Origin of the sequence: Micromonospora sp. NPDC047465 (assembly GCF_040643125.1) — a bacterium.
Lineage (GTDB): Bacteria > Actinomycetota > Actinomycetes > Mycobacteriales > Micromonosporaceae > Micromonospora.
Genome location: NZ_JBEYTP010000016.1, coordinates 1 through 57,671, shown reverse-complemented (window position 1 = coordinate 57,671; position 57,671 = coordinate 1). Strand labels below are relative to the sequence as shown.

At 74.8% G+C, this 57,671-nt stretch carries 51 protein-coding genes (1 of these 51 running past the window's edge); 4 read left to right on the top strand and 47 right to left on the bottom strand.

The genetic code is table 11. The features are described 5' to 3' along the window. Positions 1 to 461: the beginning of a response regulator gene (locus tag ABZ793_RS16775; protein ID WP_357457682.1), read on the bottom strand. Its footprint begins 496 nt before the window's first position; 461 of the gene's 957 nt are visible here — the first part of the coding sequence; it begins with the start codon at positions 459 to 461; the stop codon falls past the left edge of the window. Between the two features lies 1 nt (position 462). After that, positions 463 to 1,143 (bottom strand): ribulose-phosphate 3-epimerase, encoded by a 681-nt coding sequence (gene rpe / locus ABZ793_RS16770; protein ID WP_357457680.1) that lies wholly within the window; start codon positions 1,141 to 1,143, stop codon positions 463 to 465. A 429-nt stretch (positions 1,144 to 1,572) separates the two neighbouring features. Between rpe and ABZ793_RS16765 the strand changes: the two genes are divergently transcribed. Further along, a complete protein-coding gene (locus ABZ793_RS16765) occupies positions 1,573 to 2,463 on the top strand; it encodes a septum formation family protein (RefSeq protein WP_357457678.1) in 891 nt (296 codons plus the stop codon). Positions 2,464 to 2,538: 75 nt separating this feature from the next. Here the strand turns inward: ABZ793_RS16765 and ABZ793_RS16760 are convergent, their stop codons facing one another. The 18 genes from ABZ793_RS16760 to pyrR form a co-directional block, all read right to left on the bottom strand. After that, positions 2,539 to 4,083, bottom strand: coding sequence for a transcription antitermination factor NusB (locus ABZ793_RS16760; protein WP_357457676.1), 1,545 nt, complete (start codon positions 4,081 to 4,083; stop codon positions 2,539 to 2,541). Further along, positions 4,080 to 5,006 (bottom strand): methionyl-tRNA formyltransferase, encoded by a 927-nt coding sequence (gene fmt / locus ABZ793_RS16755; protein ID WP_357457674.1) that lies wholly within the window; start codon positions 5,004 to 5,006, stop codon positions 4,080 to 4,082. Before fmt ends, ABZ793_RS16760 begins: the two co-directional genes overlap by 4 nt. 7 nt (positions 5,007 to 5,013) lie before the next feature. Further along, positions 5,014 to 5,574 (bottom strand): peptide deformylase, encoded by a 561-nt coding sequence (gene def / locus ABZ793_RS16750; RefSeq protein WP_350708933.1) that lies wholly within the window; start codon positions 5,572 to 5,574, stop codon positions 5,014 to 5,016. Between the two features lie 206 nt (positions 5,575 to 5,780). Beyond that, entirely contained in the window at positions 5,781 to 6,764 is a 984-nt protein-coding gene (locus ABZ793_RS16745) for an AAA family ATPase (protein ID WP_357457671.1), read from the bottom strand. A gap of 347 nt (positions 6,765 to 7,111) precedes the next feature. Further along, entirely contained in the window at positions 7,112 to 9,235 is a 2,124-nt protein-coding gene (locus ABZ793_RS16740; RefSeq protein ID WP_357457890.1) for a primosomal protein N', read from the bottom strand. 65 nt (positions 9,236 to 9,300) lie between these two features. Further along, on the bottom strand, positions 9,301 to 10,494 hold the full coding sequence (metK, locus tag ABZ793_RS16735) for a methionine adenosyltransferase (RefSeq protein ID WP_357457669.1): 1,194 nt from the start codon (positions 10,492 to 10,494) through the stop codon (positions 9,301 to 9,303). A gap of 90 nt (positions 10,495 to 10,584) precedes the next feature. After that, the gene (gene coaBC / locus ABZ793_RS16730; RefSeq protein WP_357457667.1) at positions 10,585 to 11,793 is read right to left on the bottom strand and encodes a bifunctional phosphopantothenoylcysteine decarboxylase/phosphopantothenate--cysteine ligase CoaBC; all 1,209 of its coding nucleotides are present in this window, start codon (positions 11,791 to 11,793) and stop codon (positions 10,585 to 10,587) included. 13 nt (positions 11,794 to 11,806) lie between these two features. Next, positions 11,807 to 12,070, bottom strand: coding sequence for a DNA-directed RNA polymerase subunit omega (gene rpoZ / locus ABZ793_RS16725; protein ID WP_007075826.1), 264 nt, complete (start codon positions 12,068 to 12,070; stop codon positions 11,807 to 11,809). Positions 12,071 to 12,116: 46 nt separating this feature from the next. After that, the gene (locus ABZ793_RS16720) at positions 12,117 to 12,650 is read right to left on the bottom strand and encodes a guanylate kinase (RefSeq protein WP_357457665.1); all 534 of its coding nucleotides are present in this window, start codon (positions 12,648 to 12,650) and stop codon (positions 12,117 to 12,119) included. A gap of 25 nt (positions 12,651 to 12,675) precedes the next feature. Continuing rightward, positions 12,676 to 12,993 carry an integration host factor, actinobacterial type gene (mihF, locus tag ABZ793_RS16715; RefSeq protein ID WP_007458370.1) on the bottom strand — a complete coding sequence of 106 codons (318 nt, stop codon included), beginning with the start codon at positions 12,991 to 12,993 and terminating at the stop codon, positions 12,676 to 12,678. Positions 12,994 to 13,171: 178 nt separating this feature from the next. Next, on the bottom strand, positions 13,172 to 14,008 hold the full coding sequence (gene pyrF / locus ABZ793_RS16710; protein WP_357457663.1) for an orotidine-5'-phosphate decarboxylase: 837 nt from the start codon (positions 14,006 to 14,008) through the stop codon (positions 13,172 to 13,174). Between the two features lie 101 nt (positions 14,009 to 14,109). After that, positions 14,110 to 15,384: an adenosylmethionine--8-amino-7-oxononanoate transaminase gene (locus ABZ793_RS16705; protein WP_357457660.1), complete on the bottom strand. Its 1,275-nt coding sequence runs from the start codon at positions 15,382 to 15,384 to the stop codon at positions 14,110 to 14,112. Between the two features lie 106 nt (positions 15,385 to 15,490). Further along, on the bottom strand, positions 15,491 to 16,522 hold the full coding sequence (locus ABZ793_RS16700; RefSeq protein WP_357457658.1) for a quinone-dependent dihydroorotate dehydrogenase: 1,032 nt from the start codon (positions 16,520 to 16,522) through the stop codon (positions 15,491 to 15,493). Positions 16,523 to 16,619: 97 nt separating this feature from the next. Continuing rightward, the gene (gene carB, locus ABZ793_RS16695) at positions 16,620 to 20,030 is read right to left on the bottom strand and encodes a carbamoyl-phosphate synthase large subunit (protein ID WP_357457656.1); all 3,411 of its coding nucleotides are present in this window, start codon (positions 20,028 to 20,030) and stop codon (positions 16,620 to 16,622) included. After that, entirely contained in the window at positions 20,023 to 21,186 is a 1,164-nt protein-coding gene (carA, locus tag ABZ793_RS16690) for a glutamine-hydrolyzing carbamoyl-phosphate synthase small subunit (protein WP_357457654.1), read from the bottom strand. Before carA ends, carB begins: the two co-directional genes overlap by 8 nt. Continuing rightward, positions 21,183 to 22,460 (bottom strand): dihydroorotase, encoded by a 1,278-nt coding sequence (locus tag ABZ793_RS16685; RefSeq protein ID WP_357457652.1) that lies wholly within the window; start codon positions 22,458 to 22,460, stop codon positions 21,183 to 21,185. The genes carA and ABZ793_RS16685 overlap by 4 nt, the downstream gene beginning before the upstream one ends. Further along, positions 22,457 to 23,383 carry an aspartate carbamoyltransferase catalytic subunit gene (locus ABZ793_RS16680; RefSeq protein WP_091095578.1) on the bottom strand — a complete coding sequence of 309 codons (927 nt, stop codon included), beginning with the start codon at positions 23,381 to 23,383 and terminating at the stop codon, positions 22,457 to 22,459. Before ABZ793_RS16680 ends, ABZ793_RS16685 begins: the two co-directional genes overlap by 4 nt. Beyond that, positions 23,380 to 23,964, bottom strand: a complete 585-nt coding sequence (gene pyrR, locus ABZ793_RS16675; protein WP_350708956.1) for a bifunctional pyr operon transcriptional regulator/uracil phosphoribosyltransferase PyrR — start codon at positions 23,962 to 23,964, stop codon at positions 23,380 to 23,382. The genes ABZ793_RS16680 and pyrR overlap by 4 nt, the downstream gene beginning before the upstream one ends. Positions 23,965 to 24,247: 283 nt before the next feature. Between pyrR and ABZ793_RS16670 the strand changes: the two genes are divergently transcribed. Next, positions 24,248 to 24,736 carry a helix-turn-helix domain-containing protein gene (locus ABZ793_RS16670; protein ID WP_013285505.1) on the top strand — a complete coding sequence of 163 codons (489 nt, stop codon included), beginning with the start codon at positions 24,248 to 24,250 and terminating at the stop codon, positions 24,734 to 24,736. A 113-nt stretch (positions 24,737 to 24,849) separates the two neighbouring features. Here ABZ793_RS16670 and nusB read toward each other — a convergent pair whose 3' ends face one another. The 5 genes from nusB to ABZ793_RS16645 form a co-directional block, all read right to left on the bottom strand. Then, on the bottom strand, positions 24,850 to 25,260 hold the full coding sequence (gene nusB, locus ABZ793_RS16665) for a transcription antitermination factor NusB (RefSeq protein WP_176737511.1): 411 nt from the start codon (positions 25,258 to 25,260) through the stop codon (positions 24,850 to 24,852). A gap of 23 nt (positions 25,261 to 25,283) precedes the next feature. After that, entirely contained in the window at positions 25,284 to 25,841 is a 558-nt protein-coding gene (gene efp, locus ABZ793_RS16660; RefSeq protein WP_013285503.1) for an elongation factor P, read from the bottom strand. A gap of 447 nt (positions 25,842 to 26,288) precedes the next feature. Next, positions 26,289 to 26,720: a type II 3-dehydroquinate dehydratase gene (gene aroQ / locus ABZ793_RS16655; protein ID WP_357457648.1), complete on the bottom strand. Its 432-nt coding sequence runs from the start codon at positions 26,718 to 26,720 to the stop codon at positions 26,289 to 26,291. After that, complete coding sequence (gene aroB, locus ABZ793_RS16650; protein ID WP_357457646.1) at positions 26,717 to 27,793, bottom strand: 3-dehydroquinate synthase; 1,077 nt, start codon at positions 27,791 to 27,793, stop codon at positions 26,717 to 26,719. Before aroB ends, aroQ begins: the two co-directional genes overlap by 4 nt. A gap of 111 nt (positions 27,794 to 27,904) precedes the next feature. Further along, a complete protein-coding gene (locus tag ABZ793_RS16645) occupies positions 27,905 to 28,870 on the bottom strand; it encodes a YafY family protein (protein WP_357457644.1) in 966 nt (321 codons plus the stop codon). 81 nt (positions 28,871 to 28,951) lie between these two features. Here ABZ793_RS16645 and ABZ793_RS16640 point away from each other — a divergent pair, with 81 nt between their 5' ends. Beyond that, positions 28,952 to 29,680, top strand: coding sequence for an alpha/beta fold hydrolase (locus ABZ793_RS16640; protein ID WP_357457642.1), 729 nt, complete (start codon positions 28,952 to 28,954; stop codon positions 29,678 to 29,680). Positions 29,681 to 29,813: 133 nt separating this feature from the next. Here ABZ793_RS16640 and ABZ793_RS16635 read toward each other — a convergent pair whose 3' ends face one another. The 22 genes from ABZ793_RS16635 to ABZ793_RS16530 form a co-directional block, all read right to left on the bottom strand. Then, positions 29,814 to 30,317, bottom strand: coding sequence for a shikimate kinase (locus tag ABZ793_RS16635; protein ID WP_357457640.1), 504 nt, complete (start codon positions 30,315 to 30,317; stop codon positions 29,814 to 29,816). A 46-nt stretch (positions 30,318 to 30,363) separates the two neighbouring features. After that, positions 30,364 to 31,542: a chorismate synthase gene (aroC, locus tag ABZ793_RS16630; protein WP_357457638.1), complete on the bottom strand. Its 1,179-nt coding sequence runs from the start codon at positions 31,540 to 31,542 to the stop codon at positions 30,364 to 30,366. Positions 31,543 to 31,724: 182 nt separating this feature from the next. Next, positions 31,725 to 32,645 carry a glycosyltransferase family 2 protein gene (locus ABZ793_RS16625; protein WP_357457636.1) on the bottom strand — a complete coding sequence of 307 codons (921 nt, stop codon included), beginning with the start codon at positions 32,643 to 32,645 and terminating at the stop codon, positions 31,725 to 31,727. Next, positions 32,642 to 33,256 carry a glycosyltransferase gene (locus ABZ793_RS16620; protein WP_357457887.1) on the bottom strand — a complete coding sequence of 205 codons (615 nt, stop codon included), beginning with the start codon at positions 33,254 to 33,256 and terminating at the stop codon, positions 32,642 to 32,644. The genes ABZ793_RS16625 and ABZ793_RS16620 overlap by 4 nt, the downstream gene beginning before the upstream one ends. 74 nt (positions 33,257 to 33,330) lie before the next feature. Further along, positions 33,331 to 33,813 carry a UDP-N-acetylglucosamine--LPS N-acetylglucosamine transferase gene (locus ABZ793_RS16615; RefSeq protein ID WP_357457634.1) on the bottom strand — a complete coding sequence of 161 codons (483 nt, stop codon included), beginning with the start codon at positions 33,811 to 33,813 and terminating at the stop codon, positions 33,331 to 33,333. Between the two features lie 227 nt (positions 33,814 to 34,040). Next, positions 34,041 to 35,303 carry a hypothetical protein gene (locus tag ABZ793_RS16610; protein WP_357457632.1) on the bottom strand — a complete coding sequence of 421 codons (1,263 nt, stop codon included), beginning with the start codon at positions 35,301 to 35,303 and terminating at the stop codon, positions 34,041 to 34,043. After that, positions 35,300 to 36,202 (bottom strand): sulfotransferase domain-containing protein, encoded by a 903-nt coding sequence (locus ABZ793_RS16605; protein WP_357457885.1) that lies wholly within the window; start codon positions 36,200 to 36,202, stop codon positions 35,300 to 35,302. The genes ABZ793_RS16610 and ABZ793_RS16605 overlap by 4 nt, the downstream gene beginning before the upstream one ends. An 8-nt stretch (positions 36,203 to 36,210) precedes the next feature. Continuing rightward, positions 36,211 to 37,809: a lipopolysaccharide biosynthesis protein gene (locus ABZ793_RS16600; protein ID WP_357457630.1), complete on the bottom strand. Its 1,599-nt coding sequence runs from the start codon at positions 37,807 to 37,809 to the stop codon at positions 36,211 to 36,213. After that, complete coding sequence (locus tag ABZ793_RS16595; RefSeq protein WP_357457882.1) at positions 37,806 to 39,044, bottom strand: O-antigen ligase family protein; 1,239 nt, start codon at positions 39,042 to 39,044, stop codon at positions 37,806 to 37,808. Before ABZ793_RS16595 ends, ABZ793_RS16600 begins: the two co-directional genes overlap by 4 nt. 117 nt (positions 39,045 to 39,161) lie before the next feature. Then, positions 39,162 to 40,772, bottom strand: a complete 1,611-nt coding sequence (locus ABZ793_RS16590; RefSeq protein WP_357457628.1) for a lipopolysaccharide biosynthesis protein — start codon at positions 40,770 to 40,772, stop codon at positions 39,162 to 39,164. Then, a complete protein-coding gene (locus ABZ793_RS16585; RefSeq protein WP_357457626.1) occupies positions 40,765 to 41,316 on the bottom strand; it encodes an acyltransferase in 552 nt (183 codons plus the stop codon). The genes ABZ793_RS16590 and ABZ793_RS16585 overlap by 8 nt, the downstream gene beginning before the upstream one ends. Before the next feature lie 93 nt (positions 41,317 to 41,409). After that, positions 41,410 to 43,341, bottom strand: coding sequence for a hypothetical protein (locus ABZ793_RS16580; protein ID WP_357457880.1), 1,932 nt, complete (start codon positions 43,339 to 43,341; stop codon positions 41,410 to 41,412). Between the two features lie 212 nt (positions 43,342 to 43,553). After that, on the bottom strand, positions 43,554 to 45,254 hold the full coding sequence (locus ABZ793_RS16575; RefSeq protein WP_357457624.1) for a glycosyl hydrolase: 1,701 nt from the start codon (positions 45,252 to 45,254) through the stop codon (positions 43,554 to 43,556). A 153-nt stretch (positions 45,255 to 45,407) separates the two neighbouring features. Beyond that, positions 45,408 to 46,232: a shikimate dehydrogenase gene (locus tag ABZ793_RS16570; RefSeq protein WP_357457622.1), complete on the bottom strand. Its 825-nt coding sequence runs from the start codon at positions 46,230 to 46,232 to the stop codon at positions 45,408 to 45,410. Beyond that, positions 46,232 to 47,431, bottom strand: a complete 1,200-nt coding sequence (gene mltG / locus ABZ793_RS16565; protein WP_357457620.1) for an endolytic transglycosylase MltG — start codon at positions 47,429 to 47,431, stop codon at positions 46,232 to 46,234. Before mltG ends, ABZ793_RS16570 begins: the two co-directional genes overlap by 1 nt. Beyond that, a complete protein-coding gene (ruvX, locus tag ABZ793_RS16560) occupies positions 47,428 to 47,889 on the bottom strand; it encodes a Holliday junction resolvase RuvX (RefSeq protein WP_350708988.1) in 462 nt (153 codons plus the stop codon). The genes mltG and ruvX overlap by 4 nt, the downstream gene beginning before the upstream one ends. A gap of 73 nt (positions 47,890 to 47,962) precedes the next feature. Continuing rightward, a complete protein-coding gene (gene alaS / locus ABZ793_RS16555) occupies positions 47,963 to 50,641 on the bottom strand; it encodes an alanine--tRNA ligase (protein ID WP_357457618.1) in 2,679 nt (892 codons plus the stop codon). Beyond that, a complete protein-coding gene (locus tag ABZ793_RS16550) occupies positions 50,638 to 50,943 on the bottom strand; it encodes a hypothetical protein (RefSeq protein ID WP_357457616.1) in 306 nt (101 codons plus the stop codon). Before ABZ793_RS16550 ends, alaS begins: the two co-directional genes overlap by 4 nt. Before the next feature lie 24 nt (positions 50,944 to 50,967). Beyond that, complete coding sequence (locus tag ABZ793_RS16545; protein WP_091095618.1) at positions 50,968 to 51,429, bottom strand: DUF948 domain-containing protein; 462 nt, start codon at positions 51,427 to 51,429, stop codon at positions 50,968 to 50,970. Positions 51,430 to 51,579: 150 nt separating this feature from the next. Continuing rightward, positions 51,580 to 52,203, bottom strand: a complete 624-nt coding sequence (locus ABZ793_RS16540; RefSeq protein ID WP_357457877.1) for a hypothetical protein — start codon at positions 52,201 to 52,203, stop codon at positions 51,580 to 51,582. A gap of 2,651 nt (positions 52,204 to 54,854) precedes the next feature. Continuing rightward, positions 54,855 to 56,369, bottom strand: coding sequence for a replication-associated recombination protein A (locus ABZ793_RS16535; protein ID WP_357457614.1), 1,515 nt, complete (start codon positions 56,367 to 56,369; stop codon positions 54,855 to 54,857). Between the two features lie 76 nt (positions 56,370 to 56,445). Then, a complete protein-coding gene (locus tag ABZ793_RS16530) occupies positions 56,446 to 56,658 on the bottom strand; it encodes a hypothetical protein (protein WP_357457612.1) in 213 nt (70 codons plus the stop codon). A 165-nt stretch (positions 56,659 to 56,823) separates the two neighbouring features. On the opposite strand from ABZ793_RS16530, the gene ABZ793_RS16525 reads away from it, so the two are divergent. Continuing rightward, positions 56,824 to 57,564 (top strand): GNAT family N-acetyltransferase, encoded by a 741-nt coding sequence (locus tag ABZ793_RS16525; RefSeq protein WP_357457610.1) that lies wholly within the window; start codon positions 56,824 to 56,826, stop codon positions 57,562 to 57,564. Positions 57,565 to 57,671: the final 107 nt, after the last annotated feature.

The window sequence follows — 57,671 nt, the reverse complement described above, 5'->3', positions numbered from 1 at the left end:
CGGTCGGAGATCTCCCGGCGGATCCGGCTGTTGCCGGGCAGCCCGGTCAGCGGGGAGACCTCGCGGAACTCCTTGTTGCGCCGCAGCGTCGAGCTGACCCGGGCCACCAGCTCCGCCGTGTCGAAGGGCTTGACCAGGTAGTCGTCGGCGCCGGCGCTGAGCCCGTGCACCTTGTCCACCGTCATGCCCTTGGCGGTCAGCATGATCACCGGCAGCGCCGAGGTCATCGGGTCGGCCCGCAGCCGCCGGGTCAGCTCCAGCCCGTCGATGCGCGGCATCATCAGGTCGACCACGGCCAGGTCGGGACGCTGGCGCTCGATCACCTCGAGCGCCTCCTGCCCGTCGCCGGCGTGGATCACCTCGAAGCCGTGCAGCCGCAGGTTGAACTCGACGAAGCGCGCGATGTCCTCGTCGTCGTCGACGACGAGGATGATGTCCTTGCGGTCGCCGGCGGGCTCCACGTCAGGCCCCGGGGGCGGCGCGTTCCGCGAGTGCCCGCAGCTTCCGGACGGCCTCGGCGGGGTCGTCGGCGCCGTAGACGGCGGTGCCGGCGACGAAGGCGTCCGCGCCGGCCTCGGCCGCCTGCTCGATGGTGTCGGCGGCGATCCCCCCGTCGACCTCGATGCGGAGTTCGAGGTGGCCGCTGTCGACGTGCCGGCGGGCGGCGCGCACCTTGTCCAGCAGTTGCGGGATGAAGCGCTGCCCGCCGAAGCCGGCCTTGATCGTCATGATCAGCAGCGTGTCGAAGCTCGGCAGCAGCTCCAGGTACGGCTCGATCGGCGTGTCCCGGTCGATCGCCAGCCCGGCCTTCGCGCCGGCCGAGCGGAGTTCCTTGGCCAGCGCCACCGGGTCGTCGCACGCCTCGGCGTGGAACGTGACGTTGTACGCCCCGGCGTCGGCGTAGCCGGGGGCCCACCGGCGCGGGTCCTCGATCATCAGGTGCACGTCGAAGGGAAGCTCGGTGGCGGCCCGCAGGCTCTGCACCACGGGCAGCCCGATGGTCAGGTTGGGCACGAAGTGGTTGTCCATGACGTCCACGTGCAACCAGTCCGCGGCGTTCTCGACGGCACGGACCTCTTCGGCGAGGCGGGCGAAATCGGCGGCGAGGATGCTGGGCGCGACGATCGGCGGCGGTACGGTCACGGGGCCAGTGTACGAACGCGGCGACCGGCCGCCCGCAGCGCGCCACCACCGGGACGCCCGGCGACCCGGCGGTTACCAGTGGTGACGATCGACCGTCCCGGCGTGGTCGACCGCTCCCGCGACCACCCGACCGAGGCCGTCCACGCCGGCACGTCCACCGCTCGTCGCCGTCGCCGGCGTGCCCGGCGACAGCGACCTGCCGTACCGGGCGGCTCGATCTTCCATCCCCCCGTACCAGCGGGAGTGGAAGGAGGGCGACCACGGGTGCGGTGTTTCCTGTGGAGCGACGGCCGGAAACTGACCCGCTCGATGCGAGGCACCGTCCCGCAGGGACTCCCCGCGATCTGAGCGCGGTGCCGTATGCTGCCGCACCGTGACGTGTCCGGCCGCCTCGCGCCGCCGGACCACGATCGGCGGGAGGTCGGGGCGATGCGACGGTGGTGGACGGCGGCCGCGGCCGGCGCGGTGGGGGCCCTGGCGCTGGCCGGCTGCGGCGCGCCGGCCGGCACCGACGGGGACCTGACCGACGACTGGCCGGCGCCCGCCGCGCCGCAGGCGTTCGTCCCCGCCACCGGGGCCTGTCACCGCGAGATTCAGGACGTCGGCTACCTCACCGCCTACAACCCGGTCGACTGCGCCGAGTCGCACCGCGCGGAGACCGTGCACGTCGGCACGTTCACCGGGGCGGCGGCCGAGCGCACCACGCCCCCGCCGGCCGGCTCGGCCGGCATGCGCGCCGCCCGGACCGAGTGCGACACGAAGGTCAAAGAGGTGGTCGGCGGGGACTGGCGCTCCGGCCGGCTCGGGCTGAGCGTGGTGCTGCCGTCGCCGCAGGCGTGGGGCGGCGGCGCCCGCTGGTTCCGCTGCGACCTGAGCGAGCAGGCCAGCCTCGACGAGGCGAGCGCGAAGTTCCGGACGGGAAGCCTGAAGGGCGCCCTGGCCGGCGCCGCCCCGCTCGCCCACCGCTGCTTCAACCCCAAGCTGAGCGACGACGAGGTGCGGGAGATGGTGGAGGTGGCCTGCACCAGCAAGCACCACGCCGAGTTCGTCGGCGTCTGGCGGGCCCCGGACACCAGCTACGCCGCCTTCACCCGGGACAGCCAGAAGGTGCACCGGGCCTGTCGCGCGCTGATCGCGACGTACGTCAAGGTGCCGAACAACGGCGACCTGAAGTACCGGGCGGGCTCGATCTTCTACCACCCCCTCGAGCAGGAGTGGCGCAACGGCAACCGGGGCGTGCAGTGCTTCCTCTGGGTCAGCGACCGCAACCTGACCCGCTCGATGAAGGGCGCCGGCACGAAGGGCCTGCCGGTCACCTGAGCGCCCGGACCGGCACCGGACCGACCCGGCACGGGGCGGCCACCCGAGGGTGACCGCCCCGTCGGACGCCCGTTGTCAGGTGCGGCGCAGCACCGCGAGGAACATCGCGTCGGTGCCGTGCCGGTGCGGCCACAGCTGCACCGTCGGCCCGTCGCCGAGGCCGGGCATCCCCGCCGGCAGCAGCGGCCGGGCGTCGACGAAGTCGACGGGCACCCCGGAGCGGCGGGCCGCCTCGGTCACCGTCACGTGGGTCTCCACGGTGTGCGGGGAGCACGTCACGTAGGCGACCAGGCCGCCCGGACGGACGGCCCGCAGCGCCGCGGCGAGCAACTCCCGCTGCAACCGGGTCAGCGGCGGCAGGTCCGACGGCTCGCGCCGCCAGCGGGACTCCGGCCGGCGGCGCAGCGACCCCAGCCCGGTGCAGGGAGCGTCGACCAGCACCCGGTCGAAGTGCGCCTCCGGCAGTTTCGGGTCGGCGCCGACCGTGCGGCCGTCGGTGTTCAGCACGGTCACCGGCAGGCCCCGGGTGGCCTGGGCGACCAGCCGCGCCCGGTGCTCGGAGACCTCGACGGCGGTCAGCCGCGCGTCCCGCTGCGCGGCGAGGGCACCGAGCAGGCCGGACTTGCCGCCCGGGCCGGCGCACAGGTCGAGCCAGCGCCCGTCCGGGCCGTCCAGCGGGGCCACCGCCAGGGCGTTGGCCACCAGCTGGGAGCCCTCGTCCTGCACGTGGGCCCGCCCCTCGGCCAGCGCCGGCAGGTCGCCGGGCGCCCCGCCCGAGAGATAGACGGCGTACGGGGAGAAGGCTCCCGGGGCCCCGCCGACCTCGTCGGCCAGCGCGACCGGGTCGGCCAGCCCGGGCCGGGCGCACAGGTGCACCGGCGGGCGCTCGTTGTCCTCGATGAGCAGCCGGGCGGTCTCGCCGAGGTCGCCACCGAGCGCCTCGGCGAAGGCCCGCACGATCCACTGCGGATGGCTGTACGCCAGCGCGAGGTGCCCGATCGGGTCGGTCTCCATCGGCGGGGCGAGCTTGGCCACCCAGGCGTCCGCGTCCCGCCCGGCGACCTCGCGCAGCACCGCGTTGGCGAAGCCCGTCGCGCCGGGGCCGACCGCGCGGACCAGGTCGACGGTCGAGGAGACCGCGGCGTGCGCCGGCACCCGGGTGTGCAGCAGCTGGTACGCCCCGAGCCGCAGCGCGTCGCGCACCGGCGGGTCGATGCGCTGCACGTCCCGCCCGGCCGCGTCGGTGAGGATCGCGTCGAGGGTGCCGAGGTGGCGCAGCGTGCCGTAGGTCAGCTCGGTGGCGAAGGCCGCGTCCCGGCCGGTCAGCCCGGTGTCACGCAGCAGCGACGGGAGCACCAGGTTGGCGTACGCGTCGTCCCGGTGCACCGCCGCGACGGCCTCGTACGCGACCTGCCGTGGCAGGTCGACCGCCGGGCGGGCCGGGCGGCGGCCGCCGTCGCGCCGCTCGCCGCCGGCGCGGGCGCCCCACCGGCCGCCCCCCGCCGGCCGGTCGCCGCGCCGATCGCCCGCCGGGCGTTCGCCGCGCCCGGGGCCGCCGGGCCGCTCACCGCGTCGCTCCGCCGGGAAACGGTCGCCGGAGGGCCGCTCGGGGCCCGTCACGCGAGTTCCTCCCCCGCGGCCACCCGGGCGCCGCGCGCCCAGTCGGTCGCCGCCATCGCCCGCTTGCCCGCGGCCCGCACCTCGCCGAGCCGCACCGGGACGGTGGCCGTGCCGGCCAGCACCCGGGACTTCTCCACCAGCAGCTCACCCGGCTTCAGCTCGGGGCCGTCGGCCACCGGGACGACCGGGCCGAGCTTGACCCGCTCGCCCCGGAACGTCGTCCACGGCCCGGGCGCCGGCGTGCAGGCCCGGATCCGCCGGTCCACCGCGAACGCCGGGTCGGACCAGCGCACCCGGGCGTCCTCCACGGTCAGCTTCGGCGCCAGCGACACCCCGTCGGCGGGCTGCGGCTCGGCCCGGGCGGTGCCGTCGGCGATCGCGTCGAGGACGGCCACCAGCAGGCCCGCGCCGGAGTCGGCGAGCCGCTCCAGCAGGTCGCCGGAGGTGTCGGCCGGGCGGATCTCGTCGGTGAGCGTGCCGTAGACCGGCCCCGTGTCGAGGCCCTCCTCCAGCTGGAAGACGCTGGCCCCGGTCAGCTCGTCGCCGTGCAGCACGGCGTGCTGGACGGGCGCGGCCCCGCGCCACGCGGGCAGCAGGGAGAAGTGCAGGTTGATCCACCCGTGCCGGGGGATCTCCAGGGCGGCCGGCGGCACCAGCGCGCCGTAGGCCACCACGGGGACGCAGTCCGGGGCCAGCTCGCGCAGCCGGTCCAGGAACTCCGGCTCGCGCGGGCGGGCCGGGGTGAGCACCTCGATCCCGTGCTCGTCGGCCCACGCCCCGACGGGGGACCGGGACAGCCCGCGCCCCCGCCCGGCGGGCGCGTCGGGGCGGGTGACCACGGCGACCAGCTCGTGGCGAGAGGCCGCCACGGCAGCCAGGGCGGGTACGGCGACGGCCGGTGTGCCGGCGAAGATCACGCGCACGGGCGGCTCACCGACCCAGGCCGAAGGGGCTGCTGGAGGTGTGCGGGTTGAGCTTCACCGTCGGCGGGGCGGCCGGGTCGTACCACTCCGCCTGGCGGATCGCCTTCATCGCCTCCTTGCGGCCGGCCGGATCCAGCCGGTCCACGAAGAGCACCCCGTCGAGGTGGTCCGTCTCGTGCTGCACGCAGCGCGCCATCAGGCCGGTGCCGACGATCTGCAGCGGGTCGCCGTAGCCGTTGAAGCCCTTGGCGATCACGTTCTGCCGGCGCTTGGTGTCGAAGTAGAGGCCCGGAATGGACAGGCAGCCTTCCGGCCCGTCCTGCTCCTCGGCGTCGGGAAACTCCAGCACCGGGTTGACCAGGTGGCCCAGCACGTCGTCGACGTCGAAGGTGAACACCCGCAGGCCCACACCGAGCTGCGGCGCGGCGAGGCCGGCGCCGTTCTGCTCGCGCATCGTGTCGGTCAGGTCCGCGATGAGCTTGCGCAGCTCGACGTCGAAGTCGACCACCGGATCGGCCGGCGTGCGCAGCACCGGATCCCCGAACAGACGGATGGGCTGGACGGTCACTCGGCGTGGCTCCTTCGACTGGACGACGTGGTGCCGTACCAGTCTACGGAGTGCCGGGAGCCGTCCCGGCCGGCGTACCGCGTTGCGCCGCCGCCGGTTCCGTGTCGATGATCACCACGCGGCCGCTCGTACGTCCGGTCGGCCCGCGGGCGCTCGCGGGACAGCCGGCTGTCCCGCCGGTGCCGAGGTGTGGTCGGCCGGGCGGATCAGGCGCCGGCGCCCGGCTCCCCGGCCAGCACCGTGTCCCCGCCGAGCAGGGCGTGTTCGGGCAGCGGCAGCTCGATCTTGTGGGCGGCCTCCCAGTCGTGGATCAGGGTCGGTCGGGCCTGGGCGGCGAAGTAGTCCACCGCGCTCATCCCGCCGACCACCGGCTCGTCGACCTCGGCGACGAGTTGGGCCGGCACCAGGCGGAAGCCGTTCTGCAGGGCGGCGCTGAGCCGGCGGTGCCCGTCGACGACGAAGAAGTACTCCCCCGTGTAGCCGATCCGCAGCGGCTCCAGCGCCTCGTCGCCGGCCGCGGCGAGGTCGCCGACGAACTCCGAGTCCCACAGGTCGCGCAGGGCGGCGATGTCCTCGGTCGGGTAGACCCGGGCCGGGTCGAGCAGCAGCAGCGGCGGGGCGTCGCGCAGCACGTCCGCGCACAGCCGGCCCTCGTACGCGTCGACGATGTGCTCGATGACCTCGGCCGCGGAGGCGCGGGTGGTGTCGCAGATCAGGTCGTAGTTGCGCAGCCGTGCCTTGTCCACGCCGTAGCGGACGATGAACCGGCCCCGCTCGCTCTCGCTGCGCTCCCGCAGCTTGGCCGTGGCTTCCTCCAGCGACGTGTAGCTCTCGGCCGGGCCGGAGGGGCGGGCGAGCACCCGGCGGGCCGCCTCGCCCGGCTCGGTGATCATGTGCACCTTGAGCGCGTCGGTGAAGAAGTGCCAGGCCAGCCGGGAGTCCATGACCAGCCGCTCGCCCGAGGCGGCGATGTCCCGCTGGAGCTGGTCGACGTAGCCGTCGACGGCCTGGTCCAGCTCGGCGTGCAGGTTGAGCTGCAGCGCGGTCATCTGCCGCTCCTGCGCCATCTGCCGGTAGAGGTCACCGACGCTGACCCGGCGCAGGCCGAGCCGCTTGGCGATCTCCACCGAGACGGTGCTCTTGCCGCTGCCGAGGTCACCATTGAAGACGATCGACTGACGAACGGTCACGACTGGTCCACCCCTGATCACCGGCTGATTGACATCATCGACATCGCGCCGAACCGACGCGCTCCCGCCATCGTCGCGCGATCCGTACGCCCCGGCATGACGGGCGATGTTATCACCCGATAGCGGGCCGCCCGTCGTACCCGGCGTGCGACGGCGGGCCGGTCGGGCGCCCGGAACGGCGGGACCGTGCGGCGGATCACGGGCGCCCGTCGCGGCGGCCCATCACGGACGGCACGGTCGTGGCGAGGGATCGCGGCCGTGGCGGCGGATCACCGGCGGCCCGGGCAGGGCGGCGGATCACCGGCGGCCCGGGCAGGGCGGCGCGGGCGGCGCGGGCGTCGTCCGGGTCAGAAGAGGCTGAGCGGGTCCACCTGGAGACGGACCGGGTCGACGGCCTTGCGCGCCGTGCGCACCCCGGCCGCCGAGTGCAACGCACCGGCCAGCGCGGCCGCCCGGGCCCGGGGCACCCGGACCAGCATCCGCTCCCGCTCCCCGTCTGCCGGCACCGGCCCGAGCAGCTCGGCCTCGGCCGGGAGCCGGGCCTCGGCCAGCAGGTCGGCCACCGCCGCCGGCGGGCCGGTCACGCTGGCCATCCGCACCGCCGGCGGGAAGCCCAGCTCCCGCCGCTCGGCCAGTTCCCGGGCGGCGAACCAGGCGGCGTCCCAGCGCAGCAGCGCCTGCACCGGGGCGAGGGCGCCGTCGGCGACCACCACCACCCGGCCGCCGCCGGCCGCGGGGCGGGCCAGCGCGGCGGCGGCCAGCCAGCGGCGCAGCGCCTCCTCCCCCGCCCGCAGGTCGGCCCGGGTGAGCAGGGCCCAGGAGTCCAGCAGCAGCACCGCGCCGAAGCCGCCCTCGGCGACCGGCTCGGCGCCGGGGGTGGCGATGACCAGGCCGGCGCCGCCGGGCACGGTGGCGAGCACCTCCTCACGGCCGGAGGTGCGCACCGGCACGCCGGGAAAGGCCCGACCCAGTTCCTCGGCGGTGCGCCGGGCGCCGGTGACGGAGGCGCGCAGCCGCCGCCCGCCGCACTCCGGGCAGGCGTACGCGGCGGCGACCCGCCCGCACCACCGGCAGGCCGGGCTGCCCTCGGCCGAGGGCAGCGCGAGCGGCCCGGCGCAGTGCGGGCACCGGGCCGGGGTCCGGCACTCGGCGCAGGCCACCGAGGGCAGGTAGCCGCGGCGGGGCACCTGGACCAGCACCGGCAGGTCGGCCCGGATCGCCTCGCGGGCGGTGGTCCAGGCCAGGCTGGGCAGCCGGGCCGTGGCCGCCCCGGGGTCCCGGGCCAGCTGCGGGTCGTCGCCGGTGGGCGCGATCGCCGGCATCCGGGCCCGCAGGGTGGCCCGGTCGGCCACCACCTCGCGGGCCCACCCGGTCTCCACCAGCAGCTGCGCCTCGGCTGTGCGGGCGAACCCGCCGACCAGGGCGGCGGCGTCGCCGAGCTGGGCGCGGGTGAGCAGCACCTCCCGGGCGTGCGGGTAGGGGGCCCGGGGCTCGGCGTGCAGGTCGTCGCCGTCGTCCCAGATCGCCACCAGGCCGAGGCGGGCGACCGGGGCGAACATCGCGGCGCGGGTGCCGACCACCACGGACACGTCGCCGCGCCGGGCGGCGAGGAACGCCCGGTAGCGTCGGGCCGGGCCGAGGGCGGCGGAGAGGCAGACGTGCCGCCCCGGACCCAGGGCGGATTGCAGGGCGGCGTCGAGGCGATCCAGGTCGCGGTTGTCGGCGACCACCACCACCGCGCCCCGGCCGCCGGCGACGGTCGCGGCGACGGCCTCGGCGTACCGGGCGGGCCAGTCCTCCCCGGGCAGCGCCGACCAGACCGCGCGGGGTGCCCGCCCGTCGGCCAGCGCCCGGAGCAGGGCCGGCCCGGCCGGGTAGTCCCGCCAGGCGTCAGGACCAGGCCCGACCACCGGCCCGGCACCCGCCGGGGCGTCCGCCGGCACGGCGGCCCCGGGCACGGCGACCTCGGGCACGGCTACCTCGGCGGGCCCGTCGTCCGGCACGCTGGAGCCTCCGCCGAACGCCGTGGGGCCGCCCTCCAGCGCCGCGGCGTCTCCGCCGGACACGGCGGCGCCTCTGGCGTCCCCGGCGGGCGCGTCCGCGTCGCGGGCGGGCGCGTCCGCGTCGCGGGCGGGCGCGTCCGCGTCGCGGGCGCGGACGTCCTTCTCCACCCGGGCGTGCCGGGGCGGTACGGCGAGGCGGAGCACGTCGGCGAGGCTGCCGGCGTAGCGGTCGGCGACCGCCCGGGCCAGCCGGGCGACCTCCGGGGCGAGCACCGGCTCCGGCGAGACGACCTTCTCCAGGTACGCCAGCCGGCCGGTGTGCCCCGAGTCGTCGGCCCGCTCCAGCAGCCAGCCGTCGACGAGCTGCCCCGCGAAGCGGACCTTCACCCGCGTGCCGGGAACAGCGTCGGCGTCCAGCTCGGCGGGGACGAGGTAGTCGAACGGGCGGTCCAGGTGGGCCAGGGGCAGGTCGACGCAGACGCGAGCGACCGGCGACCCCGCAGCGGGTCGCCGGTCGCTGCGCCTGGTGCCGGTCAGGCTCCCGCGGCCGACTTGAGGTCGGCGGCCCGGTCGGTGCTCTCCCAGGTCAGGTCCGGCAGCTCACGGCCGAAGTGGCCGTACGCGGCGGTCTGCTGGTAGATCGGGCGGAGCAGGTTGAGGTCACGGATGATGGCGGCCGGCCGCAGGTCGAAGACCTCGGTGACGGCCTGCTCGATCGAGGCGACCGGCACGGTCTCGGTGCCGAACGTCTCGATGAAGAGGCTGACCGGGTGGGCCTTGCCGATCGCGTAGGCGACCTGCACCTCGCACCGCTCGGCCAGGCCGGCGGCGACCACGTTCTTGGCCACCCAGCGGGTCGCGTACGCCGCGGAGCGGTCGACCTTCGACGGGTCCTTGCCGGAGAAGGCGCCGCCACCGTGCCGGGCGTACCCGCCGTAGGTGTCGACGATGATCTTGCGTCCGGTCAGGCCGGCGTCGCCCATCGGCCCGCCGATCTCGAACCGGCCGGTCGGGTTGACCAGCAGCCGGTAGCCCTCGGTGTCCAGGCCGAGGCTCTCCAGCTCCGGGGCGATGACGTGCTCGCGCACGTCGGGGGTGAGCAGCGAGTCCAGCGAGATGTCCGCGGCGTGCTGGCTGGAGACGACCACCGTGTTGAGCCGGACCGGGCGCAGCCCCTCGTACTCGATGGTGACCTGGGTCTTGCCGTCCGGGCGCAGGTAGGGGATGGTGCCGTCCTTGCGCACCTGCGACAGCCGGCGGGCCAGCCGGTGCGCCAGCGCGATCGGCAGCGGCATCAGCTCGGGCGTCTCCGAGCAGGCGAACCCGAACATCATGCCCTGGTCGCCGGCGCCCTGGGCGTCCAGCGCGCTCTCCGAGGCCCCGGTACGCAGCTCGAAGGCGTTGTCGACGCCCTGGGCGATGTCCGCCGACTGGGCGCCGATGGAGACGTTGACGCCGCAGGAAGCGCCGTCGAAGCCCTTCTTCGACGAGTCGTAGCCGATGTCGAGGATGGTCCGACGGACAATGGTCGGGATGTCGGCGTACGCCTTGGTGGTCACTTCACCGGCGATGTGCACCTGGCCGGTGGTGATCAAGGTCTCGACCGCGACCCGGCTGCGCGGGTCCTCGGCGAGCAGGGCATCGAGAATGCCGTCGCTGATCTGGTCGGCGATCTTGTCCGGGTGGCCTTCCGTGACCGATTCGGAAGTGAAGAGGCGGCGTGTCACGGCACTCCTAGCTTGTGGATAAGTCGTTCCGCGGAAGTCTAGTCATCCGCGCGCGCGCCGGGGGCCTTCGGTGCTGCTCGGTTCCAGCCGTCAGGAACGGTCGGGCAACCGGGCCGCCACGAGATCCCAGACGGCGTCGGCGAGGTCCTCCTTGGACTGTTCGGGCAGCCGGCTGACCGATCCGTCCGCGCCGATGACGGTCGCCGCGTTGGTGTCGGCGCCGAAGACCTTGTCGGTGCCGACCTCGTTGATGACGATGAGGTCCGCCCGCTTGCGGGCGAGCTTGGCCCGGCCGTTGGCCTCGGCGTCGCCGGTCTCCGCGGCGAACACCACCAGCACCTGCTCCGGGCGGCGGCGCTGGCCCAGCTCGGCGGCGATGTCCGGGTTGGTGACGAGCGCGATGGTGGGCGCGTCGCCGTCGTCCGACTTCTTGATTTTGCCAGGCGCGTAGGTCGCCGGGCGGAAATCGGCCGGAGCCGCCGCCATCACCACCACGTCGGCCCCGGCGGCCGCCGCGAGCGTGGCCTCGCGCAGCTCGGCGGTCGTGCCGACCCGGACCAGGTCGACGCCCGCCGGGTCGGGCAGCGAGACGTTGGCCGAGATCAGGGTGACCCGGGCGCCGCGGGCGACGGCGCAGCGGGCGAAGGCGTAGCCCTGCTTGCCGGAGGAGCGGTTGCCCAGGAAGCGGACCGGGTCGAGGGGCTCGCGGGTGCCGCCGGCGGTCACCACCACGTGCCGCCCGGCCAGGTCGGCGGGGGCGGCGAGACCCCGGGCCAGGGCCCGGCGGGCGACCGCGAAGATCTCCGCCGGGTCGGGCAGCCGACCCTTGCCGGTGTCGGCCCCGGTGAGCCGGCCGACGGCGGGCTCGACCACCCGGACGCCCCGGGAGCGCAGCGTCGCGACGTTGGCGACGGTGGCAGGGTGCTCCCACATCTCGGTGTGCATGGCCGGGGCCAGCACGACCGGGCAGCGGGCGGTGAGCAGCGTGTTGGTCAGCAGGTCGTCGGCGAGGCCGTGGGCGGCCTTGGCGAGCAGGTCGGCGGTGGCCGGCGCGACCACCACGAGGTCGGCCTGCTGGCCGAGCCGGACGTGCGGCACCTCGTGCACGTCGGACCAGACGTCGTCGGCGACCGGCTGGCCGGAGAGCGCCGCCCAGGTCGGCGCCCCGACGAAGCGGAGCGCCGACGCGGTCGGCACGACCCGGACCCGGTGCCCCGACTCGGTGAAGAGCCGTAGCAGCTCGCACGCCTTGTAGGCGGCGATGCCGCCGCCGACCCCGAGGACGATCCGGGGGGACATCGGGGCGGGGTGGTTACGGCTGGTCGGTCGGCTCGGCGGTGAGCAGGCCCGCGTTGATCTCGCGCATGGCGATGGAGAGCGGCTTCTCCTGCGGGGTGGTCTCGACCAGCGGGCCGACGTACTCCAGCAGGCCCTCACCGAGCTGGCTGTAGTAGGCGTTGACCTGGCGCGCGCGCTTTGCGGCGAAGATGACCAGCGCGTACTTCGACGTCGTCTTCTCGAGGAGCTCGTCGATCGGCGGGTTGGTGATGCCTTCGGGGTTTGCGATGGATCCCACGAATTAACCTCTGCGTCTATCGCACCGCGGACAGCGGTGCTGGCGGTCAACCGCGCAGATGCGGTCGCGCCGGAGCCAGGAAAGAAGAACCGGACAAGCCTACCAGCTCCTCGACGACCCGATCGGTGAGGCCGTGCGCGACGGTGTGGTCGAACACCGCCAGGGTGTCCGCCGGCGGGACGATGCCGGGCGGGTGCAGCAGCACCAGCCGGGCGTCGGGCAGCGTCGCCCGGACCAGCAGCGCGCCGGCGAGGTCGAGGCCGAGCAGCACCGGCTGCCCGGCGGCCAGCCGGGCCCGCACCGGCCCGCCCGGCGTGCCACGCCGGTGGGGCCCGGCCCGGCTCCACTCCAGCAGCTCCCCCGCCGCGACCATCCGGTCGAACTCGGGCGGGGTCAGGAAGAGGCGGTCCACCCCGTCCAGCTCGCCCTCGCGACGGGGGCGCGTGGTGGCCGGCACCGGGACCCACACGGACGGAGAACGCGCCCGGACGCACTCGACGACACTCTCCGTGCCCGAACCCGCGGGTCCGGCCAGGACAGTGAGCCGAGCCGCCGGGCGCGCCTCGTCATCCGTGCTCACTGCTTGTTTCTACACGCTGCCAGCCTCAGTTGGCGGCGAACTCCCCAAGCAGTGCCTTGCGCTGCTGCTCGCCGAGGCCACGCAGGCGACGGCTGTCGGCGATCTTGAGCTTCTCCATGATCTGGGTGGCCCGGATCTTGCCGATACCCGGCATCGCCTGCAGCACGGCGGAGACCTTGAGCTTGCCGACGACGTCGTCGGACTCGGCGCGCTCGAGGACGGCTCCGAGGGTGGTCTTGCCCTGCTTGAGCTGCTCCTTCAGCTCAGCACGGGCCTTGCGGATCTCCGCGGCCTTCTCCAGCGCGGCAGCGCGCTGTTCCGGGGTCAGTGACGGGAGCGGCACCAGTTCTCCTCAGGTCCCTATCGCGACGGGCGGGACGCCACGTCGCATCTGTGAAACGTGGTGTCGCTGTGAACCAAGGGGTCCGTGGTTCCCAGCGCCGGGAAAACTAGCGGCCAACGACGGTTTCGGCAACGTGGACGCGCGATGATCATCGCAAAGTGACCGAGCCGTCAGTCAGTCAGCCGGCGGTCAGGGTGGCCCGGCAGTCGGCCAGGGCCCGGTCCGCGGCGGCCCGCAGCGCGGCCGGGTCCGGGCCCGCGTTCAGCACCTCACGGGAGTACGAGGGCAGCACGGCGGGCAGGCTGGAGCCGAAGACGACGCGCAGATCCGCCGCGGTGGCGCCCTGCGCCCCGAGGCCCGGGGCGAGCAGCGGGCCGTTGACCCGGGACAGGTCGTGGCCGGTGTCGCCGATGGTCGCGCCGACCACCAGGCCGAAGCTGCCGAGCGGCTCCGCACCCGCGTTGAGCTGGGAGATCTCGTCGATGACGGTCTGCGCCACGGTCCGCCCGTCGGCGGTGCGGGCGCCCTGCACGGCGGCGCCCTCGGGGTTGCTGGTGAGCGCCAGCACGAAGACCCCGCCGCCGTGCTCGGCGGCCAGCTCGAACATCGGGGCGAGCGAGCCGACGCCGAGGTACGGGCTGGCCGTCACCGCGTCGACATGGACCGGACTGGATGGGTCAAGGTACGCCGAGGCGTACGCGGCGACGGTCGAGCCGATGTCGCCGCGCTTGACGTCGAGGAGAACGAGCGAGCCGGCCTCCCGTAACTGTCGGATAGTTGACTCTAGGATCGCCACTCCGCGCGAGCCGAACCGTTCGAAAAACGCCGACTGGGGCTTGACCACCGCGACCCGGTCACCGAGGGCTTCCGCGACCGTCCGGGCGAACCGGTCAAGCCCCCGGACGTCGTCGTCGAGCCCCCAGCGGGCCAGCAGCCCCGGGTGCGGGTCGATGCCGACGCAGAGCGGCCCACGCTCGCTGACGGCCCGGTGCAGGCGGGCGCCGAAGCTCTCCATCCGGTTCTCTCCCTCTCCTCGCCCGGGCGTCCACTGCCCGGGCACGCTCGTCGGCGGGCGGCGCGCCGCCCGCGTACTCCCGCCGGACCGTGACCGGCGGCTCAGCCGGCCCGCACGGCCGCGGCGACCCCGGCGGCGATCCGGGCCAGGTCGGCGTCGTCGGTGACGTACGGCGGCATGGTGTAGACCAGGTCGCGGAACGGCCGCAGCCAGACCCCCTCGGCGACCGCGGCGGCGGTGGCGACGGCGAGGTCCACCTCGTGGTCGAGCTGCACCACGCCGATCGCACCGAGCACCCGCACGTCGCGCACCCCCGGCGCGCCCCGCAGCGGCTCCAGGCCGGCCCGCAGGCCCGCCTGCACCCTCGACACCCGCCCCGCCCAGTCCCCGGCCCGCAGCAGGCCCAGGGACGCGTTGGCGACCGCGCAGGCCAGCGGGTTGCCCATGAACGTCGGGCCGTGCGCCAGCACCCCGCCGGCGGAGATGCCCCGGGCGACCTCCGCCGTGCAGAGCGCGGCGGCCAGCGTCAGGTAGCCGCCGGTGAGCGCCTTGCCCACGCACATCACGTCGGGCACCACCCCGGCGTGCTCGGCGGCGAACATCGCACCCGTCCGGCCGAAGCCGGTGGCGATCTCGTCGAAGACCAGCAGCACCCCGTGCGCCCGGGTGACCTCGCGCAGCACCCGCAGGTAGTGCGGGTGGTGGAAGCGCATGCCCCCGGCGCCCTGGACGACCGGCTCCACGATGACCGCCGCCAGCTCGTGGGCGTGCCGCTCGACCGCCTCGACCAGGGCCGCCTCGTAGGCGGCGTCGGGCGGGGTGTCGAAGCCGCCGGGCGGGACGGGGGCGAAGACCTGCCGGGGCAGCACGTCGCCCCAGAGGTGGTGCATCCCGCCCTCGGGGTCGCAGACGCTCATCGGGTGGAACGTGTCGCCGTGGTAGCCGCCCCGCCAGGTGCCCAGCCGGCGGCGTTCCGGCCGGCCGGTGGCGCGTTGGTACTGCAGGCACATCTTGACGGCGACCTCGACGGCGACCGAGCCGGAGTCGGCCAGAAAGACGTGCTCCAGCCCGTCCGGGGCCAGCTCGACGAGGGTGGCCGCCAGGCGGACCGCGGGCTCGTGGGTGAGCCCCCCGAACATCACGTGGCTCATCCGCCCGAGCTGGTCGGTGACCGCCGCGTCGAGCACGGGGTGCCGGTAGCCGTGGATCGCCGCCCACCACGACGACATCCCGTCGACCAACTCCCGGCCGTCGGCCAGCCGCAGCCGTACGCCCTGTGCGCCCTCCACCACGTAGGGCGGGCTGGCCGGCGGCAGGGCGGCGTACGGGTGCCAGACGTGCCGGCGGTCGGCCGCCAGGATCTCCTCGGGTGTCACGCGCGCTCCTTCGTCATCGCCCCCGCGATCTCGCACTTGTGGCCCCCTTCTCGTCCGGCATGAGGCATCGACCGGGGCGGAAAGGGCAGGATCACGGGTACTGCGGTCACCGGGCCGGTGCCGGGGCGGCGGCCGTGGCGCGGGCGACGGCCCGGGGCAGGGCCGGGCCGCGGTAGATGAAGCCCGTGTAGAGCTGGACCAGGGCGGCGCCCGCGTCGAACATCCGGGCGGCGTCGTCGGGGTCGAGGATGCCGCCGACGCCGACGACCGGCAGCCGCCCGCCGGTCTCCCGGTGCACGAACGACACCACCTCGCGGGCCCGGTCGGCCAGCGGCCGGCCGGACAGGCCGCCCGCCTGCGCGCCGCGCTCCCGGTCGGCCGGGGCGAGGCCGTCGCGCGCCAGGGTCGTGTTGGTGGCGATCACCCCCGCCGCGCCCCGGGCCAGGCAGACCTCCAACAGCTCGGCGATCGCCGGCTCGGTGAGGTCGGGGGCGATCTTCACCAGCACCGGCTTCTCCCCCACCAGCGCGGCGAGCAGGGCGTCCAGGTGCGCCCGGTCCTGCAACGCGCGCAGGCCCGGGGTGTTCGGCGAGGAGACGTTGACCGCGAAGTAGTCGCCGTGCCCGCGCAGCGCCCGGTAGGAGGCGAGGTAGTCCTCCACGGCCCCGTCCAGCGGGGTCACCTTGGACTTGCCGAGCGAGATGCCCAGCGGCACCCCGAGCGGGCGGGGCAGCGCCGCCAGCCGGGCCGCGAGGGCCTCGGCGCCGGCGTTGTTGAAGCCCATCCGGTTGACCACGGCCTCGCTGTCGGGCAGCCGGAACAGCCGGGGCCGGGGGTTGCCCGGCTGTGGGTGCGCGGTGACCGTGCCGACCTCGACGAAGCCGAAGCCCAGCGCCGGCCAGGCCGGCAGCGCCGCGCCGTCCTTGTCCATCCCGGCGGCGAGCCCCACCGGATTGGGGAACTCGACGCCGAACACCGTGCGCGGGGCCCGGACGGCGTACCGGGCACGCAGGGCGGCCAGCGCCGCCGGCCGGCGGGACAGTCCCGCCAGCCGACGCAGCGTCCACTCGTGCGCCACCTCCGCGTCCCCCGCCCCGATCCGGAACAGCCCCGGCCGGACCACCTTCTCGAAGATCACCGCGCGCTCCCCCCTGGCCCCCGTTGATCATGAGGTTGTTGCCCGTCGCACCGGCGTGTCACGACAACAACCTCATGATCAACCGGCTGGGGGCGGGTCACTCGGCGGCCCGCAGGGCGGCGTGCAGCTCCTGGAGGGGGCGGACCTGCATGTCGCCCCGGATGCGCGCCTCGATGCCCATCACGGCCGCCGCCGCGCCCGGCACGGTGGTGATGCACGGGATGTCCGCCGTGACGGCGGCGCTGCGGATCTCGTAGCCGTCCGAGCGGGCGCTGGCGCCCGAGCCCTGCGGGGTGTTGATGACCAGGGCGACGTCGCCGCCGAGGATCAGCGACACCGCGTCCTCGCCCGCGCCGGACTCGTAGTGCTTGCGGATCTGCTCGCAGGCGATGCCGTGCCGGCGCAGCACCTCGGCGGTGCCGGTGGTGGCGACGATCTCGAAGCCCAGGTCGGCCAGGCGCTTCACCGGGAAGATCATGCCGCGCTTGTCCCGGTTGGCGACCGACACGAAGATCTTCCCGGCGGTCGGCAACGAGCCGTACGCGGCCGACTGCGACTTGGCGAAGGCGTTCCCGAAGGCCGTGTCGATGCCCATCACCTCGCCGGTCGACTTCATCTCCGGCCCGAGCAGCGAGTCCATGCCCTTGCCCGTCGGGGTGCGGAACCGCTTGAACGGCAGCACCGCCTCCTTGACCGCGATCGGGGCGCCGGCCGGCAGCGAGCCGCCGTCCCCGGTGGCCGGGAGCAGCCCCTCGGCACGCAGCTCGGCGATGGTGGCGCCGAGCGCGATCCGGGCCGCCGCCTTCGCCAGCGGCACCGCCGTGGCCTTGGAGACGAACGGGACCGTCCGGGACGCGCGGGGGTTCGCCTCCAGCACGTAGAGCACGTCGTCCTTCAGCGCGTACTGCACGTTGAGCAGGCCGCGCACGCCGATGCCCCGGGCGATCGCCTCCGTGTACCGGCGGACCTGCGCGACGTGCGAGCCGGCCAGGGTGATCGGCGGCAGCGAGCAGGACGAGTCGCCGGAGTGGATGCCGGCCTCCTCGATGTGCTCCATCACCCCGCCGAGGTAGACCTCGCCGTCGGCGTCGCAGAGCGCGTCCACGTCGATCTCGATGGCGTCGTCGAGGAACCGGTCCACGAGCACCGGGTGGTTCGGGGAGATGTCGGTGGCCCGCCCGATGTAGTCGCGCAGCGTCGCGTCGTCGTAGACGATCTCCATGCCGCGCCCGCCCAGCACGTACGACGGCCGGACCAGCACCGGGTAGCCGATCTCGTCGGCGATCGACTTCGCCTCGTCGTACGAGGTGGCCATGCCGTGCGCCGGGGCGCGCAGCCCGGCCCGGGCCAGCACCGCCCCGAACGCGCCCCGCTCCTCGGCCAGGTGGATCGACTCCGGGGAGGTGCCGACGATCGGCACGCCCGCGTCCTTGAGCCGCTGCGCCAGGCCCAGCGGGGTCTGCCCGCCGAGCTGCACGATCACCCCGACCACGCCCGGCCCACCGGCCGCCCTGCCGGAGGAGTCCTCCGCGTGCCAGACCTCCAGCACGTCCTCGAAGGTGAGCGGCTCGAAGTAGAGCCGGTCGGCCGTGTCGTAGTCGGTGGAGACCGTCTCCGGGTTGCAGTTGACCATCACGGTCTCGAAACCGGCGCCCGCGGCGCCCGCGGCGCCTGCGGCGCCGGAGGCGGACGCGGCGGCTGTGCCGACCGGCGCGCTGCGCAGCGCCTGAACCGCGTGCACGCAGGAGTAGTCGAACTCGATGCCCTGCCCGATCCGGTTCGGCCCGGAGCCGAGGATCAGCACCTTCGGCCGGTCCGACCCGACGACCTCCGTCTCGGAGTCGTAGGAGGAGTAGTGGTAGGGCGTGGTCGCCTCGAACTCGGCGGCGCAGGTGTCCACGGTCTTGTAGACCGGGCGGACGCCCAGGCGGTGCCGCAGCGTGCGTACGCCGTCCTCGGCGGCCAGCTCCGGGCGCAGCGCGGCGAGCTGCCGGTCGGACAACCCGGCCCGCTTGGCCAGGCGCAACAGGTCGGCGTCGAGCACCGGTGCGGCGACGATCTCCGCGCGCAGCTCGACCAGGGCGGCGATCTGGTCCAGGAACCACGGGTCGATCCCGCCGGACGCGGCGGCCACCTCGGCGATCGAGGCGCCCAGCCGCAGCGCCCGCTCCACCGTGTAGAGCCGGCCGTCGTGCGGCATCCGCAGCGCGGCGAGGGTGTTCTCCTTCGTCGCGCCGGCCGGGTCGGGCAGCGTCCAGAAGCCGCCCGCCTTGGTCTCCAGCGAGCGCATCGCCTTGTTCAGCGCCTCGCTGAAGTTGCGGCCCAGGCTCATCGCCTCGCCGACGGACTTCATCGTGGTGGTCAGCTCCGGGTCCGCGCCGGGGAACTTCTCGAACGCGAACCGCGGGATCTTCACCACCACGTAGTCCAGGGTCGGCTCGAACGCCGCCGGGGTCTTCAGCGTGATGTCGTTGGGGATCTCGTCCAGGGTGTAGCCGATGGCCAGCTTCGCGGCGATCTTCGCGATCGGGAATCCGGTGGCCTTGGAGGCCAGCGCCGACGACCGGGACACCCGCGGGTTCATCTCGATCACGACGATCCGGCCGTCGGCCGGGTTCACCGCAAACTGGATGTTGCAGCCGCCGGTGTCCACGCCGACCTCGCGCAGCACCGCGATGCCCAGGTCGCGCAGCCGCTGGTACTCCCGGTCGGTCAGCGTCATGGCCGGGGCCACGGTGACGCTGTCGCCGGTGTGCACACCCATCGGGTCGACGTTCTCGATCGAGCAGACGACCACCACGTTGTCGTGCCGGTCGCGCATGAGTTCGAGCTCGTACTCCTTCCAGCCGAGCACGCTCTCCTCGATGAGCACCTCGTGCACCGGGCTGGCGGTGAGCCCGTCGCCCGCGATGCGGGCCAGCTCCTCCGGGGTGTGCGCCATGCCGGAGCCGAGGCCGCCCATCGTGAACGACGGCCGGATCACCACCGGCAGGCCCAGCTCGGCGACCGTGGCCTCGACCTCGGCCATCGAGTGGCAGACCCGGGACCGGGGCACCAGGCCGGACGGGTCGTCCAGGCCCAGGCGTACGCCGGCCTTGGCGACGATGTCCTTGAACAGCTGGCGGTCCTCGCCCCGGTTGATCGCCTCGATGTTGGCGCCGATCAGCTCGACGCCGTACTTGTCCAGCACGCCCGCCTCGTGCAGGGCGACCGCCGTGTTCAGCGCGGTCTGCCCGCCCAGGGTGGGCAGGATCGCGTCCGGACGCTCCTTGGCGATGACCAGCTCGACGAACTCCGGGGTGATCGGCTCGACGTAGGTGGCGTCGGCGAACTCCGGGTCCGTCATGATCGTCGCCGGGTTCGAGTTGACCAGGCTGACCCGGATCCCCTCGCTGCGCAGCACCCGGCAGGCCTGGGTGCCGGAGTAGTCGAACTCGCAGGCCTGCCCGATCACGATCGGCCCGGAGCCGATCACCAGGATGTGCTTGAGATCGGTCCGCTTAGGCATGTGTGCGCCCCTCGTTCTGGGTCCGGCCCTCGATCAGCTCGGCGAAGCGGTCGAAGAGGTAGTCCGCGTCGTGCGGACCGGCTGCCGCCTCCGGGTGGTACTGGACGGTGAAGGCGGGCACGTCCTTGGCCCGCAGCCCCTCGACGACGTTGTCATTGAGGCAGACGTGACTGACCTGGACGCCACCGAACTCGGTCTCGATCACCTGATCGGGTACGACCGCGCCCTGCCGTGCGCCCGGAACCTCGACCGCGAAGCCGTGGTTGTGGCTGGTCACCTCGACCTTGCCGGTGACCCGGTCGAGCACCGGCTGGTTGATGCCGCGGTGGCCGTAGCCCAGCTTGTACGTGCCGAAGCCGAGCGCCCGGCCGAGGATCTGGCTGCCGAAGCAGATGCCGAACAGCGGCACCTTCCGGCGCAGCACCTCGCGGGCCAGTGCCACCGGCGCGTCCGCGGTGGCCGGGTCGCCGGGGCCGGGCGAGAAGAAGACGGCGTCCGCGCCGGTGGCGAGCAGGTCGTCGATGGTGGACGTGGCGGGCAGCACGTGGGTGGTGACGCCGCGCGCGGCCAGCCGGCGCGGCACGTTGCGCTTGATGCCCAGGTCCAGCGCGGCCACCGTGAACCGGTGCTCGCCCTCGGCCGCCACCACGTACGGCTTCGCGGTGGTCACCTCGGCGGAGAGGTCCGCGCCGACCATCTCCGGGGCCTGCCGCACCCGGGCCAGCAGGGCCCGCGGGTCGGTCTCGACGCTGGAGATGCCGACCCGCATCGCGCCGCGCTCACGCAGGTGCCGGGTCAGCGCCCGGGTGTCCACGCCGCTGATGCCGACCACGCCCTCGGCGGCCAGCCGTTCCTCCAGCCCGCCGGTGGCCCGCCAGTTCGAGCCGATCCGGGCCGGGTCGCGGACCACGTAGCCGGCGACCCAGATCCGGCCGGACTCGTCGTCCTCGCCGTTGACGCCGGTGTTGCCGATGTGCGGGGCGGTCTGCACGACCACCTGGCGGTGGTAGGAGGGGTCGGTCAGGGTCTCCTGGTAGCCGGTCATGCCGGTGTTGAAGACGGCCTCGCCGAAGGTCTCCCCGACGCTGCCGTACGCCTCGCCGTGGAACGTGCGCCCGTCCTCGAGCACGAGGATCGCGGAACGTCTGCGGGTCACTTGACTGCCTTTCCGTCCAAAACCGTCGGCTCGCCGCGCAGGAAGGTCGCCACGATGCGACCCGGCAGCGTCATGCGGGCGTACGGGGTGTTGCGGCTGCGACTGGCCAGCTCCGCCGGCTCGATGGTGCGGCGGGCGGCCGGGTCGACCAGGGTCAGGTTGGCGGGCACGCCGGGCGCCGGGTCGAGGCCGTGCCCCTCCAGGCCGGCGATCCGGGCCGGGGTGCGCGACATCCGCTCGGCGATCAGGTCCCACTCGGGGCCGAGCACGTCGAGGGCGATGGACAGCGCCGTCTCCAGGCCGAGCATGCCCGGCCGGGCGTACGCCCACTCGCACTCCTTGTCCTCCACGGCGTGCGGGGCGTGGTCGGTGGCGACGATGTCGATCACGCCCTCGACCAGGGCGGCCCGCAGCGCGGCGATGTCGCTCGCGGTGCGCAGCGGCGGGTTGACCTTGTAGACCGGGTCGTAGGTCTCCGCCCGCTCGTCGGTGAGCAGCAGATGGTGCGGGGTCACCTCGGCGGTGACCCGGATGCCCCGGGCCTTGGCCTGGCGCAGCACCTCGACGCTGCCGGCGGTGGAGACGTGGCAGACGTGCAGCCGGCTGCCGACGTGCTCGGCGAGCAGCACGTCCCGGGCGATGATCGCCTCCTCGGCGACCGCCGGCCAGCCGGTCAGGCCGAGCCGGGTCGACACCTCGCCCTCGTGCATCTGCGCGCCCTCGGTGAGCCGGGGCTCCTCGGCGTGCTGGGCGATGACCCCGTCGAACGCCTTGACGTACTCCAGGGCCCGGCGCATCAGCTTCGGGTCGGCGACGCAGTGCCCGTCGTCGGAGAAGATCCGCACCCGGGCCGCCGAGTCGGCCATCGCGCCCAGCTCGGCGAGCTGCTCGCCGGCCAGACCGACGGTGACCGCGCCGATGGGCTGCACGTCGACCAGCCCGGCCTCCCGGCCGAGCCGCCAGACCTGCTCGACCACGCCGGCGGTGTCGGCGACCGGCGAGGTGTTGGCCATCGCGCAGACGGCGGTGTAGCCGCCGAGCGCCGCCGCCCGGGACCCGGACTCGACGGTCTCGGCGTCCTCCCGGCCGGGCTCGCGCAGGTGGGTGTGCAGGTCGACCAGGCCGGGCAGGGCGACCAGCCCGGTGCCGTCGACGACGGTGGCGTCCGGCGCGTCCAGCCCGGCGCCGACGGCCGCGACGACGCCGTCGCGGATCAGCAGGTCGGTCGGCGCGGCGCCGACGACGCTCACGTTGGAGATGAGGTACGAGCTCACCGGTTGTTCCCCCCGAGCAGCAGGTAGAGGACGGCCATCCGGACGGAGACGCCGTTGGCGACCTGTTCAACGATGGTGGAGCGGGGCGAGTCGGCGACCTCGGGCGTGATCTCCATGCCCCGGTTCATCGGGCCGGGGTGCATGACGATCGCGTGCTCGGGCAGCCGGCGCATCCGCGGGCCGTCCAGGCCGTAGCGGCGGGCGTACTCGCGGGCGGACGGGAAGTAGGAGTCGTTCATCCGCTCCCGCTGCACCCGCAGCATCATCACCACGTCCGACTGCGGCAGCACCGCGTCGAGGTCGTAGGAGACGTCGGTGCCGGGCGCGAGCGCCTGCGCGATGTGGACGGGGATCAGCGTCGGCGGCCCGACCAGGGTCACCTTGGCGCCGAGGGTGGACAGCAGCAGCACGTTGGAGCGGGCCACCCGGCTGTGCAGCACGTCCCCGACCACCGCGACCGACAGGCCGGCCAGCCGCCCCAGCCGGGAGCGCATCGTGTACGCGTCGAGCAGCGCCTGGGTGGGGTGCTCGTGGGTGCCGTCGCCGGCGTTGACCACCGAGCCGTCGACCCAGTCGGCGAGCCGGTGCGGGGCGCCGGAGGCGGGGTGCCGGACGACCACCGCGTCGGCGCCCATCGCCTGGAGGGTCAGCGCGGTGTCCTTCAGGCTCTCGCCCTTCGCCACGCTGGAGCCCTTGGCCGAGAAGTTGATCACGTCGGCGCTGAGCCGCTTCGCCGCCGCCTCGAACGAGATCCGGGTCCGGGTGGAGTCCTCGTAGAAGAGGTTCACCACGGTGCGACCCCGCAGGGCGGGCAGCTTCTTGACCTCCCGGCCGGCGACGGTGGCCATCTCGGCGGCGGTGTCCAGGATCTGGGTGGCCGTGGCGGCGTCGAGGTCGGCGCCGGAGAGCAGGTGCCTGATCATGAGGGGGTCCCCCCGTACAGCTTGACCTCGTCGGCGCCGTCGGTCTCCGCGAGGGTGACCTTCACGCTCTCCGCGAGGGAGGTCGGGATGTTCTTGCCGACGTAGTCGGCGCGGATCGGCAGCTCGCGGTGCCCGCGGTCGACCAGGACGGCGAGCTGGACGGACGCCGGGCGCCCCACGTCGTTGAGCGCGTCGAGCGCGGCCCGCACCGTACGGCCGGAGAAGAGCACGTCGTCGACGAGGATGACCCGCTTGCCGTCGATGCCGCCGGGCGGCACCTGGGTCGGCCCGACCGCGCGGGTGGCGTGCCGGCGCAGGTCGTCGCGGTAGAGGGTGATGTCGAGCACGCCGACCGGGACGGTCACGTCCTCGAAGGTGCTGATCCGGGCGGCGAGCCGCTTCGCGAGCGGGGCGCCCCGGGTGGGGATGCCGAGCAGGACGGTGTTCTCGGCGCCCTGGGTCTTCTCCAGGATCTGGTGGGCGATGCGGTCGACCACGCGCTGGACGTCGGCGCTGGCGAGGATCACCTTCACCGAGGGTTGTCGCGGCGGCGACGACTGGGCAGCCGGTGGGTAGGCCACGGCGGACCTCCTTCCCCGCCTCACGGGACGGGTCGTTAAAGGACGTCGGATGCCGGCGCCGGACCGCGAGCGGCCCGGACCGGGGCTTCACGCCACGTTACCAGTGGTCACCGCGCCGACCGCCGCCGGCCACTGACCCTCCAATCAGCCGACGAAACGGGACAACTCTCCCGACGGTCCCCAACGGTAGGGTCACGACCACTTGACCACGTGTCGCAATCCCCGTACCGTCACGCTCCGTAGCGATCGCTGGGAGAACCCGAGCAGCACTGGGAGTGTCCGAATGCCCTCTGAATACGCCAAGTCTCTGGGCGCCCGCCTGCGCTCCATCCGCCAGCAGCAGGGCCTGTCCCTGCAGGGCGTGGAGGAGAAGTCGAACGGGCGGTGGAAGGCGGTGGTGGTCGGTTCGTACGAGCGCGGCGACCGCGCCGTCACGGTGTCGCGCCTGGCCGAGCTGGCCGACTTCTACCGCGTTCCCGTCTCGGAGCTGCTGCCCGACGGCAGCGGGGTGCGCCACGAGCCCACCAGCAAGATCGTCCTGGACCTGGAGCGGCTCTACGACGAGGCCTCCGAGGACCTGGCCTACGTCGCCCGCTACGCGCGCGCCATCCAGCAGCAGCGCGGTGACTACAACGGGCGCGTGCTCTCGATCCGCGCCGACGACCTGCGCGCGCTCGCGATCGTCTACGACGCCTCGCCGTCCGGCCTGATCGAGCGGCTCACCGAGCACGGTGTGCTGGTCGCCGACCCGCGGGCGTTCTTCGCCTCCTGAGCCCGACCACGAGAAGGGGCCCGTGCCGTCCGGCACGGGCCCCTTCTGTCGTACGTGTCACACGGCCGCCGGCGGCGAGGACGCCGCGAGTGCCGGGAATGCTGCGGGCCGCCTCAGCGGGTGGCGTACTCGGCGATGCGGCCGAGGATCCCGTTGAGGAAGCGCGGGGAGTCGTCGGTCGACATCTGCCGGGCCAGCTCGACGGCCTCGCTGATCGCCACCGCGTCGTCGATCTCGTCGACGTAGAGCAGCTCGTAGACCGCGATGCGGGCCAGGTTGCGGTCGACCACGGGCATCCGGTCGAGCGTCCAGCCCTCGGCGTAGCTGGCGATCACCTCGTCGATCCGGTCGAGGTGCGCGGCCACCCCCTCGACCAGGCTGACCGCGTATCCCAGGTGCTCGGGCCGGGGCTTCTCGATCCGCTCGATGTAGCCGGCGAGCACCTCGACCGGCGGGCGGTCCCGCAGGTCGGCCTCGAAGAGCACGTCCAGCGCCCGCTTACGCGCCTTGCGGCGCGCGGGCATCTGCTGCTTGGGACCCTCGGCCATCAGGCGCGGCCGAGGTAACGGCCGTCGCGGGTGTCGACCTTGATCTTCTCGCCGGTGGTGATGAAGAGCGGGACCTGCACGGTCGCGCCGGTCTCGACGGTGGCCGGCTTGTTGCCGCCGGTCGACCGGTCGCCCTGCAGACCCGGCTCGGTGTAGGTGACCTCCAGCACGACGCTGGTCGGCAGCTCGATGTAGAGCGGGACGCTCTCGTGGGTGGCGACGGTCGCCTCGGCCTCGGGCAGCAGGTAGTTCGCCGCCTCGCCGACGGTGCCGCCGGGGACGGTGATCTGGTCAAACGTCTCCAGGTCCATGAAGACGTAGTCCTCGCCGTCGGCGTACAGATACTGCATCGTGCGCTTGTCCACGGTCGCGGTCTCGACCTTGGTGCCCGCGTTGAAGGTCTTGTCGACCACCTTGCCGGACAGCACGTTCTTCAGCGTGGTACGCACGAACGCACCACCCTTACCGGGCTTGACGTGCTGGAACTCGACGACGGCCCAGAGCTCTCCGTCGAGGTTGAGTACCAGGCCGTTCTTCAGGTCGTTGGTGGTGGCCATTTCCTGCCTTGATCATCAATTGGCGGACAGACCTGGCAAGTCTACTAGTTGCGCCGCGCGCCGCTGCCCGCCGTCTACCGGCGCCCGCCGCGTGCACCCCCGCCCCGCCTGCACCACCGGCCGTCTCCACCGCTCCACACCCGTGACTCTCCGCACATGGCGCTCGCCGGTCGGACACCCACCTCGCGCGCCCTTTGCTCTGCACCCACGGACGCACCGCTCACCCTGTGTGACACTCGTCGCGCAGCGGCCTCTTGCGGCCAACCGAAGACGCCCAGCTCAGGCCGCCGGTGCGCATGCGGGTGCAGAGCAAAGCGTCCGCGAGGCGTCCCACAGGCGCGAAGAGAGCAGTGACGGAGGGTGACGAGTGTCGAATGTCACTCATCGTGACGAATAGCCGGAGTCCGACCCCGGCTGGCCGATCCCCGCTTGCTCGCGGTCGTGCCGTCAGCGGTTTCGGTGGGCCAGGTGGTGCAGGGCCAGCCGGTAGCCGTCGACGCCGAGCCCGCAGATCACCCCGGTCGCGACCGCGGAGACCACGGAGTGGTGCCGGAACTCCTCCCGGGCGTGGATGTTGGAGATGTGCACCTCGACCAGCGGCCCGCGCAGCATCGCGCAGGCGTCCCGGACCGCGTACGAGTAGTGCGACCAGGCCGCCGGGTTGAGCACCACCGCGGCGCCCTCGTCGGCGGCGGCGTGCAGCCAGCCCAGCAACTCGTGCTCGGCGTCGGTCTGCCGGACGGTCACGTCCAGGCCGAGCTCGCGCCCGGTCGCCTCACAGAGCGCCACGAGGTCTGCGTAGCTGGTCGCGCCGTAGACGTCCGGCTGGCGGGTGCCGAGCCGGCCGAGGTTGGGGCCGTTGAGCACGTGGACCCTCACGCCGCGACCTCGCGGTAGGCCGCCTCCAGCAGGTCGTCCGCCGGGCCCTCGAGGATGGCGGGGCGGGCCAGCCCGTCCAGCACCACGAAGCGCAGTTGGCTGCCCCGGGCCTTCTTGTCCACCCGCATCGTGGCCAGCAGCCGGGGCCAGGCGTCGGCCGGGTAGCTGGTGGGCAGGCCCAGCGCCGCCATCGCCGTACGGTGCCGCTCCGCCGTGGCGGCGTCCAAGCGGCCGGCGAGCCGCGCCAGTTCACCGGCGTAAACCATGCCGACGGCCACCGCGTGCCCGTGCCGCCAGCGGTAGCCCTCCTCCTTCTCGATGGCGTGGGCGAGGGTGTGCCCGTAGTTGAGCACCTCCCGCACCCCCGACTCGCGCAGGTCGCCGGAGACCACGTCGGCCTTGACCCGGATCGCCCGCTCGATCAGCTCCCGCGTCACGGGGCCGGTCGGGTCGGTGGCCGCCGCCGGGTCCCGTTCCACCAGGTCGAGGATCACCGGGTCGGCGATGAACCCGCACTTGACCACCTCGGCGAGGCCGGCGGCGAGGTCGGCCGGGGGCAGGCTGTCCAGGGTCGCCAGGTCGGCGAGGACCCCGACCGGCGGGTGGAACGCGCCCACCAGGTTCTTCCCGGCCGAGGTGTTGATCCCGGTCTTGCCGCCCACCGCGGCGTCGACCATGCCCAGCAGTGAGGTCGCCACCGGCACCCAGCGCACGCCGCGCAGCCAGGAGGCCGCCACGAAGCCGGCCAGGTCGGTGACGGCGCCGCCGCCCACCCCGACCACCGCGTCGGTGCGGGTGAACCCGGCCTCGCCCAGCTTGTCCCAGCAGGCCGCGGCGACGTGGATGTGCTTGCCCGCCTCGGCGTCCGGCACCTCGATCGGCAGCGGCGCGACGCCGGCCGCGCGCAGCCGGTCGCCGATCGCGTCGGCCAGATCCTTGAGCGGGGGCGCGTGCAGCACCGCCACCCGGGTCGCGCCCGGCAGCAGGCCGGGCAGCGCGTCGAGCAGGTCGCGTCCCACCAGCACGTCGTACGGGCGCTCGCCGCCGACCGGGATCCGGGTCATTTCGTCCATCGCCGGCAGCCTAGTCCAGCCGTCCGGTCCCGGGCCGGGACTGTCCACGTGGTGGCCACCTGCCCCGCCGAAACCGCCGGCGCCGAGGCGACCGTCCCGCCGGCGGCCGGGTCAGCCCGGCGTCCGTCCGGCCCAACCGGCGAGCCGGCGGGCGTGCTCGGCCACCGCGGTACGCAGGGCGTCCGGGCTCGACACGGTGAACGGCCAGCCCAGCCCCGCGAGCAACTGGGCCATCCCGTCGAGGTTCTCCGCGCGGGCGCGCAACAGCACCCCGTCGGCGCTCTCCGTCAGCTCGGCCACGCTCGGCGGGACCCGGCGTCGGGCGGTCGCCAGGTCGGTCTCCAGCAGCACCTCGACGTGGTGGGCGTAGGGCACGCCGGCCAGCGAGCGGGTCACCTGGGCCACCGGGTCGAAGCCGTCGGGCACGACGAAGGTCTCGGTCCCCGTCTCCACCTCGCCGACGCGGTCCAGGCGGAACGTGCGTACCTCCCCGCGCAGGTGGTCGTGCCCCGTCACGTACCACCGGCCGGCGTGGAAGACCAGGCCGTACGGGTCGAGCTGCCGCCGGGAGGCTGCGCCGGACCAGGAGCGGTAGTCCAGCCGCACCCGGCGCCGGTGCCGGGCGGCCGCGCCGAGGGCGAGCAACGTCCCGGTCGCCGGCCGTGCCTCCGCCGTGGAGCGCCGCAGCGTGAAGCCGAGGTGCTCCTGCACGGCGGCGAGCCGGTCGCCCAGCGCGGACGGGAGCACCCGGCGGATCTTGGCCAGCGCGGTGGCGGTCGCCGGTTCCTCGGTGCCGAGCCCGAGCCGCTCGGCGGCGAGCAGCCCGAGCAGCACGGCCACCGCCTCGTCGTCGGTGAGCATCAGCGGCGGCAGCTTGTAGCCGGGGCGCAGCCGGTAGCCGCCGTGGCGACCCCGCTCGGCGGCCACCGGGATGCCCAGCTCGGCCAGCGTCGCCGCGTAACGCCGCACGGTGCGCTCGTCCACCGACAGCCGGCGGGCCAGCTCGGCCCCGGTGAGCCGGTGGTGGCTCTGGAGCAGCTCGAGCATGCCGAGCACCCTGGCGGCGGGATGTGACACGGGCCACTCCTTCAATCAGGGCGGAAAGCGTCCGGATTCGATCGTACGGTCTCCCGGAGCGACGACAGAGGGAGAAGGCAGATGGGGACGTTCGTGCTGGTTCCGGGCTTCTGGCTGGGTGGTTGGGCGTGGCGGGAGGTGACCGCGGCGCTGCGCGAGCGGGGCCACGAGGTGTACCCGGTGACGCTGACCGGGGTGGCCGAGCGCGCCCACCTGGCCGGCCCCGAGGTGGGCCTGGAGACGCACACCACCGACGTCGTCCGGCTGATCGAGGTGGAGGACCTGCACGACGTGGTCCTGGTGGGGCACTCCGGTGGCGGGCTGCCGGTGGCCCAGGCGGCGGAGCGCGTCCCGGACCGGATCGCCCGGGTGGTCTATGTGGAGAGCGGGCCGATGCCGGACGGCATGTCGCAGTTCGACGCCAACCCGCCGGAGGAGCAGGATCGGCTGCGCGCCCGGATCGGCGACGGCCACCTGCTGCCCCCGCCCGCGTGGGACCCGGCCGAGGACCCGGAGAACCTGGCCGGCCTGGACGACGCCGCGCTCGCGCTGCTGCGGCGGCGCGCCACCCCCCATCCGCTGCGCGCCGCCACCGACCCGGTGCGCCGCGCCGGCGGGCGCGCCGTGCCGACCGCGCTGGTGGCCAGCACCTTCCCGTTGGAGGTGGTGGAGGGCATGATCGCGCAGGGGCACCCGTTCTTCGCGGGGCTGGCCGGTGGCCAGTTGCACGCGCTGCCCACGGGGCACTGGCCGATGCTCAGCGAGCCGAAGGGCCTGGCCGACGTGCTCGACCGGATCGCCGGGAGCTGACCACAGCCTGAGCGGCCACACCGTGACGGTGGCACCCGGCCCGGGCGGACGGCGCACCCCGCGCGGCGGCGGTCCCCGCCCGCCGGATCCGGTCGCGGCGCACTCGTGACGTGCGCCGCGGCCGGCCGGTCGCTCAGTGCTTCAGCAGCGCCGCGACCTCGGCGGCGATCTCCTCCGGGGCCCGCCCGTCGGTGACCACGGTCGCGGTGGCCACCTCGGCGTAGAGCGGGCGGCGCTGGTCCAGCAGGTGCTTCAGCGTCGCCCTCGGGTTGATCGCCAGCAGCGGCCGGCCCGCCCCCAGCCCGACCCGCTTGACGGCGTCGGGCAGCTCCACGGACAGGTGCACCACGGGGTGCCCGACCAGAGCGGCGCGGTTCTCCTCGGCGAGGACCGCGCCGCCGCCGAGGGCCAGCACCCCCTCGCAGGAGGCCAGCGCCGCCGCCACCGCCGCCCGTTCGAGGGCACGGAAGTGGGCCTCCCCCTCGTCGATGAAGATCTCCGGGATCGGCTTGCCGGCGAGCCGCGCGATGTCCACGTCCGTGTCGCGGAACTCGACCCCGAGCAGCCCCGCGAGCGCCTGCCCGACGGTGGTCTTGCCGGAGCCCGGCGCCCCGACCAGCACGCAGACCGGCGCCATCAGCGGCACCGCCCGGCGCCCTCGCGCCCGACCGACCCGCCCGCGCTCACCGGATCACCAACGCGTCGAGGTAGCCGGCCAGGTTGCGGCGGATCTCGGCGACGGAGTCGCCGCCGAACTTCTCGGTGGCCGCCTCGGCCAGCACCAGCGCCACCATCGCCTCGGCGACGACCGCGGCGGCGGGCACCGCGCAGACGTCCGAGCGCTGGTTGATGGCGGTGGCCGGCTCGCCGGTGGTGACGTCCACCGTCGCCAGGGCCCGGTTCAGCGACGAGATCGGCTTCATCGCGGCCTTCACCCGCAGCGGCTCGCCGGTGGTGATGCCGCCCTCCAGCCCGCCGGCCCGGTCGGTGACCCTGCGTACGCCGGTGGCGGTGGGCACGATCTCGTCGTGCGCCTCGGAGCCGCGGGAGCGCGCCTGCTGCCAGCCGTCCCCGATCTCGACGCCCTTGATCGCCTGGATGGACATCAGCGCGGTGGCGAGCCGGGCGTCGAGCTTGCGGTCCCACTGCACGTGGCTGCCCAGACCCGGCGGCACCCCGTACGCCAGCACCTCGACGACGCCGCCCAGGGTGTCGGCGGCCTTCTTCGCGGCGTCGACCTCGGCGACCATCCGGGCGCTGGCCTCGGGGTCGAGGCAGCGCAGCGGGTCGGCGTCGATGTGGGCGGCGTCCTCGGGTGCCGGGCGCAGCCCGGGCTTGACGGCGACCGGGCCCAGCTCGACCACGTGGGAGACGATCTCGATGCCGAGCGCCTGCCGGACCAGCGCCTTGGCGACCGTGCCGACGGCGACCCGGGCGGCGGTCTCCCGGGCGCTGGCCCGCTCCAGGATCGGCCGGGCGTCGGTGTGGCCGTACTTCTGCATGCCGGCCAGGTCGGCGTGGCCCGGCCGGGGGCGGGTGAGCGGCGCGTTGCGGGCCTGACTGGCCAGCTCCGCGGGGTCGACCGGGTCGGCGGCCATCACGGTGCGCCACTTGGGCCACTCGGAGTTGCCGACCCGGATCGCGACCGGGCTGCCGAGGGTCACCCCGTGCCGGAGCCCGCCGATGATCTCGACCTCGTCCTGCTCGAACGACATCCGGGCGCCCCGGCCGTAGCCGAGCCGGCGCCGGGCCAGCTCACCGGCGATGTCCCCGGTGGTCACCTCGACGCCGGCGGGCACGCCCTCCAGCAACGCGACGAGGGCGGGACCGTGCGATTCCCCTGCAGTCAACCAGCGCAACACAGCGGTCAGTCTGTCACGCCCGGTGGCCGCCGCCGTGCGGTGCCCGCCGCGTCCCGCCCTGCGGACGCCGCCGTCCGCAGGGCGGCCGGCGCCCGATGCCGGGACAGGACGCTCGGGCGGGAACACCGACCCTGGCCCCTGGATGACCCGGGCGCGGGATCCGGCGTCGCCGGCCCGCCGGCTCAGATGCCCCGGCCGCGCCTGTGCAGGGTACGCAGCACCGCGTCGGCGCGGACCACCCGCCCGGCCACGGCGAGGGCGAGGTATGCCCGCGGCTCGCGCGGGTTGCGCCGGATGGTGTGCCGGGCCCACCGCATCGCGCCCCGCCGGTCGCCGGAGGCGGCCCGGGCGAAGGCGATCTGCCCGGCGACCCGCGCCTCGCCGGCCGGCTGCGTGCCGAACTCCGGGTAGCGCTCCAGCAGCCACTGCAACGCCTCGGAGATGGTGTCCCAGCGCTGCGCGAAGTAGGACCGCTTGTGCCACCGCACCAGCACGTACGGCGTGCGCAGGTTGACCAGCGGCGCGCTACGGGCGGCCCGGAGCAGGAACTCGTAGTCCTCCGCGTAGCTGCCCGGGATCTCCTCGTCGACCAGCCCGAACCCGTCCCGCAGCGCGGCGGCGCGGATCAGGAAGGTGGACGGGTGCAGCTCGGTCATCCGGTCGCGCAGCAGGTCGGCCAGGGTGACCGAGTCCTTCGGCAGCGTCCGGTCGACGGTGTGGCCGTCGTAGCTGACCCGGATGCCGCAGCTGACGAACTCCGCGTCGGGGGCGGCGGCGAGCGCCTCGACCTGGGCCCGCAGCTTGCCGGGGAGCCACTCGTCGTCGTCGTCGCAGAACGCGACCAGCTCCCCGGTGGCCGCCAGGATGCCCGAGTTGCGGGCGCCGGCCAGGCCGGGGGTGCGCTCGTTGCGGATCACCCGCACCAGGCGGTCCGGGCGGGACAGCTCGGCCAGCGAGCCGTCCGGCTCGGACCGGTCGTACACGACCACCACCTCGACCTGGCCGGGATGGTCCTGGTCGAGGACGGCCCGCACCGCGGCCCGGAGCAGCTCGGGCCGGTCCCGGGTCGGCACCACCACGCTGACGCTCGGGTGTCCGGTCATCGTCGTTCTCCGTTCCGGTCCGGCCGTGCCCACGGCCGCCACCTCGCCCGCTGCCGTCGTCCGGTCGACGCGGCCACCAGTTCCTCCACGATCCGCCCCACCTGCTCCACCGCGGCGCGGCGCGCCTCGGACGCGGCCGGGTCGGCCGCGACGGCGAACCGGGACGGGTCCGCCAGCCCCGCGGTGAGCGCCGCGAACAGCGCCTCCCGGGTCTCGGCCAGCGCCACCATGCCGGCCGCGCCCAGGCGGCGGGCGAAGAGCTGCTGGTGGTCGTCGACGTGCTCGCCCCGCGTCGGGTCCCGGGGCACCACGATCGGCAGGTGACCGTGCCGGCGGGCCTCCAGGATGGTGGCCGGCCCGCCGTGGCAGACCACCAGGTCGGCCTCGGCCATGGCGGTCTGGAGCTCGTCGTGGCCGAGGAACGGCACCGCCCCGGGCACGCCGGGCGCCCGGGTGTGTCCGTGCTGGACGGTCAGGCCGACGTCCTCGGCGACGCCGGGATGCCACTCCTCCAGCCAGCCGACCAGCCGGCCGAACGGGTGCTTGTCGGTGCCGACGGCGACCAGCAGCCGGGCGCGGGCGACGTCGTCGTGGTCGCGGGGTCGGGGCACCCGGTCCGCCTGCGACGGCCGGGGACGGCCGGGGGCGACCCGGTACGCGGGGGCGGTTCCGGTGCTCTCGGCGGTCACAGCAGGGTCCCCACGACGGTGGCCTCCGGGTACTGGCGGCGCTGCTCGTCCCACTGCACGAGCATCGCGGACAGGAACGGGCGGCAGAGCCGGGCGGTCAGGGTCGGGGTGTCGATCCGGTCGTACACCTCGATGTAGACGGTCGGGATGCGGCGCAGCCGGGCCAGCACCACGAACGGCACGGCGACCCCGGCGCCGGTGGTCACCACGGCGGCGACCCGGCGCGACCGCAGCACCCGCCAGGCGAGGACGGCGTTGCGCAGCAGATTCGGCACGTTGCGGGTGGTCGGGTGGTGCGCCGGGACCAACTCCTCGCCGGCGAGCAGCGAGACCGCCTCGGGCGTGTCGAAGGTGACCCAGCAGCGGCGCCAGCGTTCGTACCACGGCCGCAGGGCGAGCAGTTGGGCCAGGTGGCCGCCGCTGGAGCCCACCAGGAGCAGGACTCCGGGATCGCCGGCGTCCTCGATTGTCGTTTCCACGCGACTCCCCACAAAGTTCGCTTGGAGTTTCGGTCGGCGCCACGCGCCAGCAGATCACAGGTCCTCCGCCGGTGAAATAGGACGACCGGGCGACGATCGATCTCCACCGGCGGCGGAACGGGTGCGCCGCGCCGACCAGTCAGCCATCGACCGTCGTCACGACCTGGAGTTTCTCCGTCACCGTCCGCATCGGAGGGTCGGTTCCGGCTCTCGTCGGATCGGGCGGATCAGCCGCTATGTCGTTTCTCGACGACGTCCAGCAGGGCGGGATGCAGCGCGGCGTTCCAGCCCGCGCCGGCGTCGGCGAGCCGCCACGTACGCAGCCACATCTCCAGCAGGTAGCCGTCGGCCACCAGCCGGCGCGCCGCCGGCCCGAGCCCCAGCCCGCCGCCGTGGTGGTCGAGGTGCGCGTCGACGGCCCGCGCCGCCGTCGCCGCCGGCTCGCCCCGCAGCACCAGAGCACGCTGGAACGCGTCGTGCGCCAGGTCGAAGCCCACCGGCACGTCCGGCCCACTGTGCTCCCAGTCCCAGGCGACCAGGCGGCCGGCGTGCACGCCCAGGTTCCACGGCACCCAGTCGCCGTGCCAGTGCCCGAACTCGACGGCCGTGTCCCCGTGCCGACGGGCCAGCGCGGCCACGGCGGCGACCGCCCGGGCCCCGTCGGGCGTGCCGGCGGCGGCCCGCTGCGCGTCGGCGGCGAGCCGGGCCAGGAAGGCCGACCCGGCCAACGGGCGCGGCGGCGCCGGCGGGCGGCCCCGGCGGGCCACCGCGAGCAGCGCCGCCAGCCGCGGCGGATCGCCGGCCGGCACCCCCCGCACCTCGGGCGGCAGCGGCTCGACCAGCGCGATGGCCTGCTCGGCCGCGGTCACCTCGGCCAGCAGCCGGGGCGCCGCCGGGTGGTCGGGCGTCCCGGCCACCGCCGGCAGCTCGCGCAGGGCCGCCGCCTCGGCGGTCACCAACGCCCGGGTGGCGCCGTTCCAGCCGATCTTGGCGTAGCCGAGGGGCCGGCCGGCCGGGTCGAACAGTTGCAGGGTGGGCTTGTGGTTCGGGTCCGGCGGGCGGACGCCGCAGGCCGCGTACACCGACGGGCCGCCGAGCGCGCCGGCCAGCCGCCCCGCCAGCAGCACCTCGTCGGCGGCGAGCCCGTCGGGCAGCGACACGGTGAGCCGCGGGAACGGGGCCAGGTCGACCGCGCCGACCCGGGCGAGGCCGCCGAGCGCGGCCCGCACCGCCCGCACCTTCGGCGGGCGCAACGCGTTGTACGCCAGCAGCGAGGCGGCCGTGGCCCGGGGCGCGCCGAGCGGCAGCAGGAACCGGGCCCGGGCGACCGACGGGACGACCGCGTACCGGGCGACGGCGCGGTGGCCGGGCGGCGGGGGGCCGTCCACGGTCAGGGCGAGCCGCTCGTCGCCGAACACCGCCCGGGTGACCCAGCCCAGCCCGTCCGTCCGGGACCGGGGATCGGCCGGCGCGGCGACCCGCGCCGTCACGCGGCCTGGTCCGGCCAGTCGAGGTCCAGCCCCAGCCGCTGCCGCAACGCGTCGTTGTACGGGCGGTAGTACTCGGTCAGTTCGGCGCGCACCACCGGCTCCAGGGGCGCCGAGCGGCGGTCGTTGTAGACCTTGAAGTCGGGCAGGTCGTGCGGGGGCAGGCCGAGGAAGTCCAGCGTGCGGCGGTAGGTGGACCGGGCGTCGCGGTAGAGGTCCTCGCTGGGCAGGAAGAGGATCTGCTCCCGGTCGAACCGTTCCAGCCACGGCTCCAGGTGCTCCAGGTAGCGGCCCCGGGCGCGGTAGGTGTACCAGTCGTACGGCTCGCTGAAGTATTCCGGCTCCGCGATCAGCCGCTCCCGCTCCCCCGCCGTGCGCTCCTCCTCGGCGGCGAGCGCGGCGGCGAAGTCGAGCGGCTCGATGCCGTGCGTCCGCCGCTCCTTCCAGTGCGAGTACGCCCGCTCCACCGGGTCGCGCAGCAGCACGATCAGCCGCACCGACGGCATCAGCGCGGCGACCCGCTGGGCGGCGAGGGGGTGGAACATGTAGAGCGGCGCCGCCTCGCCGACCCGGACCGGCCCGCCGTGCCGCCTCTCCAGCGCCTCCCGCTGCCGCTGCGTCGGGAAGTGCGACCGGTACCAGGCCTCGCCGCGCCGCCAGTGCTCCTCGAAGTAGTGCGCGGACTTCGTGTTCCAGGCCGGGAAGAGCCGGGGCACCAGCGGGTGCTGGATGAGGTAGTTCCACAGCGACGTCGTGCCGCCCCGCTTGGTGCCGATGATGAGGAAGTCCGGCAGCGGCCGCCGGTCGCTGGTGCGCACCCCGTAGTCGACGAGGGACTCCTTCACCCGGTTCGTCACCTGGGTCGGGACGAGCTGCTTCACCCGGTCACGGATGGACGGCACGACGGACCTCACCTGCCCTTCGACTCCTCCGGGGCGGGCCCGGCGACGGCCGGGGCCGCCTCCTGCCGCCCACGGATCTGCACCATGGTCACCCGGATGCCGCGTCGCACCCGGGGCAACGTCAGCAAGCCGACGCAGCCGGCGGCCAGCACGCCCACCGCCACCGCCAGCCCGCCGATCCCCCGCCCGCCGGCCAGCACCCCAACCGTCGCCGCGAACCCGACCCCGGCGACGGTGGTCGCCCCGGCCCGCAGCATCGCCGCGTCGACCAGCGGCTGGCCGACCACGACCCGGGCGCAGCACGCCGCGGTGAGGTTCTCGGTGGCGATGCCGAGCGCCCAGGCCAGGGCCGCGCCGGTCGCGCCGTGCGCCGGGATCAGCCACAGGCCGAGGGAGACGGTGACCAGCAGCCCGGCCAGCGTGGCGGCCAGGTGCAGGCCGCTGCGGCCGCCCATGAGCAGCAGGCTCTGCACGTTGCCGACCCCGGTGTTGACCAGCATGGCCAGCGCGAGCACGGTCATCGCGGGAGCGCCGGCGGTGAACTCCGGTCCGAAGAGCTGGAGGAACGCCAGGCCGAAGACGGCGAGCAGCAGGTAGACCGGCCAGGACAGCACCAGCCCCCAGGTGGTCAACTGCCGGTGCACGGCGGCCGCCGCACCCCGCTCCCCCCGCCCGAGCAGCCGGGACAGCTGCGGCGACACCGCCACCCGCAGCCCCTGCATGGCCAGTTGGCCGGCGAGGATGTAGCGGCCGACGGCGCCGAACACGCCGGCGTCGGCCGGGCCGGCCAGCACCGAGGTGAGCAGCACGCCCACCCACATGTTGCCGGCGTCGATCGCCGCGGAGGCGGCGCGGGGCAGGGCGAACCGCCAGAAGGCCGACCAGTCGGCGCGCCGCGGCCGCAGCAGCGCGCCCCGGCCGATGCCGAGTGGGCCCGCGACGAGCGTCAGGCAGGCCAACAGGGCGAGCGCCGCCGGGACCAGCCAGCCGGTCATGCCGGCGAGCAGGCCGCCGCCGGCGAGCACCGCCGCGCCGACCAGCACCGGCCGCGCCACCGGCAGTAGGAAGAACTGCACCCCGACGTACGCCCGGATGGGGCGGACGCAGCGCAGCGCGGCGAGCAGCAGCGTCATCGCCACCACCACCGGCACCGCGGCGAAACTGGCCGCCAGCAGGGCCGTTCCGTCGGCGTCGGATCCGTCGAGGAGGCGCGGGGCGAGCGCGTCCGCGGTGAGCACCCCGGCCACGGCGACGAGGACCGCGGCCAGCAGCGGCGGCAACAGCGCCACCGGCAGCACCCGGGCGGCGTCGCCGCCGGTGCCGGAGCGGCGGCGGGGCAGCGCCCACATCAGCCCGGTCTCGGTGCCGAGGGTGCAGACGGCGGTGGCGACGGTGACCACGCCGATCGCGGCGAAGAACGCGCCGGAGCCGACCGTGCCGTAGCCGCGGGTGATGACGACCGCGAGCAGGAAGCCGAAGAGGCCGCTGGTGGCCGCGCCGACCAGCCCGGCGGCCCCGCTGCGGGCGCTGCGCCGGGTCTCCGTGTCGTCGGCCGGCGGGCCGGCGGGGGCGACGGCGCCGGCCGGCGGGCGGGTGGCGGCGGTCATGCCGGCACCGCCCCCGGGCCGACCGGGCGGGGGTGGTGCGGCCGGACGGACGCCTCCCGCTCGGTGAGCACCATCGCGAAGGCGACGGCGAAGAAGGCGACCGCGAGGTTCTGGTTGGCCATGCCGTAGAACGGGATCTGTACCAGGCAGATCACCGGCACCACGGACAGCCACTGCCCGGCGGCCGACGTGGCGCGGGCACAGATCAACGCGGCGACGACGAACCAGGCGAGGAAGCACAGCAGCGCGGGGACGCCGTGGCTGAACAGCACCATCCACAGCTGCCCCTGGGTGCCGATGGGCGCCTGGGCCGTGACGGTGTCCACGTTGACCGGCGCGCCGTAGCCGAGCCACGGCGACTCCTTCACCCGACGGATCACCTCGACGTAGAGCGAGAGCCGGTCGGTGTTCGTGTCGCTGGACTCGACGCGGTTGCCGATCAGCTCGGCGATCGGGATGAACAGGGTGGCGACGCCGCCGATGACCACCACGCCGACGATCGACGCGGCCACCCGGACGTTGCCGCGCAGGGCGGCCCGGACGCCGAGCACCGCGAGGCCGGCGCCGATGCTGAGGAACATCGCCCGGTTGAGCGTGAGGAAGGCCGGGACCAGCGACAGCGGCAGCGACGCCAGCAGCGCCCAGCGCAGCGCGCCGCGCCGGCGCAGCATGGTGAAGGCGACCACGCAGGGCAGGGTCATCGCGTACGCGCTGCCGAAGTTGTTCGTGTACGCGAACGGCGCGGCCGGCCGGTAGATCGGGTTCAGTGACCGCTCGCTGTACTCGGCGGTGCTCAGGTGGACCATGTCCCGGATGAACGGGGTGCGGGCCACGCCGCCGGGGAGCAGCACCTCCACCGGGGTGGTCAGCGCGAACCGGGGCGCCAGCACGCCCAGCCAGCCGAGCGCGACCAGCGCGAACCAGAACGCGCAGAGCGGCACGAGCACCGCGACCAGGTCGGCGCGTTCCCGGGCGACCGCGTAGACGTAGACGCCGACCACGAGCGCGGTGACGTAGAAGGCGAGCCGCAGGCCGAAGGTCAGCACCGAGGCCGGCGACTGGAGCTGGGTGGCGCTGACCAGGACGACGGCCAGGAACAGCAGCCAGATCCCGGCGGCCGGGGGCAGCGGCACCCGTCCCCGGATCACCAGCAGCGCGAACAGCAGCGCGCCGAGCAACGGCCAGCCGAGATAGAACGCGCCGGTCAGCCACCAGAGCGGCACCAGGCCGAACATCGCCGCCAGCGGCCACAGCGGCAGCCGGGGCGGGGCCGGCGGCTGCGGCGGCGGGGCGGCGCCGTCCGGGCCGCCGGCCGGCTCGCTCGTGGCCGGCGCGCGGGTGACGGGCACGGCTCAGCCCCGGCCGCTGCGGGTCAGCACGAAGCCGAGCGGGTTGACCCCGGCGGCGCGCAGCCGCTCCACGAGCCGGCGCAGGTCGTTCTGCCGGGTGCGGTCGCGCTCGACCACCACCACCGCCGTGCCCTGCCGGGCGACGGCGACGCCGCGCTCGTCGGACTCGGCCGGCGGGGCGTTGAACAGCACGAGGCCGTGGTCGGCGCCCTGCCGCCAGGTGCCGAACCGGACGCTGCCCGCGCCCACGGTCACCGGGTCGGCGCCCGTCACCCGGCTGTTCCCGCCGCTCGCCGAGGAGGCGACCCGGGGCAGGGTGAGCGTGGCGTCCGGGTCGGTGGACGGGCGCGCGCCGGGCGGGTGCGGCGACGGGCGGCGGGCCGCGGGCGGCACGTCCCCGCCGGTGGCCGCGTCCGCGGAGCCGGCCGGGCGGGGCTTGGGGAGGGCGGGACGGGACGGGTCGGCCGCGGCGGGCAGCCGCTCCCGGTCGGCGAGCACCGTGTCGCGCAGCCGGTCGGCGCGGCCGCTGTCGTCGGCGACGAAGACCTCCCGGCCGACCGCCGCCAGGGCCACCGCCAGCCCGGCGGTGATGGCCGTCGCGTCCTCCTCGCGGGAGGTCAGCAGCGACACCCGGGCGGGCTGGCGCACCCGCTCGGCGATGGCCATCGCCACGTACCGGATGTCGGCATCGACCGCCTCCTTGCGACCGCGCCACCCGCGGCTGCGCACCGTGCCGAGCAGCGGCAGGCCGGTGGCGTCGCGCCCGTCGTCCACCGACCGGATCCGCCGGTCGACGGACTCCCAGGCGTACGCCAGCACCACGCCGAGCAGCGTCCCGCCGAGCAGGCCGGCGAGCACGTAGAGCGGGCGGTTCCCGGCGGAGGAGGCCAGGGCCCGCTCGGCGGTCTGGGTGACCCAGCCGGGGCTGACGTCGACGGCGGCGATCTCCGTACGCGCCGCGTTGAGCTGGGTGAGCTGGTTGTTGATGCCGGCCAGCTCGGTCACCGCCGCGTCGACGGCGCCCTCCCGGGCGTTGTTGACCCGCTTCTGCAGGGCGGCCTGCTGGGCGGCCACCTTGCTGATGCTCTCGTCGTACGAGCGCAGCATCTCCGCCCGCTGCTTCTCGTACATCGCCCGGCGCACGTCCAGGTAGGTCCGGGCGGCCAGGTTGACACTCTCCACCGCCTGCTCGGCCGTGGGGGCCGAGTAGACGAAGCGCAGGATCTGCCCGCCGGTGGGCACCTCCACCTCCAGGGCGTCGCGCACCTCGCGCGGGTCCAGCCCGCCCGCATCGGCGAGCCGCTGCACCACCTCGGTGCCGGTGGCGATGCCGCTCTCCACGTTCATGTTCACCGCCCGGTCGGCGTTGGCCCCGCTGGGCGTGAACGCGTCCGTGACGACGGGACGGACCGCCACGACCGCGCTGGCGGTCACCGCGGCGGGGACGAGGAGCACGTAGCCGAGCGCGGCGGCCAGGCCGACCGCGGCGACGGCCGCCACCAGCCGGATCCGGTGCAGCGGGACGCGGAGCAGGTCGGTCAGCGTGACGGTGCGGCCCGCCCCGCCGCCGGTGGGGACGTCGGCGGACCAGGAAGCGGGAGGAACATCAGTCATGGAACTTCTTCACCGTCTGTTGTGGATTTCCGGCGACCACGACCCGCGGTGGCACGTCCGTACGGACCACCGTGGCGGCGCCCACGACGCTGTCCCGGCCGATGCGTACGCCCTTCATCACCAGGGCGTGCGCCCCGATCCACACGTTGTCCTCGATCGTGATCGGGGCGCGGGTGGCCGGGACGGGCGGGTCGTGCCGCTGCTCGGGCGGCAGGTTGTGGAAGTCGTTGTCCAGCAGCTCGCAGTCCGAGAGCAGGCACCGGTCGCCGATCGTGACCGACGTCCAGGTGCCGATCCAGGTCGCGTTCAGCAGGCAGTCGGCGCCGACCGTCACCTCGCCGGGGCCGGCGAAGCGGACCAGCTTGTTCACCCGGGTGCGGTCGCCGATGCTCACCCGTACGCCCCGGCGCAGCCGGATCCGGCCGCGGATCTCCACGCCCCGGCCCAGCCTCAACCGGGGGTAGCGCAGCCGGTACCAGCCGCGCTTGACCGCGAAGACGACCCGCACCGGGAGCCCTCGGCGGATGCCACCCGCGCCGACCAACGACCCTCCCCACGTCGTGGGGCCGGCGACGGCTGATCCGTCACCGGCCCAACGTGAACAATCTACCGACGTCCCGTTACGAACGGTCGACCCTCACTGCACGGAGAAGAACGTCGACGGGGTCGACCACGTCACCCCGGCGATCGCCGGGGAGATCACCGTCGCCGCCGCACCGTCGACCGCCGTGGCGGCCGTCGGGTCGAACGGCACGCTGCGCAGCGTCCCGTCGGTGCCGCCGTACACGATCCTGCCGCCGACCCAGGCCATGCCGCGCACGGTCGACCAGGTGACGCCGGTGGTGGGCAGGGTGAACTCGGTGGCGCCGAGGTAGTTGCCGTCGATCTCGAAGTAGCGGTAGTAGAGGCCGCTGGCGCCCGTCCGGGTGTAGTAGAGGCGACCGTCGAGATAGAACGCGCCGGTCATCGCCGCCGGGTTGAACCAGTCGTTGTAGCCGGACGCCTCCCACGGCACGCCGATCGCGCCGCCGTTGAACATCGAGATGTCGATCCGGCTGCCGGTGGGGGTGCCGGCGACCGCGTGCGACCAGTAGATCCGGTCGGCCACCCGCCAGGTCGCGCCGGCCGCCGTGTAGTTCGGCTGGCTGACGGTGGTCGGGGCGCCGACCGCGGTGCCGTCGAACGGGACCTTCGCCAGCTCGCCGGGCCCGGTGCCGACGTAGAGGTTGCCGGTGGTCGCGGTCGGCGGGTTCTTCGGGGTGATGGTGCGCCCGCCGGCCAGCGGGAACATGCCGAGCCGGCCGTGGTACTCGTTGCCCATGCCGTCCGAGTTGTGGCCGAAGTAGAGGCCGTCGCTGCCGCGCCAGAGCACCGGCACCGAGGAGCCCCAGTTGCTGGTGCCGGCCGGCATCGACGCGCTGCCGCTGCGGCGGGGGTTCCAGTTCACCGGCATGCCGGTGGCCGGGGTGACCGCGGCGATGCCGAGCCGGTCGATCGCGCCGGCACCGGCCCGGTCGCTGGCGTTCGGGTTGTTCAGCCAGCGGAAGTGCCCGCCGAGGTAGATGACGTTGTCGGCGACCTCGACGGAGGTGATGGTGTCGTTGCCGGTGTAGTCGACCCAGGTGCCGAGCTGGCCGGCGCCCCGGGCCGCGGTCTCGAACCGCACCAGCGCGTCGCAGTACGCGGCCGGCCAGCCCGCGCCGCCGTTGGTGCCGACGACGAACCAGCTGCTGTCGGCGCCGAACTTGATGTCCTGCACGTAGTGCACGAAGGTCGCCGGCGACGCGCACGGCGGCACGAACTTCTCGGTGCTCCAGTCGAGCAGGGTCGGCGTGCCGGACAGGTCGACCAGCGCCATCTGGTTGCGCGGCAGGTCGTTGACGTACATGAAGTTGCCGCCGACGGCCAGGGTGGCGCCGTCGGGGGCGACGTCGATGGTCCAGACGTACGAGGTGGTGTCGTGGCGCCCGACGGTGGCGTTGACGTTGAAGGTCGGGTCGATCGCGCCGGTGGTGGCGTTGAGCCGGCCCAGGCCGGCGTGCGCCGTGCCGTTGAGCCAGTTGAACGCGCCGGCCACGTAGAGGTGGTTGCCGTACAGGGCCAGGTCGCGGACGGTGCCACCGTCGGAGCGGCCGACCCAGCTGTCGACGATCGCGCCGGTGGCCGGGTCGAGCGCCACCAGGTTCTTACGCGAGACGCCGTTGACGGTCTTGAACGCGCCGCCGACGATCAGCGTGCCGCCGGGCCCGGCGACGAGCGTGTTGACCGCGCCGTCGAGCACCGGCAGGAAGGCGGTGGAGATCGTCCCGGTGGCCCGGTCGTACGCGAAGAGGTAGCGCTGCGTCGTCCACGCCGCGCTGGCGGTCTGCCGGATCTGGGTGAAGCTGCCGCCGACGTACACCATGGAGCCGACCTGCGCGAAGGCGCGGGTCTCGCCGTCCCTGGCGTGGGGGGTGACGTCGGCGGGGTTCGCCGAGACCAGGGTCGCCGGTTCGGGGGCCGGCACCACGGCGGCGGAGGTCCCGGTGGGAACGGCCAGCACGGCGGCGACGGTCACCAGCGCGACCACCCCCGCCCGGGTGCGGAATCCGGCGGATCGCCGGAAGCGCGGGATTTCGGGCACGCTACGCCTCCAAGGTGGAAGAAGACCCGCGTAGCGTGCCTCGCCCACCCCGCTCGGCGATATCCGCCGATTGGGCGGTCAGTGCCTCCGCAAGCGACAGACCGTGTGTTCTGTCGGATGTCCGACTCTTCCGGTCGTCCGCCGGCCTGTGCCGGCGGTCAGCGGATCCCTCCGGTGGGCTGCCGCAGGTAGCTGTCGCGACCGGCGCGGGCGAACCCGGCCACCGCCGAGGCGTCGTGGTTCATCGTCATGTCGCACGTGCTCGTCCGGCGGGTCATCCCGGCGGAGTTGAAGTAGATCGCGGCCTTGATCTTCGGATGCGCCTTGAGCGCCGCCGGGAACTCCTCGAACCAGCGCCGCTTGGCGTCCGGGTCGGCCGCGTTGAAGTTGGTGCCGAACTCGGCGAGCATCCGCGGCTTGCCGACGCCGAGGCGGTGCTCGTCCAGCCAGCGGTAGAAGCCGCCGATGGTGGTGGCGGGGCTCTTCCACACCGTGCTGCCGTTGCAGACGTGGAAGTTGTACGGGTCGTAGCCCACCCAGTCGACGTACCGGTCGCCGGGGTAGAGGGCGGCGTACCGGTCGTAGTGGCCGGACCAGCCCATCATCGTCCACACCCAGACGGCGTTGTGGGCGCCCGCCGCGGCGAACCGGTCGTGCACGTGCCGCCAGGCGCGGACGAAGTCGGCGTCGCTGCCCTTCGCCGGCTCGTCCTCCGGCTCGTGGTCGAAGCCCATGAAGACCGGCACGCCGGTGTCGCGGATCCGTCCGGCGACCGCGTCGATGGTGGCGTCGTAGCGGCCACTGTAGACGTCTCGCCAGGTCAGCGCGGTGCCGGAGGAGAAGATGCGGGACTCCCAGGCGAAGAACATCAGCCGGCCCTCGCGCATCTGCTGCCGCTGGTAGGCGTCCGGGAACGCGCCGTTGCTGCCGGTGCCGGAGAAGTCGTGGTAGCGGTGCACGATGTCGAACTTCCGCCCGACCTGCGCCTCGACCTCGGCGACCGCCGCCCCGTGGTCCCACCCGTCGGCAGCGCCGGCCGGGGAGTACATCCCCCACCAGGCGCCGCACGACGGGACCAGCTTGCCCGACACCTCGCCGCACCGCCCGGTGCCGCCGGACGGGCTCGCCGACGGGCCCGGCGTGGCACGGGTCGGGCTGGCGCTGGGGGTCGGCCGTGGCGCGGGCGTGGGCGCCACGGTCCGGCTCGGCGAGGGCGCGGCGCTGGTCACCACCGGCGTGGGCGGGGTGCCGACGTCGTAGCGGATCTCCAGGCGCGGGCGCAGGTCGGGGTTGCGGTTCTCCGTCGACGCCCAGTAGATCCGCGTTTCCAGGCCGGTCTGGGCCAGCGAGACCGTCCAGGTGCCGTTCCCCCTGACGAGGGCCGAGACGTCCCACTCGTTGAAGCCCGCCGCCACCGGGGACACGGCGTCCAGGGCCGGGCCCGGCGGCGTCGGCGCCGGGCGCGCCGTGGCGGCGTCGACCGTGGACGCGTGCGCGGTCACCGCCGCGGGGAACTTCCGCCAGGCGTGCACCCGCAGCGTGGCCCTGACGTTGACGGCGGACGCCGGCAGGCTGGTCACCGCGAACCGGATGACCGCCTCCCGAGCCCCGCGCGGGTTGCCGTCGCAGCGGGCCGCGCAGGTCGCCAGCGTGGTCTTCGCGCCGTTGTCGCCGTCCTGCGGCACGGTCGTCGCCGTGGTGTCCGCCATCGCCCGGATCGACACGTCGTCGGCGGCCAGCAGCGGCACCGTGGTGGCGGCGATGCCGGCGACCACGGTGGTGCCGACGAGGCCGAGCAGCACGACCTTGCGCCGAGGGCCGTGGTGCCGGGTGCGGCGGTGCAGTCCGTGCCTGCTCAATGAACACTCCCTGTGTCTCGGGCGGTGACGCTCAGCAGCGTATCCACGACCACAACCCGGCGTGGGCAGGACAGCGGGACGTAAGCGCGTCTTAACCGTCGCCTAAGGATGCCCTGGACAACCACAGGGGACGGTCCCCTCCGGCGGGGACGGTCAGGCGGCGCGGGCGGCGGCCAGCGCGGCGGCCATCGCCGCCCGGGGCGCGGCGACGCCGGTGAAGTGTTCGAACTGGCCCACCGCCTGGGCCAGGAGCAGGTCGAGCCCGGAGACGATCCGGCAGCCGGCGGCCCGCGCCGACGCCGCGAGGGGGGTCGGCCACGGGTCGTAGAGCGCGTCGAAGAGCACCGAACCGGTCCGCCAGGCGGCCGTCGCGGCGAGCGGGTCGGCGACCCCCCTTGGCACCGTCGCGATGACCACGTCGACGTCGAGGTGGGTCGCCGCGTCGTCCCACGCCTCCGCGCGCATCGGCACATCGACGGCGCGGGCCACCGGGCGCAGCTCCTCGACCGCCGCCGGGCGGCGGGCCACCACGGTCACCGCGCGGGCGTCCAGCCGCCCCGCCGCCGCCACCGCCGCCCGCGCCGTGCCGCCCGCGCCCAGCACGGTCACCGTCGCGCCGGGGCGCACCCCGGCGTCGGTGAGCACCTCGACCATGCCGACGACGTCGGTGTTGTCGGCGTACCAGGAGCCGTCTTGGCGGCGTACCAGCGTGTTGGCGGCGCCCACGGCGGCGGCGACCGGCGACACCTCGTCGGCCACCGCGAGCGCCGCCTCCTTGCCCGGCATCGTCACCGACAGCCCGGCCCACTCCGGGCCCAGGCCGGCGACCACGTCCGGCAGCTCCGCCGCCGCGCACTCGATCCGGGTGTACGACCACCCGGTCAGCCCCGCGGCGGCGTAGCCGGCGTTGTGGATCACCGGGGAGAGGGAGTGCGCGATCGGCTTGCCGAGCACCCCCGCCCGCCGTTCGACCGTCATCAGATGATCCCGGCCTCCCGGGCCTTGGCCTCGTTCTTCAACTGCTCCTCGTAGGTCTCGGCGAAGGCCGAGTGCCCCTCCTTGTCGATCGCCACGAAGAAGAGCCACTTGCCGTCCGGCGGGTCCATCGCGCCTTCCATGGCCTGCTTGCCCGGGTTGTTGATCGGGGTGGGCACCAGGCCCTTCAGCTTGCGGTTGTACGGGTTCTTCGAGTTGTCCAGGTCGGCTGCGGTCATCTGGGCGGAGGTCTTGGTCTTCTGCCCGGTCAGCTCCAGGTAGTAGTTGACCGTGACGTCCATCTCAAGACAGTTGCACTGGAAGTCGCCGAAGACCCGGTTGTAGGCCACCCGGGCGACCTTGCCCAGGTCGTCCTTGTTCCCCGCCTCGGCCTGGGCCAGCGACGCGACGATCAGCGCCTCGTACGGGCTGATGCCGCCGCGCTCCTTCTGCACCCGGTCGGCGAACTGCATCTCCTCGGTGACGGCGAGGAAGTTCTCGACCATCAGCGTCAGGATGGTCTCCGCGGTCGCCTTCGGCGGGATCTCGTAGGTGTCGGGGTAGAGGAAGCCCTCGATCGACGGCTTGACCTTCTTGCCGTCGGTGCGCTTGAACCACCAGTCCGGCACGCCGAGCGCGAGCGGGTCCTTCGCCGCCTCCTCGAACTCCTTCACCGGGATCTTGGTCTCCTTGGAGAGCAGCTGGTAGACGTTCTTCGCCGTCCGGCCCTCCGGGATGGTGACCCCGTTGACGATCCGGTTCTTCAGGTCGAGCATCGCGGTGACCGCGCTCTCGCCGCTCATCTGCTTGCGCAGCTTGTAGGTGCCCGGCTGGATGTTCTTGCTGCGCGAGTTGGCCTCGGCGGCCTCGATGAACGCCTTGGCGCTCTTCACCACGTCGGCGGCGACCAGCGCGTCGGCCATGTCGGCGATCAGCGCGCCCTGCTTGATCTCGACCGTCACCTCGCCGGTGCCCGTGCCGTCGTAGTCGGGCGTGACGAAGTAGCCCTGGATCCGGTCGAAGCCGTAGAAGGCGCCGCCCCCGATTCCGCCCAGCAGGACCAGGGCGAGCAGCAGGGCCAGGACGGTCTTGCCCCGGCCGCCGCCGGAGCGCCCGTCGCGCTTACGCATGGCGCTGCGCCGGTGTTTGCCCTTCTCCCCCCGCTCCTGCTCGTCGAACCCGAGGTCCAGATCGTCGATCATCGTGTCCGCCTCCGCTGCGCGTCCAGCCAGCTCTGCAGAATCTCCACCGCGGCAGCCTGGTCGACCACCGCCCGTTGCCGTTTCCCCCGGACACCACGCTCGGCAAGCCTACGAGACGCCACGACCGTGGACATCCTCTCGTCGGTGAGCGCCACCGGAACGGGCGCTATTACATCGGCCAGTCGGTCAGCGTACGCCTTCGCGTGGACGGCCGCCGGACCGTGCTTGCCGGCGAGATTGACCGGAAGGCCGACGACGACCTCGACCGCCTCGTGCTCGGCCACCAGCGCGGCGAGCTCGGCGATGTCGCTCGGCACCGCGTCCGGGCCCGCCGTGAGGTCGCGGGCGAGGGTGACCAGCGGGGTGGCCAGCACCCCGTGCGGGTCGGAGCGTGACACCCCCACCCGGACCTGACCGACGTCCACGCCGAGCCGGACGCCGTGGGACAACTCGCTCACCGTCGGTAACTCCCCCAGAAACGGCGAACCAGGACGGACCATTCCGGTCCGCCCTGGTCGCTGCGGTCTCGCATCACGCCTCGGCGATCGCCTTCTCGACCGTGAGCAGCAGGTTCGGCGCTTCCGCCGCCGGCAGGCCGCCGCCCTGGGCCAGGTCGGGGCTGCCGCCCCCGCGCCCGGAGAAGGCCGCCTTGACCAGGTCGGAGGCGGACAGGCCCCGGCTGCGGGCGGCCGGGTTCACCGCGACCACCAGGGAGGCCTTGCCGTTGGCCCGGGCCGCCACCGCGACGACCGCCGGCCGCGCCGGATCGATCTTGCCCCGGATCTCCTGGGCGAGCGTCCGCACGTCGTTGCCGGCCGCGCCCTCCGGCGCCTCGGTGCCCACGTACGCGACCCCGCGCACGTCCTTCGCCTGCGCCGCCAGCGCCGCCGCGCCGCCGAGCACGAGCTGGGCGCGCAGCTTCTCCAGCTCCTTCTCGGCGTCGCGCAGCTGCGTCACGGTCTGCTCGACCCGGTCGGCGACCTGGTCGTTGGGCACCCGGTACAGCTCGGCGAGGCGGGACACCAGCAGGTGCTCGCGGGCCAGGAAGTGGAAGGCGTCCATGCCGACCAGCGCCTCGACCCGGCGCACCCCGGAGCCGATCGACGACTCGGAGAGGATCTTGACCAGGCCGAGCTGGCCCGAGCGGGCGACGTGGGTGCCGCCGCACAGCTCCCGGGCGTAGTCGCCGACCTCGACGACCCGCACCTCCTCGCCGTACTTCTCGCCGAACAGCGCCATCGCGCCGATCCGCCGCGCCTCCTCCAGGGAGGTGACGAAGGCGTGCACCTCCAGGTCGGCGAGGAGTACCTCGTTGACCTGCTGCTCGACGTCGCGCAGCACGCTCGGCGCCACCCCGGTGGGGGTGTTGAAGTCGAAGCGCAGCCGCCCGGGGGCGTTCAGCGAACCGGCCTGGGTCGCGGACTCGCCGAGGAAGTTGCGCATGGTCTGGTGCACCAGGTGGGTCGCGGTGTGCGACCGGGAGATCGCCCGCCGGCGGGTGGTGTCGATCTCCGCGTAGCCGGTCTCCCCCGCCCGCACCTCGCCCCGGACCACCCGGGCGCGGTGCACGATCAGGCCGGGCACCGGCTGCTGCACGTCGAGCACCTCGACCTGGCCGCCGCCGACCGTGATCATGCCCAGGTCGGGCTGCTGCCCGCCGCCCTCGGCGTAGAACGGGGTGGCGTCGAGCACCAGCTCGACCGTGTCGCCCTCGACCGCCGCCTGGCGGGGGCCGTCGACGCCGAGCACCGCCCGCACCGTCGACTCCCGGGACACCTCGCTGTACCCGGTGAACGTCACCGGCCCGCCCGAGTCGAGCACCGACCGGTACGCCGACAGGTCGGTGTGCCCGGTCTTGCGCGCCTGGGCGTCGGCCTTGGCCCGGGCCCGCTGGTCGGCCATCAGCCGGCGGAAGCCCTCGGCGTCGACCTGGAGCCCCTGCTCGGCCGCGATCTCCAGGGTCAGGTCGATCGGGAAGCCGTACGTGTCGTGCAGCTGGAACGCCTTCTCACCGGAGAGCGCCTGCTTGCCGGCGGTCCGGGTCTCGGCGATCGCCGTGTCCAGGATCGTCGTGCCGGCGCGCAGGGTGGACAGGAACGCGTCCTCCTCCGCGTACGCGTAGTCGGCGATCCGGTCGAAGTCGGCGGCCAGCTCCGGGTACGACGGGGACATGCAGTCGCGGGCCACCGGCAGCAGCTCGGGCAGCGCCCGCTCCTGCCAGCCGAGCAGCCGCACGGCCCGGATCGCCCGCCGCATGATGCGCCGCAGCACGTAGCCGCGCCCCTCGTTGCTCGGGGTGACCCCGTCGCCGATCAGCATCAGCGCGGTACGCACGTGGTCGGCGATCACCCGCAGCCGGACGTCGTCCGGGTGCGACTCGCTGGCGACGTGGCCGGAGTGGGCGCCGTAGCGCTTGCCGGTCAGCTCGGCGGCCTTGTCGAGGATCGGCCGGACCTCGTCGATCTCGTAGAGGTTGTCGACGCCCTGGAGGATGGACGCCATCCGCTCCAGGCCCATGCCCGTGTCGATGTTCTTCGCCGGCAGGTCGCCGAGGATCGGGTAGTCCTCCTTGCCGGTGCCCGGGCCCCGCTCGAACTGCATGAAGACGAGGTTCCAGAACTCCATGTAGCGGTCCTCGTCGACCGCCGGGCCACCCTCGCGGCCGTACTCCGGGCCGCGGTCGTAGAACAGCTCCGAGCACGGGCCGCACGGGCCGGGGATGCCCATCGACCAGAAGTTGTCCGCCTTGCCCCGACGCACGATCCGCTGGGCGGGCACGCCCACGGAGCGCCAGATGTCGAACGCCTCGTCGTCGTCCAGGTAGACCGTCGGCCAGATCCGCTCCGGGTCGAGGCCGAACCCGCCCTGCTCCTGCGACTTGGTGACCAGGTCCCAGGCGAGCGGGATCGCCCCGTCCTTGAAGTAGTCACCGAAGGAGAAGTTGCCGTTCATCTGGAAGAACGTGCCGTGGCGGCTGGTCTTGCCGACCTCGTCGATGTCGGGCGTGCGGATGCACTTCTGCACGCTGACGGCCCGCCGGTACGGCGGGGTCTGCTGCCCCAGGAAGTAGGGGACGAACTGCACCATGCCGGCGTTGACGAACAGCAGGTTCGGGTCGCTGATGGCGGGCAGCGGAGCGGACGGCACCACGGCATGGCCGTTCGCCTCGAAGTGGGCGAGGTACCGCCGCTTGATCTCCGCCGTCTTCATCGCTGGTGTTCCTCCGGAAAGATTTCTCGGTCGCCGATGCGCGGGTCCTCCCGCAACTCGGCGAACTGGTCGTCGAACGCCTCGCCCTGGGCGAACGCCTCGTGGATCTCCTGCTCGCGCTCGGCCATCCCGATCCGGACGTCCTCCACGAAGCTACGCAGCGACTCCGCCAGCCCGCCAGCGGATTCGGACAACGTGCTGGCGATGCCGGCCGGGGTGTACGACTGCGCGGTGCGGGTCGCCTTGCGGACCACGACCACGCCGACGGCCAACCCGATGCCGAGCCAGAACAAACGCCTCATTCCCCAGCCCTCCTGGTCGTGCCGTCAGCGGTTGCCGCGCTTGGCGGCCCGCCGCTGCTGCTTGATGGTGTCGCGTACCTCGCGCTCGGTCTCGGCGTGCCGGCGGGCGGCGGCGGCCTTGCGCACGCCGTAGCCGAAGGCGGCCACCTTGACCAACGGGTTGGCGGCGGCGGCGGAGACGACGGTGGCCAGGTTCGCGACGTTGGCGGTGACGTTCTGCGCGTGGCTGGTCATGGTGTCGACCTTGGCGAGCTGCAGGTTCACCCCGTCCAGGGAGGTCTGCACCTGCTCCAGGGCCGTGTTCACGTTCTTCACCGTGGTGTTGACGTCGCCCAGCAGCGGCGCGGTGCGGTCGTTGAGGTCGTTGATCATGCGCGTGGTCGCGTCCACGGTGTGCCGCAGCCGCAGGATGGGCAGCGTCAGGATCAACACCAGCATCGCGAACGCGATCGCCGCGATCAGCGCCGCGACCTCTCCAAAGTCCACGCCTGTCCTCCTCAAGCAGGGGTCCCGGGGACCGGACGTCCCCGGAACGCGCGACGTTGTGCCCACACCGCCGCCCGGCGACCCGCAGGGGCCAGCGGGGGCTGGCGGATCCGCCAGCCCCAGACCCTACCGTCCGTGGTGGAAACCGGCTCAGGACGGTGAGGGTGTCGGTTCGCCGAGCGGATCCTCGCTGAACGTCGGGAAGGGATCCTCGCCCGTGAGCGACGGGTCGATGCTGGGCTGCGGCCGGGTCCGCTCGTCGTCGATCGCGTTGCGGACCTTCACCGACACCAACGATCCGGCGCACTGCTGCGCAGCGGCCGACGGATCGGGCGACGGTTCCACGGCCGGTGCCCCGTCCACCGGTGGCGGCGCGCAGGTCGGCTCGCGCACCCAGAGGTCGAGGGTCAGTTCGTCCCGGCGCCAGCAGGTGTAGCTCCCCTTCGGCGACTGCTCGGGGCAGCGGGTCACCTGCCAGGGCCGCCAGCCGTCCTCGGTCAGCGCCCGCTCGTAGACCTGCGCGGTCTCCTCCGGTGACCGTTCCGAGGTGATGGTGCGTTCGCGCAGCCGGCAGTCGAGCAGGCACCACCGGCTGCCGCTGACGTCGTCGACCGTCTTCGCCGCCGCCCAGCCCGGCACGTCCAGCTCGTCGAGGGTGTCGAAGACCGGGTCGCGGCTGAGCGTGCGGATGCCGAAGAAGAGCGGGATCGCGCCGAGGAGCACCACGCTGACCAGGGCCAGGACGCCCATCCGCAGCCGCCGCCGCTCGCGCATCTGCCGTCGCAGTTCGGACCGCGCGCCGCGCAGCCCGCCGGAGGCCGGGGCGTCGTCGTCGGGCGACCCCGGCTCCGCGGCCTGCCGCAGCGCCGGCCCGTCCGCCGGCCCCGGCCCGACGGCGGAAGGATCGGCGGGCGGTACGACCGAGGCGGCGGCCCGGGCCACCGGCGGCCCCACGGCGGAAGGATCGGCGGGCGGTACGACCGAGGCGGCGGCCCGGGCCACCGGCGGCCTGCCGGCGGGTCCCGGCGGCGGCACCGGCGGGACGCCCGCCGGCTCCGGTCGCCCGGGGTCACGGGGCGGCGGCAGGGCGCGCCCGGCGGCGCGGTCCTCCGGTCCGGGCCGGGGTGCCGGGGCGGCGGCGCGGGCCACGCCGGTCGGTCCGGGGCGGGAACCCGCGCCGGAGGTCGGCTCGGGCCGGTCCCGCCCTTCGGCGGGGGGCCGGGCGGGGCCGGGCGGGTTGCCGGGCCGGGCGGGATCGGGCGGGGCCACGTCGGGTCCCGGCACACCCGCGTCCGGGCGGCCCGGGCCGGGTGGCGTGTGCCCCGGCCGGCGCGGACCGGCCGGCGCGCCAGGTCCGGCGGTGCCCGGGCCGGCGGTGACAGGTCCCGCGGCGCCCAGGCCGGCGGTGCCCGGGCCGGCGATGCCGGGCGGAGTCGTGGGTGCCGGCGGTCCGCCGGCGTGGGTGGCCCCGGGCGGCATCCCGCCGGCGTCGGGGGCCCCGGGCGGCGGCACGGCGGCCCGACCCGGCGCGGCGTCGGGTCGGGCGGCGCCCCGGACCGGTCCGCCCTGGGTCACGTCGGGACGAGCCCGACCACCCGGGCGCGCCTCGCCTTCGAGCGGTCCGGGCGGCGCCGGTCGCGCGGCGCCCCGCGCCGGCGGCGGACCGGAGGGTGCGCCGTCGGCAGGCCGGGGCGGTTCGGAACCGGGCCGGGCCCGGCCCGTCACCTGTCCGGTGTCGTCGCCGGGGACCGGCGGTCGCGCGCCGGGCCGGGCCCGGCCGGCGAGGGTGCGACCGGTCCCGGCGCCGCGCTGCTCCGGATCGGGTGCCACCGGCGGGCCGCCCGGGACGGGCGGCTCCGCCGGTGGCTTGACGGTCGGCAGGGCGGGGTCGGTGTGATGGGTGCGGCCGGCCTGCCGGAGCCAGTCGGCCGGGCGCTCCGGCCGGCCGCCCCAGGGCTCGCCGGGGGCGGTCCGCCGCCGGCCCGGTTCCTCCTCGCCGGGCGCCACGCGGCGCCCCGGCCCGGCGTTGTCCCCCTCGTCCGGGCTCGCCCGGTGCCTCCGGACGCGGCCGGCCGAGGCCTCCGCACGACCGGTGGGCTGCGCCGCGGGACCGCCGTCCACGCGTCCGGTGGGCGGCGCCGCGGGACCGCCGTCCGCACGGCGGGTGGGCGCGGAGGCGGGAGCGCCCTGCGCGGGCGCCGACCCGACGCCGGGCGGCGCGGGGGGCGTGCCGGGCACCGGCGGGGCATTGCCGGAACGGGGTACCACCGGCTCGTCCGGCTCGGCGGCGCGGCGTCGACCGGCCGGGCCGGGCCGGCGGCGGTCGGTCGCGTCCACGCCCGGCGCGGCGCCGGGGGCTGCGGTCGGCGGGGCGGCCGTCGGCGCGTGCCCGGTCGCCTCGGTCGACGCGGGGTCGCCGGCGTCGACCGGCCCGCGCCGCAGCCGACCGGCACGGGGGTCACGCTCGTCGGCCGGGGCGCCGCGCAGCTCACCGGTCGGCGGGCCGAGGGGCGGCTGGGCGGCACCGGGTGGCGGGACGGCGACCCGGGCGGTGCCGACGGGACCCCCCGGGCGGCCGGAGGCGCCCGGCGCCGGCGCGGCACCCGGCGCGGGGGCCCGACCGGAACGCCTGCCCGGCGGTGGCGGATCCACCGGCGCCGCGTCAGGCGGAGCGCCCGGAGCGCCCACCGGCGCACCCGCGGGCGGCCCGGATCGCGGGGCCCCGGCCGGCCCCGGGTGCGGACGGACCGGCGGACCGGCGGGCGGGTGCGCCGACGGACCGGCGGGCACGGCCGGCGGGCCGAGGGGCGCACCGGCCGGCGGGCCGACGGGCGGACGCGGGCCGGGGGGCACGTCGGCCGCCGGGCCGACGGGCAGACGCGGGCCGCCCGGTGCACCGCCCTGACGGCCGGTGGCCGGGCCGCCCTGCGGGCCGGTCGGGGGGACCGAGTCGGGTCGTGGGCGCCGGTCGGGCCCGTCCGGCCCGGGCTGCGGCCGCCCGGCCGCCGGGGCCCGGCGCGCGGACTCCGGTGCGGGGGCGGGACCGGAGGCGGGGGCCGCCGGGCCGGTCGGCCGGGGCTCCGCCGTGCCGGGCCAGGGACCGTCCGCCGGCCGGGGGCGCGGGGACTCCGCCCCGGCGCGGCGCACCGGAGGCGCGGCGGCCGGGCCGGGGCCACGGTGGGGCGGCCCGGAAGGGTCGGGAGGCGTCGGGGCGCCCGGGGGCGGGGTCGGCTCCGCCCCGCCCGGCCCCAGCTCGGTGCGCTGCTGCTTGGCCGAGCGCAGGTCGTCGATCCAGCCGAACTCCTCGCCGCTGATGGGCTCCTCGGGCTCGGCCTCGGCCTTGCCCCGCCCCCAGCGGCGACCCTTGGCGCGGGAGTCGCGCCGCTCGTCCGGGCCGTCCTCCGGTCGCTCCGAACCACGCGATCTCACTGCTGACCCTCTCCGGCGGCGTCACTGCCGCCCTCTCGCGCCGCGCCGACGCCGCCCGTGTCCGCCGATCGGCCGCCGTTGCCCGCCGATCCGCTCGCCACCCCCACCGGTGCCTCCGGGGGCGTGGCCGGGGCCGGCAGCCCCCGCACGATGCGGCGCAGCAGCGGCAGCCGGGTGGCCACGGCCCGCTCCGCGCCGTGCTGGCTCGGCCGGTAGTAGTCGGCACCGACAAGGTCGTCGGGGACGTACTGCTGGGTGACCACGCCGCGCTGGTCGTCGTGCGGGTAGCGGTAGCCGGTGCCGTGGCCCAGCCCCTTGGCGCCGGCGTAGTGCGCGTCGCGCAGCCCGCGGGGCACCGGCCCGCCTCGGCCGGCCCGCACGTCGGCGATCGCCGCGCCGATCGCGGCGGTGGCCGAGTTCGACTTCGGGGCGGTGGCCAGGTGGATCACCGCCTGGGCGAGGTTGAGCTGCGCCTCGGGCAGCCCGACGTACTCCACCGCGTGGGCGGCGGCGGTGGCGACGCTCAGCGCGGTCGGGTCGGCCATGCCGACGTCCTCGCTGGCGAAGATGACCAGGCGGCGGGCGATGAACCGGGCGTCCTCGCCGGCGACCAGCATCCGGGCCAGCCAGTGCAGCGCCGCGTCCACGTCCGAGCCGCGCATGCTCTTGATGAAGGCGCTGGTCACGTCGTAGTGGGCGTCGCCGGCGCGGTCGTAGCGCACCGCCGCCACGTCGACCGCCTGCTCGGCGGTGGCCAGGTCGATCCGCCCGGCGCCGAGCGCCGTGGCGGAGGCCGCCGCCGCCTCCAGCGCCGTGAGCGCCTTGCGCACGTCACCGGCCGCGAGGCGGACGAGGTGGTCCTCGGCCTCGGTCTCCAGGGTCAGCGCGCCGCCGAGCCCGCGCTCGTCGGCGACCGCGCGGCGCAGCAGGCCGCGCACCGCCGCGTCGTCCAACGGCTGGAGGGTGAGCAGCACGCACCGCGACAGCAGGGGTGAGATCACGGAGAAGTACGGGTTCTCGGTGGTCGCCGCCAGCAGGGTGACGGTGCGGTCCTCGACGGCGGCGAGCAACGAATCCTGCTGGGTCTTGCTGAACCGGTGCACCTCGTCGATGAAGAGCACGGTCTGCGGGCCGCCGGAGCGACGCTGCCGGCGGGCGGTCTCGATCACCGCGCGCACGTCCTTCACCCCGGCGGTGAGCGCCGACATGGCGACGAAGCGGCGGTCGGTGGCCCGGGCCACCAGGTGCGCGATGGTCGTCTTGCCGCTGCCCGGCGGCCCCCACAGGATGACCGACATCGGCGCGCTGGCGGAGACCAGCTGGCGCAGCGGGGCGCCCGGCGCGAGCAGGTGGTCCTGCCCGACGAGCTCGTCGATGCTGCGCGGGCGCATCCGGACCGGCAGGGGCGAATCCTCCCCCACCGCCGTGAAGCCGTCCACACCGACGGAACCCGCGGGCGCGGGGGGCGCTCCGGCGGGCTCACCGAGGGAGAAGAGGGCGTCGGACTCCATCACGAGAACAGTACCGGTCCCGACCGACGACGCCGGAAGCGCGCCGTCGGGCGGGACCGCTGGTAATCGTTTACGGTCAGCCCCGGCCCGGACGCCGGCCCCGGTACCACCGGCCGCCGCCCCCGCCGCGCGGGGCGTTGCCGACCCCGGCGAGGTAGAGGGAGAGCAGCAGCAGGCCCAGCATCAGCAGGGTGGACGGGTTCAGCAGGTCCGGCGCACCGAGGTTGGTGTCGAAGAGGTCGAGCAGCAGGGCGAAGCCGAAAACGATCGCCGCGAGAATGGCGAGCATGTCGTTCCTCCGGTGGGGGTTCCCAGTAGGTCGGCGCGGGATGTACCCAATCGGTCCGCTCGCCAATCTCCACGGTGGACCGCCCCGGTTCTGGACGCCGTCCGGGGTCCGCCGACGGGAGCTGGTCCGCCGACGGGAGCACGGCGGGCGTTCTAGGCTGGCGACATGATCATCGCCGACCAGGTCCTGGAGGGGCGGGACGCCATCCTGGCGGCCGCCGACCACCACCCGTACGCCCGGCACTCGCTCTGGCTCGGCGAGCAGCCGCGCGGCTGGCGGCGCGACGACGCGGTGGGTTGGCTGCTCCCGGCGGAGCACGGCCCGGCCGGCGGCGCGATCGGCGCGCCCGGGCCGGCGGTCGACGTCTTCGCCGACCTCGTCGCGCGGGGCGTGCTCCGGCCCGGCCAGTGGCTGCACCTGCCGCGGCTCGACCCGGCGGCGCTGGCCGGCCGGCTGGCCGTGGCCCGGCACGACGAGTGGGACTTCCTCTGGACCGCCGCCGCGCCCCCGCGCCAACCGGAGGAGGAACGGGTGGTCCGACTCACCGAGGCCGACCACCCGGCGCTGACCGCGCTGATCGACGAATCGTTCCCGACCACCACCTCGCGCCCGGGCGACCCCCGGATCGTCGCCTGGTACGGCATCCGCGACGGCGACCGGATCGTCGCCTGCGGGGCGGACCGCAGCCGGGGCGACGTCGGCTTCCTCGCCGGCCTGACCGTCGCCCCCGACCGGCGCGGCCGGGGGCTGGGCGCGGCGCTGACCGCCGGGATGACCCGGGCGCTGTTCGCCCGCCACGACACCGTGGCGCTCGGCGTCTACACCGTCAACGCCGGCGCGATCCGGCTCTACCGGCGGCTCGGCTTCACCGGCGCCCTGGCCCGCAGCTCGGTGCACCTCGCCTGAGCGCGCCGGCGGGGGGGGGGGCGCCGGCCGGCCCGGGGGCCGCGGGGCGCGCCCCCCCCCCCCCCCCCGCGACGCCGACCACCAGCACTACAACAAAAACAAAAACC

Excerpts from the sequence above, each read along its gene's own strand:
- ABZ793_RS16765 (WP_357457678.1), top strand. The coding sequence starts at position 1,573 with ATGCGACGGTGGTGGACGGCGGCCGCGGCCGGCGCGGTGGGGGCCCTG.
- coaBC (WP_357457667.1), bottom strand. The coding sequence starts at position 11,793 with ATGTCCCCCCGGATCGTCCTCGGGGTCGGCGGCGGCATCGCCGCCTAC.
- pyrF (WP_357457663.1), bottom strand. The coding sequence starts at position 14,008 with ATGGAGAGCTTCGGCGCCCGCCTGCACCGGGCCGTCAGCGAGCGTGGG.
- carB (WP_357457656.1), bottom strand. The coding sequence starts at position 20,030 with ATGCCTAAGCGGACCGATCTCAAGCACATCCTGGTGATCGGCTCCGGG.
- ABZ793_RS16680 (WP_091095578.1), bottom strand. The coding sequence starts at position 23,383 with ATGATCAGGCACCTGCTCTCCGGCGCCGACCTCGACGCCGCCACGGCC.
- ABZ793_RS16670 (WP_013285505.1), top strand. The coding sequence starts at position 24,248 with ATGCCCTCTGAATACGCCAAGTCTCTGGGCGCCCGCCTGCGCTCCATC.
- nusB (WP_176737511.1), bottom strand. The coding sequence starts at position 25,260 with ATGCCCGCGCGCCGCAAGGCGCGTAAGCGGGCGCTGGACGTGCTCTTC.
- efp (WP_013285503.1), bottom strand. The coding sequence starts at position 25,841 with ATGGCCACCACCAACGACCTGAAGAACGGCCTGGTACTCAACCTCGAC.
- aroB (WP_357457646.1), bottom strand. The coding sequence starts at position 27,793 with ATGGACGAAATGACCCGGATCCCGGTCGGCGGCGAGCGCCCGTACGAC.
- ABZ793_RS16640 (WP_357457642.1), top strand. The coding sequence starts at position 28,952 with ATGGGGACGTTCGTGCTGGTTCCGGGCTTCTGGCTGGGTGGTTGGGCG.
- ABZ793_RS16635 (WP_357457640.1), bottom strand. The coding sequence starts at position 30,317 with ATGGCGCCGGTCTGCGTGCTGGTCGGGGCGCCGGGCTCCGGCAAGACC.
- ABZ793_RS16625 (WP_357457636.1), bottom strand. The coding sequence starts at position 32,645 with ATGACCGGACACCCGAGCGTCAGCGTGGTGGTGCCGACCCGGGACCGG.
- ABZ793_RS16600 (WP_357457630.1), bottom strand. The coding sequence starts at position 37,809 with ATGACCGCCGCCACCCGCCCGCCGGCCGGCGCCGTCGCCCCCGCCGGC.
- ABZ793_RS16595 (WP_357457882.1), bottom strand. The coding sequence starts at position 39,044 with ATGTTCGGCCTGGTGCCGCTCTGGTGGCTGACCGGCGCGTTCTATCTC.
- ABZ793_RS16590 (WP_357457628.1), bottom strand. The coding sequence starts at position 40,772 with ATGACTGATGTTCCTCCCGCTTCCTGGTCCGCCGACGTCCCCACCGGC.
- ABZ793_RS16570 (WP_357457622.1), bottom strand. The coding sequence starts at position 46,232 with ATGACGGTCGAACGGCGGGCGGGGGTGCTCGGCAAGCCGATCGCGCAC.
- mltG (WP_357457620.1), bottom strand. The coding sequence starts at position 47,431 with ATGATCGACGATCTGGACCTCGGGTTCGACGAGCAGGAGCGGGGGGAG.
- alaS (WP_357457618.1), bottom strand. The coding sequence starts at position 50,641 with ATGAAGACGGCGGAGATCAAGCGGCGGTACCTCGCCCACTTCGAGGCG.
- ABZ793_RS16550 (WP_357457616.1), bottom strand. The coding sequence starts at position 50,943 with ATGAGGCGTTTGTTCTGGCTCGGCATCGGGTTGGCCGTCGGCGTGGTC.
- ABZ793_RS16540 (WP_357457877.1), bottom strand. The coding sequence starts at position 52,203 with ATGCGCGAGCGGCGGCGGCTGCGGATGGGCGTCCTGGCCCTGGTCAGC.
- ABZ793_RS16535 (WP_357457614.1), bottom strand. The coding sequence starts at position 56,369 with ATGGAGTCCGACGCCCTCTTCTCCCTCGGTGAGCCCGCCGGAGCGCCC.
- ABZ793_RS16530 (WP_357457612.1), bottom strand. The coding sequence starts at position 56,658 with ATGCTCGCCATTCTCGCGGCGATCGTTTTCGGCTTCGCCCTGCTGCTC.
- ABZ793_RS16525 (WP_357457610.1), top strand. The coding sequence starts at position 56,824 with ATGATCATCGCCGACCAGGTCCTGGAGGGGCGGGACGCCATCCTGGCG.